Annotated in this window: 48 protein-coding genes and 3 pseudogenes (2 of these 51 only partly in view); 24 read left to right on the top strand and 27 right to left on the bottom strand. The window is 43.3% G+C overall.

Annotated features, from left to right (window positions below; translation table 11 throughout):
- The 6 genes and pseudogenes from P7F88_RS07405 to P7F88_RS07380 form a co-directional block, all read right to left on the bottom strand.
- On the bottom strand, positions 1 to 475 hold the 5' portion of the coding sequence (locus tag P7F88_RS07405) for a Gfo/Idh/MocA family protein (protein ID WP_277823297.1). It extends 509 nt beyond the left edge of the window; the window shows 475 of its 984 coding nt (coding positions 1–475); its start codon is at positions 473 to 475; its stop codon lies off the left edge, out of view.
- Between the two features lie 17 nt (positions 476 to 492).
- The gene (locus tag P7F88_RS07400; RefSeq protein ID WP_277823295.1) at positions 493 to 1,056 is read right to left on the bottom strand and encodes a hypothetical protein; all 564 of its coding nucleotides are present in this window, start codon (positions 1,054 to 1,056) and stop codon (positions 493 to 495) included.
- Positions 1,057 to 1,058: 2 nt separating this feature from the next.
- The gene (locus P7F88_RS07395; protein WP_277823293.1) at positions 1,059 to 1,595 is read right to left on the bottom strand and encodes a YaeQ family protein; all 537 of its coding nucleotides are present in this window, start codon (positions 1,593 to 1,595) and stop codon (positions 1,059 to 1,061) included.
- An 88-nt stretch (positions 1,596 to 1,683) separates the two neighbouring features.
- On the bottom strand, positions 1,684 to 1,893 hold the full coding sequence (locus P7F88_RS07390) for a cold-shock protein (RefSeq protein ID WP_277823291.1): 210 nt from the start codon (positions 1,891 to 1,893) through the stop codon (positions 1,684 to 1,686).
- Between the two features lie 375 nt (positions 1,894 to 2,268).
- Positions 2,269 to 2,926, bottom strand: a pseudogene (gene nfsB / locus P7F88_RS07385) (oxygen-insensitive NAD(P)H nitroreductase).
- Positions 2,927 to 2,961: 35 nt separating this feature from the next.
- Positions 2,962 to 3,969: an AraC family transcriptional regulator ligand-binding domain-containing protein gene (locus tag P7F88_RS07380; RefSeq protein ID WP_422127611.1), complete on the bottom strand. Its 1,008-nt coding sequence runs from the start codon at positions 3,967 to 3,969 to the stop codon at positions 2,962 to 2,964.
- 127 nt (positions 3,970 to 4,096) lie between these two features.
- On the opposite strand from P7F88_RS07380, the gene P7F88_RS07375 reads away from it, so the two are divergent.
- Positions 4,097 to 4,438, top strand: a complete 342-nt coding sequence (locus P7F88_RS07375; protein WP_277823287.1) for an MFS transporter — start codon at positions 4,097 to 4,099, stop codon at positions 4,436 to 4,438.
- Positions 4,438 to 5,661 (top strand): HlyD family secretion protein, encoded by a 1,224-nt coding sequence (locus tag P7F88_RS07370; protein WP_277823285.1) that lies wholly within the window; start codon positions 4,438 to 4,440, stop codon positions 5,659 to 5,661. The genes P7F88_RS07375 and P7F88_RS07370 overlap by 1 nt, the downstream gene beginning before the upstream one ends.
- Positions 5,662 to 5,726: 65 nt before the next feature.
- Here the strand turns inward: P7F88_RS07370 and P7F88_RS07365 are convergent, their stop codons facing one another.
- Complete coding sequence (locus P7F88_RS07365; RefSeq protein WP_277823283.1) at positions 5,727 to 6,947, bottom strand: EAL domain-containing protein; 1,221 nt, start codon at positions 6,945 to 6,947, stop codon at positions 5,727 to 5,729.
- A 396-nt stretch (positions 6,948 to 7,343) separates the two neighbouring features.
- On the opposite strand from P7F88_RS07365, the gene P7F88_RS07360 reads away from it, so the two are divergent.
- The 4 genes and pseudogenes from P7F88_RS07360 to P7F88_RS07345 all read left to right on the top strand — a co-directional run bounded on the left by P7F88_RS07360 (position 7,344) and on the right by P7F88_RS07345 (position 11,116).
- Positions 7,344 to 8,786 (top strand): ATP-binding protein, encoded by a 1,443-nt coding sequence (locus P7F88_RS07360; RefSeq protein ID WP_277823281.1) that lies wholly within the window; start codon positions 7,344 to 7,346, stop codon positions 8,784 to 8,786.
- A pseudogene (locus P7F88_RS07355) lies at positions 8,783 to 9,468 on the top strand (response regulator). The gene P7F88_RS07360 and the pseudogene P7F88_RS07355 overlap by 4 nt, the downstream one beginning before the upstream one ends.
- Positions 9,469 to 9,642: 174 nt before the next feature.
- Entirely contained in the window at positions 9,643 to 10,650 is a 1,008-nt protein-coding gene (locus P7F88_RS07350; RefSeq protein WP_277823277.1) for a virulence RhuM family protein, read from the top strand.
- Positions 10,651 to 10,717: 67 nt separating this feature from the next.
- The gene (locus P7F88_RS07345; RefSeq protein ID WP_277823275.1) at positions 10,718 to 11,116 is read left to right on the top strand and encodes an OsmC family protein; all 399 of its coding nucleotides are present in this window, start codon (positions 10,718 to 10,720) and stop codon (positions 11,114 to 11,116) included.
- Position 11,117: 1 nt separating this feature from the next.
- On the opposite strand, the gene P7F88_RS07340 is transcribed toward P7F88_RS07345, so the two are convergent.
- The 3 genes from P7F88_RS07340 to P7F88_RS07330 form a co-directional block, all read right to left on the bottom strand.
- Positions 11,118 to 11,969: a helix-turn-helix transcriptional regulator gene (locus tag P7F88_RS07340; protein WP_277823273.1), complete on the bottom strand. Its 852-nt coding sequence runs from the start codon at positions 11,967 to 11,969 to the stop codon at positions 11,118 to 11,120.
- A gap of 211 nt (positions 11,970 to 12,180) precedes the next feature.
- Complete coding sequence (yiaY, locus tag P7F88_RS07335; protein WP_277823271.1) at positions 12,181 to 13,329, bottom strand: L-threonine dehydrogenase; 1,149 nt, start codon at positions 13,327 to 13,329, stop codon at positions 12,181 to 12,183.
- 280 nt (positions 13,330 to 13,609) lie between these two features.
- Entirely contained in the window at positions 13,610 to 14,284 is a 675-nt protein-coding gene (locus tag P7F88_RS07330) for a fructose-6-phosphate aldolase (RefSeq protein ID WP_277823269.1), read from the bottom strand.
- 172 nt (positions 14,285 to 14,456) lie between these two features.
- Between P7F88_RS07330 and P7F88_RS07325 the strand changes: the two genes are divergently transcribed.
- The 5 genes from P7F88_RS07325 (at position 14,457) to P7F88_RS07305 (ending at position 21,618) form a co-directional block, all read left to right on the top strand.
- A complete protein-coding gene (locus P7F88_RS07325) occupies positions 14,457 to 15,356 on the top strand; it encodes a glycyl-radical enzyme activating protein (RefSeq protein WP_277823267.1) in 900 nt (299 codons plus the stop codon).
- A gap of 2 nt (positions 15,357 to 15,358) precedes the next feature.
- A complete protein-coding gene (locus tag P7F88_RS07320; RefSeq protein WP_277823265.1) occupies positions 15,359 to 17,782 on the top strand; it encodes a formate C-acetyltransferase/glycerol dehydratase family glycyl radical enzyme in 2,424 nt (807 codons plus the stop codon).
- 232 nt (positions 17,783 to 18,014) lie between these two features.
- Positions 18,015 to 18,755 (top strand): DeoR/GlpR family DNA-binding transcription regulator, encoded by a 741-nt coding sequence (locus P7F88_RS07315; RefSeq protein WP_277823263.1) that lies wholly within the window; start codon positions 18,015 to 18,017, stop codon positions 18,753 to 18,755.
- Positions 18,756 to 18,998: 243 nt separating this feature from the next.
- Positions 18,999 to 20,549 (top strand): hypothetical protein, encoded by a 1,551-nt coding sequence (locus P7F88_RS07310; protein ID WP_277823261.1) that lies wholly within the window; start codon positions 18,999 to 19,001, stop codon positions 20,547 to 20,549.
- A gap of 412 nt (positions 20,550 to 20,961) precedes the next feature.
- On the top strand, positions 20,962 to 21,618 hold the full coding sequence (locus P7F88_RS07305) for a PilZ domain-containing protein (RefSeq protein ID WP_277823259.1): 657 nt from the start codon (positions 20,962 to 20,964) through the stop codon (positions 21,616 to 21,618).
- 44 nt (positions 21,619 to 21,662) lie between these two features.
- On the opposite strand, the gene P7F88_RS07300 is transcribed toward P7F88_RS07305, so the two are convergent.
- Positions 21,663 to 22,403 (bottom strand): sulfite exporter TauE/SafE family protein, encoded by a 741-nt coding sequence (locus tag P7F88_RS07300; RefSeq protein WP_277823257.1) that lies wholly within the window; start codon positions 22,401 to 22,403, stop codon positions 21,663 to 21,665.
- 279 nt (positions 22,404 to 22,682) lie between these two features.
- Here P7F88_RS07300 and hpfG point away from each other — a divergent pair, with 279 nt between their 5' ends.
- From hpfG to P7F88_RS07285, 3 genes are all read left to right on the top strand, one after another.
- Positions 22,683 to 25,214 carry a (2S)-3-sulfopropanediol dehydratase gene (hpfG, locus tag P7F88_RS07295; RefSeq protein WP_277823255.1) on the top strand — a complete coding sequence of 844 codons (2,532 nt, stop codon included), beginning with the start codon at positions 22,683 to 22,685 and terminating at the stop codon, positions 25,212 to 25,214.
- Between the two features lie 12 nt (positions 25,215 to 25,226).
- Positions 25,227 to 26,177 carry a (2S)-3-sulfopropanediol dehydratase activating enzyme gene (hpfH, locus tag P7F88_RS07290; protein ID WP_277823253.1) on the top strand — a complete coding sequence of 317 codons (951 nt, stop codon included), beginning with the start codon at positions 25,227 to 25,229 and terminating at the stop codon, positions 26,175 to 26,177.
- A 99-nt stretch (positions 26,178 to 26,276) separates the two neighbouring features.
- On the top strand, positions 26,277 to 27,260 hold the full coding sequence (locus P7F88_RS07285; RefSeq protein ID WP_277823251.1) for an ABC transporter substrate-binding protein: 984 nt from the start codon (positions 26,277 to 26,279) through the stop codon (positions 27,258 to 27,260).
- 42 nt (positions 27,261 to 27,302) lie between these two features.
- Here the strand turns inward: P7F88_RS07285 and P7F88_RS07280 are convergent, their stop codons facing one another.
- Both P7F88_RS07280 and P7F88_RS07275 read right to left on the bottom strand, forming a co-directional pair.
- Positions 27,303 to 27,914, bottom strand: coding sequence for a DsbA family protein (locus tag P7F88_RS07280; RefSeq protein ID WP_277823249.1), 612 nt, complete (start codon positions 27,912 to 27,914; stop codon positions 27,303 to 27,305).
- 116 nt (positions 27,915 to 28,030) lie between these two features.
- The gene (locus tag P7F88_RS07275; protein ID WP_277823247.1) at positions 28,031 to 29,803 is read right to left on the bottom strand and encodes a solute:sodium symporter family transporter; all 1,773 of its coding nucleotides are present in this window, start codon (positions 29,801 to 29,803) and stop codon (positions 28,031 to 28,033) included.
- A gap of 502 nt (positions 29,804 to 30,305) precedes the next feature.
- Between P7F88_RS07275 and P7F88_RS07270 the strand changes: the two genes are divergently transcribed.
- From P7F88_RS07270 to P7F88_RS25780, 3 genes are read left to right on the top strand one after another with little or no spacing between them, the layout of a single operon-like run.
- The gene (locus P7F88_RS07270; protein ID WP_277823245.1) at positions 30,306 to 30,605 is read left to right on the top strand and encodes a FeoA family protein; all 300 of its coding nucleotides are present in this window, start codon (positions 30,306 to 30,308) and stop codon (positions 30,603 to 30,605) included.
- A gap of 47 nt (positions 30,606 to 30,652) precedes the next feature.
- Positions 30,653 to 32,656 (top strand): ferrous iron transport protein B, encoded by a 2,004-nt coding sequence (gene feoB, locus P7F88_RS07265; protein ID WP_277823243.1) that lies wholly within the window; start codon positions 30,653 to 30,655, stop codon positions 32,654 to 32,656.
- An 11-nt stretch (positions 32,657 to 32,667) separates the two neighbouring features.
- A complete protein-coding gene (locus P7F88_RS25780) occupies positions 32,668 to 32,808 on the top strand; it encodes a FeoB-associated Cys-rich membrane protein (RefSeq protein ID WP_422127601.1) in 141 nt (46 codons plus the stop codon).
- A 177-nt stretch (positions 32,809 to 32,985) separates the two neighbouring features.
- Here the strand turns inward: P7F88_RS25780 and P7F88_RS07260 are convergent, their stop codons facing one another.
- Positions 32,986 to 33,192: a DUF1127 domain-containing protein gene (locus tag P7F88_RS07260; RefSeq protein ID WP_277823241.1), complete on the bottom strand. Its 207-nt coding sequence runs from the start codon at positions 33,190 to 33,192 to the stop codon at positions 32,986 to 32,988.
- A gap of 99 nt (positions 33,193 to 33,291) precedes the next feature.
- Here P7F88_RS07260 and P7F88_RS07255 point away from each other — a divergent pair, with 99 nt between their 5' ends.
- A complete protein-coding gene (locus P7F88_RS07255) occupies positions 33,292 to 34,245 on the top strand; it encodes a LysR substrate-binding domain-containing protein (protein WP_277823239.1) in 954 nt (317 codons plus the stop codon).
- Positions 34,235 to 35,341: a hypothetical protein gene (locus P7F88_RS07250; RefSeq protein WP_277823237.1), complete on the top strand. Its 1,107-nt coding sequence runs from the start codon at positions 34,235 to 34,237 to the stop codon at positions 35,339 to 35,341. Before P7F88_RS07255 ends, P7F88_RS07250 begins: the two co-directional genes overlap by 11 nt.
- Positions 35,342 to 35,464: 123 nt before the next feature.
- Here the strand turns inward: P7F88_RS07250 and P7F88_RS07245 are convergent, their stop codons facing one another.
- A complete protein-coding gene (locus P7F88_RS07245; RefSeq protein WP_277823235.1) occupies positions 35,465 to 36,706 on the bottom strand; it encodes a helix-turn-helix transcriptional regulator in 1,242 nt (413 codons plus the stop codon).
- Between the two features lie 138 nt (positions 36,707 to 36,844).
- On the opposite strand from P7F88_RS07245, the gene P7F88_RS07240 reads away from it, so the two are divergent.
- The 3 genes from P7F88_RS07240 to P7F88_RS07230 all read left to right on the top strand — a co-directional run bounded on the left by P7F88_RS07240 (position 36,845) and on the right by P7F88_RS07230 (position 40,511).
- Entirely contained in the window at positions 36,845 to 38,149 is a 1,305-nt protein-coding gene (locus P7F88_RS07240) for an Lcl C-terminal domain-containing protein (protein ID WP_277823233.1), read from the top strand.
- Between the two features lie 322 nt (positions 38,150 to 38,471).
- Positions 38,472 to 39,932: a catalase gene (locus tag P7F88_RS07235; RefSeq protein ID WP_277823231.1), complete on the top strand. Its 1,461-nt coding sequence runs from the start codon at positions 38,472 to 38,474 to the stop codon at positions 39,930 to 39,932.
- 60 nt (positions 39,933 to 39,992) lie between these two features.
- On the top strand, positions 39,993 to 40,511 hold the full coding sequence (locus P7F88_RS07230) for an ankyrin repeat domain-containing protein (RefSeq protein WP_277823229.1): 519 nt from the start codon (positions 39,993 to 39,995) through the stop codon (positions 40,509 to 40,511).
- Here P7F88_RS07230 and P7F88_RS07225 read toward each other — a convergent pair.
- The 5 genes and pseudogenes from P7F88_RS07225 to P7F88_RS07205 form a co-directional block, all read right to left on the bottom strand.
- A pseudogene (locus tag P7F88_RS07225) lies at positions 40,508 to 40,923 on the bottom strand (MarR family winged helix-turn-helix transcriptional regulator). The gene P7F88_RS07230 and the pseudogene P7F88_RS07225 overlap by 4 nt on opposite strands.
- A 2-nt stretch (positions 40,924 to 40,925) precedes the next feature.
- The gene (dmeF, locus tag P7F88_RS07220) at positions 40,926 to 41,867 is read right to left on the bottom strand and encodes a CDF family Co(II)/Ni(II) efflux transporter DmeF (protein ID WP_277823227.1); all 942 of its coding nucleotides are present in this window, start codon (positions 41,865 to 41,867) and stop codon (positions 40,926 to 40,928) included.
- A gap of 134 nt (positions 41,868 to 42,001) precedes the next feature.
- Positions 42,002 to 42,232, bottom strand: a complete 231-nt coding sequence (locus tag P7F88_RS07215; RefSeq protein WP_277823225.1) for a FeoC-like transcriptional regulator — start codon at positions 42,230 to 42,232, stop codon at positions 42,002 to 42,004.
- Positions 42,229 to 44,508 (bottom strand): Fe(2+) transporter permease subunit FeoB, encoded by a 2,280-nt coding sequence (gene feoB / locus P7F88_RS07210; protein ID WP_277823223.1) that lies wholly within the window; start codon positions 44,506 to 44,508, stop codon positions 42,229 to 42,231. Before feoB (P7F88_RS07210) ends, P7F88_RS07215 begins: the two co-directional genes overlap by 4 nt.
- The gene (locus P7F88_RS07205; RefSeq protein WP_277823221.1) at positions 44,508 to 44,735 is read right to left on the bottom strand and encodes a FeoA family protein; all 228 of its coding nucleotides are present in this window, start codon (positions 44,733 to 44,735) and stop codon (positions 44,508 to 44,510) included. Before P7F88_RS07205 ends, feoB (P7F88_RS07210) begins: the two co-directional genes overlap by 1 nt.
- A 262-nt stretch (positions 44,736 to 44,997) precedes the next feature.
- Here P7F88_RS07205 and P7F88_RS07200 point away from each other — a divergent pair, with 262 nt between their 5' ends.
- Positions 44,998 to 47,052, top strand: coding sequence for a DUF3466 family protein (locus tag P7F88_RS07200; protein WP_277823219.1), 2,055 nt, complete (start codon positions 44,998 to 45,000; stop codon positions 47,050 to 47,052).
- Between the two features lie 174 nt (positions 47,053 to 47,226).
- Here the strand turns inward: P7F88_RS07200 and P7F88_RS07195 are convergent, their stop codons facing one another.
- The 7 genes from P7F88_RS07195 to P7F88_RS07165 form a co-directional block, all read right to left on the bottom strand.
- On the bottom strand, positions 47,227 to 48,375 hold the full coding sequence (locus tag P7F88_RS07195) for an efflux RND transporter permease subunit (RefSeq protein WP_277823217.1): 1,149 nt from the start codon (positions 48,373 to 48,375) through the stop codon (positions 47,227 to 47,229).
- Complete coding sequence (locus P7F88_RS07190) at positions 48,363 to 50,327, bottom strand: efflux RND transporter permease subunit (protein ID WP_277823215.1); 1,965 nt, start codon at positions 50,325 to 50,327, stop codon at positions 48,363 to 48,365. Before P7F88_RS07190 ends, P7F88_RS07195 begins: the two co-directional genes overlap by 13 nt.
- Entirely contained in the window at positions 50,324 to 51,664 is a 1,341-nt protein-coding gene (locus P7F88_RS07185; protein WP_277823213.1) for an efflux RND transporter periplasmic adaptor subunit, read from the bottom strand. Before P7F88_RS07185 ends, P7F88_RS07190 begins: the two co-directional genes overlap by 4 nt.
- A 123-nt stretch (positions 51,665 to 51,787) precedes the next feature.
- Complete coding sequence (locus tag P7F88_RS07180) at positions 51,788 to 52,426, bottom strand: EF-hand domain-containing protein (protein ID WP_277823211.1); 639 nt, start codon at positions 52,424 to 52,426, stop codon at positions 51,788 to 51,790.
- 154 nt (positions 52,427 to 52,580) lie between these two features.
- Entirely contained in the window at positions 52,581 to 53,897 is a 1,317-nt protein-coding gene (locus tag P7F88_RS07175) for a ferredoxin reductase family protein (protein ID WP_277823209.1), read from the bottom strand.
- A 186-nt stretch (positions 53,898 to 54,083) separates the two neighbouring features.
- Complete coding sequence (locus tag P7F88_RS07170) at positions 54,084 to 54,896, bottom strand: crotonase/enoyl-CoA hydratase family protein (protein WP_277823207.1); 813 nt, start codon at positions 54,894 to 54,896, stop codon at positions 54,084 to 54,086.
- A gap of 127 nt (positions 54,897 to 55,023) precedes the next feature.
- Positions 55,024 to 56,910 carry a methyl-accepting chemotaxis protein gene (locus P7F88_RS07165; protein WP_277823205.1) on the bottom strand — a complete coding sequence of 629 codons (1,887 nt, stop codon included), beginning with the start codon at positions 56,908 to 56,910 and terminating at the stop codon, positions 55,024 to 55,026.
- 301 nt (positions 56,911 to 57,211) lie between these two features.
- Between P7F88_RS07165 and phnR the strand changes: the two genes are divergently transcribed.
- Positions 57,212 to 57,671, top strand: the 5' portion of a protein-coding gene (phnR, locus tag P7F88_RS07160) for a phosphonate utilization transcriptional regulator PhnR (RefSeq protein WP_277823203.1). 242 nt of this gene lie beyond the right edge of the window; only the first 460 of its 702 coding nucleotides appear in the window; the start codon lies at positions 57,212 to 57,214; its stop codon lies beyond the right edge, outside the window.

Below are 57,671 nucleotides of genomic sequence, written 5' to 3'. Positions count from 1 at the left end.
TATAACGAGATGAGTACTGGCAATAGCTCAGATACACATTACGAAGCCTGCCTACTTCCGGAAGGTTACGTTTTAACTCAATAAAATTCGGAAGAAACTCGGTCTTGAACGCCTCAAACAGCACAACTCCGTTGGTTTTCGCGGCTTGATACATTCTGGTTGTTTCATCTAAGTTTGAAGCAATTGGCTTTTCACATATCACGTGCTTGCCGTTCGACATCATCAAACAAGCCTGTTCACAGTGGAGGCTATTCGGTGAGGCGATGTAGATTGCGTCGATCGAAGGATCTTTAGCGAGGGTTTCAAGCTCGTCATAAAAACGACAATCTTCACTTTGGAGTTCTGTGGCAAAGTGTTGCGCGTTGGTTTTATCGCGGGAATAAATCCCGGCTAATTGAAATAATTCTGATTCCAGTGCGGCTTCAACAAATTTTTCTGTAATCCAGTTTGTGCCTATTACGGCAAGATTAATCATATTTAGTTCGCTTTAATTTATCTGGTTATTGTTAGCCAATCTAAAAGCTTCTTCGGCCAATTGGTAGTAGTTGGTGCGTTTTCTTCTCGTTTTGATTTACCATGATAATAACTAGCAAGAAGCTCGGTTCGGAGCTCTTGTGACTCCGAGTTTAGTGCATTTGCTAACATATCAGCACTCTGCTGCGCGTGGTCATTGGCCAGGCTGAAATCCATGTTCAGATAGCCCTGAACCATTAACCAGAGTTTTGTCACAAGAGATAGTTCAATAAGGGCGTCAGCTTCAAACTTGTGTGCCTGCTGGTGGCCAACGGTATCAGCAAATACGTCATTCATTCCCTTGATAGCATCAATCTGAGGCTCTAGCTTAGCAACAGCTTCAATATGAGACTTGGTTAGAAGTCCCAGTAGCAACATAACGGGAGATTTATCGGCTTTTTCATCGCACAGCTTATCGAAAAAATCCGCTTTATTCTCTACAGCTGTTGCAAAAAGCTGCGCTTCTTTTGTAGAGAGGTGCAGGGTATCAACTCCGGCGACTTCTAACTGTTGCTTTAGGTTGCTAACAATAATTTCCGACATGTCTATTTCCCTTTTAATGTCACTACTTCTATTTCATGCTCACCTTCCGGTGTTGAAATAAAAAGCGAGCTACCACTTATCATCACAGACAACTCCATTGTACGGGATATATTAGTGCTAAGCTGTTGAATATCATCTGATGTAAACTGATAAACACTTACCTTACTAAAGTCTAGTTTAGTCTGATTTTGTTGCCACCAGATGTCACTCTTTCTATTAAAACTGTAGATAATTACTTTGTCTGCAATTCTTGTTGCTTTCTTTACCCTTTCTGAATCAGGCTCACCAACTTCTATCCAGGTGTTTATCTTATCATCAAGTGTCTTTTGCCAGAGATCAGGCTCGTCAACGGTTGAGAGCCCTTTGGTAAACATAAGTTCTGGTGAAGCATTCAGGCAGTAGCTTAGTACACGAACCAGCATGCGTGATGTGTTTTCCGAAGGGTGTTGAGCAACGGTTAGTGCCAGTGAGTCGTAGTAGTCTCGATTGATATCAGATAGAGAGATGCGAAATTTGAAAATCGTCGGTTTTAGTGCCAAGTGGTGATCCTAAACTTATTGAGCGTGTAAAAAAATAGCCAGTCGCATGCGACTGGCTATCAGAATTCTTTCTGTTATTTACAGAGAATTATACAGGCTTGATGTTTTCAGCCTGAGGACCTTTCTGGCCTTGAGTTACAGTGAACTCAACTTTTTGACCTTCAGTAAGAGTACGGAAGCCGTCAGACTGGATAGCGCTGAAGTGAGCGAATACGTCTGGACCGTTTTCTTGCTGAATGAAACCAAAACCTTTAGTTTCGTTAAACCATTTTACTGTACCAGTCACTGTGTTAGACATAGTAGTTTTTCCTAATATAAAAATTGTGTTGAGCCCTTTGGGCATACTTATAGCGTGGAAAAAATAGATTGCTATTTAGATACAACACGAGGAAAGGGGTACTAACCAACGACTTGTAAAACCTAAAACCAAAGCTGTTCTTTCTAGCCGTTACGCAGCTTAAATCAATATTTTAGGAAGTCAACGATATTAGTATGAAGAATAGAGCTTTTTGTTCTAATTAAAGAGGGTAATCCACGAATTTTTGTCCTATATCACAGTTGCTTATGTATCAAACTGACTTTATTTTGAGAATAATTCAAATTTAAAAAATTTTGTGTAAAAAAGCCCGAGTTGTTTTTGTCGGGCTCAGTAAACGTTTCTGCGTGTTTTTAGTTATGACAGGATGGTGAAAATTTCTTCTTCTTCCAACCTGGCTTTTGGCAGAAGCCGCGTTAAAATCGGTTTCTTTACGGTAGCCAAGAGCAACCACCGCAACTGCGGTATAACCTTTATCCAATAAACCAAACTCTTCATTCAGAGCTTTTAAGTCAACACCTTCAATTGGCACCGCGTCTACATTCAGAGCACCCGCTCCGAGTAATACCGTTCCCATGTTCAGATACAGCTGCTTTTCCATCCAGTGCTGCGCATCTTTCAGGTCAAATCGATGCATATTCACAAAGTAGCTGCGACCATTGCTTACCGTCTCTTTAAACTCTTTTTGTGGAAAGCGCCCAGCTTTGTCTTCACAATCTAACAGATGCTCTAAATATTCTTCGTCTATCTGTGTTTTTGCGCAAAACATAACCACATGAGAGGCATCATTTATCTTTGCCTGATTGAAGACAAACCTGCCCTGAGTTCCGGCAGAAAAACGCTGCTTAGCTTCGTCTGATTCCGCGATAACAAAATGCCACGGTTGGGAGTTTACGCTGGAAGGGCTAAAACGCAGCAGTGTTTTTATTTGTTCGAAGGTTTCGGCTGGAATCTTCTTTTGGGAGTCAAACTCTTTTGTCGAGTAACGGGATAATGCAACGTTGGCGATGTTCATTGGAATCTCTCTTTAGTTTTATATAACGCTGTAATTTAAAATGAGTCGTGGAACATTTCAATGTATTGTGACGGGGTCACGCCTCGATTTTTTTTAAACATTCGGGTGAAGCTTGCTGTATTGGTATAACCGAGTTGCTGCGCGACGGTTTCTATACCTAGCCCTTTTGCAAATAGGTTGACCGCTGTGTTACTTAGCACATACGACATCAGCGTTGTGAAGTCGAGATTTTGAGTACGAAGCCGGCGCTGAAACTGTTGTACAGAGAGCCCTAACATTTCTGCCACGATTGCCACCTTAGGCATTCCAAGGTGTCTTGAGTAATTGATGGTTTCGTATACAACTTTCAACTCATCTTCTGGTGATGGCATGTTGAGAATATCGTCCAGTTCTCCGTAGCTCATAGCGAGCTGCTTTTTCTCCTGCCGGCCATATAGTGCCGTTGTCATACGTAATTTACTGTGAAACCAGACTTCTGTGCTGGGTTGATTCCACTCAACCTCACAGCCAAAAAACTGGTTGTAGGCAGAAGTGTTGGTTCGTTTACCAGGCAAGCGGACCAGCGTAGGGTTAAATTGCTCTCCCAGGTAACGTCTTAGTACTTTAGTCAGAAAAATCGCGCAACGAATACCGTCATGAACTTTCACATCCGGAGCGACAGCTTTGTTGTCGTAAACCCATTTCATATAGGGACCAGACACAGCACCACCTAAAAATACGCCTGACTGAAAACATGAGATAGAAGTGTTGATACGCCGGATGGTCGCAGCAAGATCATGTCCTGAAAAAAACCATCGGGAGAGAACGCCTCTCCTACCAATGTCGATAGGGACGGCCAGATGCAGCATATAATCAGGATCGTTGGTTGATGTTTCAATATCCCTTAGCCAGTCATTAACATGGCTTATAGGAACCAGAGTCATAGGTTCATGAAAAACAGATTCAGGAATATTCAATGACATAGCGCCTTTTCCATACTTCTCAACGCCTGAGTGGTGTATGGCATTCAATAAAATTGCTCTGAAGAAATATTTATTTTTCACGGTTAAATTGGTTCGGTGAATTACATATAGCGTCAATTATAGCTAACAACTGATGTAATATGTAATTATAAAGCCATTTTAATACGCGGGGTTTATTCTTCACCTAAAGAATAAATCGGAGAAATTGATGAGTTTACTAAGTGTTCCATTTGTCGGTACAGGAGCTGATACCGCATTGCATGTTGTTGCAGGGATAGTGCTTTTAGCCTCTGTTGGTGGTGCAATTTATGGCTTCTGGCGCTTACATGAGTTACCGATAAGTAAAGCGCATAGCAAAGGTCATCACCAAATAGGGTTAATAACTGCACTGACATGGATCGGCTTTATGTGGCATTGGGTGTGGGTAATTGCGGTAATTATTGCATTTGCAGACATCGAGAAAATGATAATCAATCTTAGAGATATCTGGCGTGGTGAAAGTCAGGGCAATGATAAAACAGAAGTTTCAGTTTCTGAGGAGGCGCAATAATGTTAGAAGGTTTAGCGATTTGGGCACTCTTTATCTACCTGCTTAGATTAGTAGGGATGCCGTGGAATGTATACAGCAAAGGGTTTGCTTATATCGGAGGCACGGCCTGGCTGTTATTTGTCTGGGTCGGATTGATTAACTATACGCCGATGGATCTTTCTGGAGGTTCGGTTGTTCAGTCACCTCACATTCAATTACGCCCGGACTCAACCAATGTAAAAGGTAAAGTTGATGCTATCTATATTGAGCCGAACCAGGAGCTGGAAAAAGGACAGCCAATATATCAGTTAGACTCGACTGCCTATGAGATAGCGCTGAATAAAGCGAAGGTACAGCTCTCATCAGCTCAGACGCAGTTAGAAAATGCAGAACAAGATGTAGTGATTGCCACTGCGACATACGAAACTAGCAAGCAGGATATCCACACTGCGGAATCACAGGTTGACTCTGCCAAAGCCGATTTAGCGTTGCAGGTAAAAACACTCAATCGTTTTGAAGAGCAAAATCGGGTTGTTGAACATACGATTACCGAAAACGATATTGATAAGCAGCGAACCGCTGTGCAGCTGGCGAAGCAGAACCTCGAAACTCTGGAATCTCAGTTGGCGACTAAAAAGCTAAACAGCGAAAAGGCTCATATGGCTATCGCGAGTGCTCGACTCAAAGTCGACGCTATGCAAGCAAATATCGAGACTGCAGAAGAGAATGTTAAGCAGGCGGAGTGGGATCTTCAAAGTACGACTGTATATGCTCCGACTGATGGCTTTGTGACGAACTTTATCTTGAGGGAAGGGCAGAGAGTATCTGCGATGCCAAGGCTTCAGATGTACACCAACGAAAAGTACGTGCTAATGAGGGTCAACCATCAGGCGATAAGAAATGTAAAACCGGGACAGGCTGCAGAATTTGCATCTGCAGTATATCCAGGAAAAGTCTTTGCTGCACAAGTTGAAGGTATTGTAGAAGCAACCGGTGAGGCACAAGGTACACTGTTGGGCTTTGATGAATCGGTTCGAGTGACAACTGGCAAGAACCTTCAAAACAAGCATCACTTTGTCAGGCTTAAGATAGAAGAGCCTGAAGGTTATGACATCCCGGTAGGATCAGTTGGGCTAGCGTGGGTAAGTGGTGAAAAACCAATAGGCTTTATGTCTTTCCTGGATGCGATACGAGGCATTATCCTACGTATGAAGTCACAGCTGTACTACTTCTATTCGATTTAAAGTAACCGCTAATGCTTTCTTCCTGGGGAGGAAGCATTAGTATAATTAGAATTGGATTGGTTTGGCTAGATTCTGCCGATCAGTCGTTCTATGGAAGCCGTACCATAAGGTAGTTCATCTAACTCCTGGAGCGATACTGAGCTTTCGTTATGGGCTACATTATCTATTGTGGTTGGTTTCCCGTACATATAACCCTGAAAGTAATCGATATGGATGGAACGCAACTTATCCCTTTGCTCTAGCGTTTCTATCCCCTCAGCGACAATGGTAATCCCTAAACAACTAGCCACACTGCTTAGGGCTCTAACCAAATCAAACGCCCGATTCGATTCAACGATATCAACTACGTAGCTTCTGTCTATCTTGATTTCTGTAAATGGAAGTTTAAGTAACTCGGTAAACCCGCAATGATTCATTCCGAAGTCATCAATTGATACGTTACACCCTTTGATTCGGAACTTAGTTAGGTTTGCGATTACGTTACCATTTAATGCCGAGGCGTTTTCAGTAACTTCAATGGTTAATTGATCGAGCGGAAAGCCAAATCTTTCTGCAATGGATAATATCTGGTCTGCAAAGCCTCGCATCCTGAGAGATTGATAATCGACATTGAATGACAATGTTTTATCAAACTTCCGCAGAGTAGAAACCTCTTTCAACGCCACCTTAAATAACTTACAGGTATATTCGGTTATTTTTTCTTGCTCTATCAGATTTGGGATAAAGCTAGAAGGGGGGCAGATCTTGTTATTTATTTTTAATCTGCTCAGTACTTCGTAACCGACGATCTGTTCATCAGCGGCACGAACCTTAGGTTGATAATGAGGAACAATATGCGCATCTTGTAACACATCACATAGTTGCGGGAAATTAGCGCCTGGTTGGGAAGTGCTGGAAATATCTTGTTTTTTGATGTTTATTTTCAATCTTTCGATATTTCGAACGATATCTTCTTGTGAGCAGCTTCCCGAGACAGCTCGTACGTTTTTGACTTTGGTTTCTTGAAGAAAGCTTTTTGTGGCGTGGATAATATCTTCAGCATGCTTACTGATTAGCAGAACACCCAGGAGCTCAATACGGTCTAACATCTCATAGAACACCTGCTGACCAGTATCCAGGGAAGTGAAAATCTCAGTAATTAAAACAAATGGATCCGCGTTTTGTTGGGTGTATTCAATAAAATCTAATGGTGAAGAAAACACCACATGACTGATACCTCTAACACCCAAAAGGTCAGGTAAAGCCAGGCCTGATATATGAGAGCTATTTATTATGATTACTTTCATAAAGCAAAAACGTTACCGTTGTTGAATTCGAAGACTTAGCGTGTAAGCACCCTGCTAGTCACATTGGATAGTCCATTTAGTGCTAACCTTACGAACCATCTTTGTTGTGGCTCTAATGCTAAAGTTTAGAAGGGCTCTGCAGTATTTCCAGTAACCCGTTAAGTAAGCGTGATATTTTGTCCAGATGATTGATTTACACGGTCAATAGATTTGACAATAAATGCCGAAACTAATGGAACACGCAACGATTGTATTTCTTATTAGGTTCTACTGAAGAAAAAATCGCTGTATATACTGCCCAATTGACGAATTCAGGGATTATTTAACTCCATAATTCCTGCACACTCTTGATTTAGTATATATTGAACAAATACTGTTTATACCCTGGAACAAGTGGTGCGTCTTTCTATCTTTGCTAAGCTTTTTGTCTCGATATTGCTGGTTTGTATCGCAAGCCTGAGTGTGATGACCCTGATGATCAATTCTAGTTTTAAAACTGGGTTGCAGGGGTATCTGAATGATAAGGAAATCGCTCAGGCCGAAACCTTAGTTGAAAATGTAAAGGCTTACTATTCGGATAAGTTTGGCTGGCGTCGACTGGAACATGCTCCACATATCTGGGCTAGCCTTATAGGTAACCTTGGGGAGATCCCACCACCTCCGGGTAAACCAAGAGAGCGCCTAAATCCCCCTCGGGTTGAGCAATTATCGGGGGCTCAAACAGCTTTTGTGCCATTCGGAGTCAGAGTAAACCTGTTGGATACAAACGGCCAGTCTGTCGCTGGCATGCCGGAGAACACAAAAGAACTGGGTGATAGTAAGACTCTGACAAAGCTTGAAGTCATGATTGATAACAAGGTTGTAGGGTATGTATCTATTGTGCAAAGTAACGAGCTATCAGGAGAACTGGCCGAGAGTTTTTTTGAACAGCAGACCCATTATGTGTTTGTTATCGTATCAATCACCATCTTGCTGTCGTTTATCATCGCCTTTTTTATGGTTCGTCATTTTTTGAATCCACTCAAGGCGCTCTCTGAAGGCGCTCAATCCATTGCGGAAGGTGAGCTGGATTTTCATATAGAGGCGAAAGGCACCGACGAGCTTGCAGACCTAATCCGGACATTCAATGGTGTCGTCGCTTCACTTAAATCCCAGAAAGAGATTCGCGAGCAATGGTTATCCGACATCTCCCATGAGCTTAGAACTCCAATTGCGGTGTTAAGAAGTGAGCTCGAAGCTATGCAGGATGGAATACGAAAACCAGAACCCAGGTATATAGATTCGCTTCATAATCAGGTTTTAACCTTAGGCAAATTGGTTGACGACCTTCACCAACTCTCTTTAACTGATAGTGGCATGAATATAGATCTAACTTCAAAGGTCGAACTAGTCGCGATTGTGGATTCGGTTGCCTATCAATGTGAATCTCGCTTAGCGGAAAAGAACATATCGCTGGTTACCAGTTTCGATGAGTTGGCACCGATAGATATCAAAGGAGATGCCAAATACCTGAGTCAACTATTTACCAATCTTCTGGAAAATACCTATCGTTACACAGATGCAGGTGGAAGTGCATCTATAGCCATTACTGAAAAAGAAAACCAGGTTCAGATTACCTTTGAGGACAGCACACCGGGTGTTCCGGAAGAATCCCTGGGTCACCTGTTTGAGAGGCTGTACAGAGTTGATAAATCAAGAAGTCGCTTAAGCGGTGGCTCCGGGCTGGGTTTGGCTATTTGTGAAAACATAGTACATGCCCATGGTGGAACTGTTTCCGCTGGGCATTCAGAACTGGGCGGGCTGAAAATTATTATAACGTTACCTAAGGACGCATCATGAGTGACAAACAAAAAACGATACTGGTTGTAGAAGATGAACCGGCCTTGGCTGCGGTATTGTGTGAATACCTCCAGCATTCTGGCTTCGCTCATCACTGGATAGACGATGGTGCTGACGTGATTGATTGGGTAAAAGCGAACTCTCCTGACCTTATCGTGCTCGATCTAATGCTACCCCATAGGGATGGATTGGATATTTATCGGGAGTTGCGAACCTTTAGTGAAGTACCTGTAGTAATGGCGACTGCCAAGGTTGATGAAATTGACCGCTTGTTAGGTTTAGAACTCGGTGCCGATGACTATATCTGTAAACCATATAGCCCGCGTGAGCTGGTCGCCAGAGTGAAAAACATCCTGCGTCGCTCATCAATGTCTGTTTCAGAAGTTGCAGAGGTTCAGGCAGCGCTGGTTATTGACGAGGCTTGTATGACGGTTGTCCTTCATGGGGATAATGTAAACCTGACGCCTGCGGAATTTCGTTTATTGAATCATTTACATAAGCACCATGGGCAGATTTTCAGCCGAGATCAGCTTATGGGGCGAATCTATGAGGATGGCAGGGTTGTTACAGATCGAACCATCGATAGCCACGTAAAGAATCTGCGAAAAAAATGATGGAAGTAAACCCTGAATGTGATTTCGTAAAATCCATTTATGGAGTCGGCTATAAACTGGAAATCTAGCCTCAAAATTCTGTTTTCAAAAGGCTAATCTGCTTTACTCTGTGGTAATATGCCGTCAATTTTATTTGATAGCAGAACACGCATAATGAGCACTAGCTTCTCTTCAGCAGCATCCCTTTGGTCGGTGGTAGACCTGCTGCGTGACTTCTCTTTAACTAAGGGGGAAGTGTCGCAATGACCAAAGAACTGACTCCATCGGATAAAGGTCAATTTATCCTGTTTGAAAGTGCTGATGGTCGCGCTCAGGTGGAGTGCCGCTTTGAAGCAGAAACACTTTGGTTAAGTCAGGCTGATTTGTGTTCTTTGTACGGTAAGGCAAAAGCAACCATAAGTGAACATCTGAGTAATATATTTTCAGAAGATGAACTGGTCGAAGATTCAGTTGTTCGGTTATTCCGAACAACTGCCTCAGATGGAAAATCCTACAACACTAAATTCTATAATTTAGATGTGATATTAGCGGTGGGTTATCGAGTTCGTTCAAAGCAAGGTACACAATTTCGTCAATGGGCGACACAAACCCTGAAGGAATATTTAAGTAAAGGTTTTGTGATGGATGATGAGCGTTTGAAGTCGCCAGAGTCCAGCCAATACTTCGATGAACTGCTCAACCGTATTCGTGATATACGTTCGTCAGAGAAAATCTTCTGGCGTAAGGTGTGTGATATTTACGCCACCAGTATTGATTACGATGGAAAAGCACAAACCAGTATGTATTTCTTCGCCCAGGTTCAAAATAAAATGCATTGGGCTGCTCATGGACACACCGCAGCAGAGTTGGTGTTTAAACGTGTCGATAGTGATAAACCTCATCTTGGGTTAACCAGTTATCAAGGGCAAGAGCCAACACGAAAAGAAGTAGTCACAGCCAAGAATTATTTGTCAGAGCAAGAGTTAGATACCCTCAATCGAATAGTCACTTCTTATCTTGAATTTGCAGAGCTGCAAGCGAGACAAGGTAAGTTGATGAAAATGGCAGATTGGGCGAATAAACTGGATGACTTCTTGCAACTGAGTGATTTTGAAATACTCACTCACGCCGGAAAAGTCTCTTCAGAGCAAGCCAAGCAAAAAGCGAAACAAGAGTATGACAAGTTTAGGCGAGTGATAGATGCCGAGCCTACCCAGGTCGATAGAGATTTGTTAGCAGCAATGAAAGTATTAGGGAAAGATAATCATTGAGGTATGTAGGGAATTAGAAGCCATTCGACGGAATGGCTTTGTCACGTAAAATTTGGAAATAAGATTTATGAAAGCAGAAGTAAAGTGGATAGAAGATTTTAAGTTTCTGGGTGAGTCTCAGTCTGGTCACTCGGTGGTGATGGATGGCAATAGCGGAGCGACAGCACCAAGCCCGATGGAGATGGTACTGATGGCGGCTGGTGGTTGCAGTTCTGTAGATGTCGTTGATGGCCTTAAAACCGCGAATCAGAAAGTGACTTCATGTGTTGCGAAGCTAACTACAGAGCGACGTGATACTGCGCCACGTATCTTCACCAGCGTTAATATCCACTTCGAAGTATCAGGAGATAAGCTCGACGATGCGATTGTCGCTAAAGTTGCGGCAGACTCACTAGAAAAATACTGTTCAGTATGCCTGATGCTTGGCGAAGGTGTGAAGATGACTCATAGTTGGGAAATTGTTTAGCCTAGTGCCTATCGAGTAGTTGATATTGCTTTGGCGTCACGCCAAACTCTTTCTTAAATAGGCGTATAAAGTGGGATATGTTGTCGTAGCCCACTTCATAAGCCGTGTCGGTGACGGACATCGAGTTCAGGTGCTTTTTAGATTTATGCAGCTTTAGCTTTGTTATGTACTCTTTAGGGCTATGATTGGTCACTAGCTTGAACTTCTGACTGAAGTTCGACAAAGACATGTCCACCTCTTCAGCGACCTCCGCGACCTTAAGATTTCCGCCAACTGTACCGTTCATTATCCGAATGGCTTTATTTATCGGATGGTTTTTGTAGTGGTAAATTATATCGTGACACCCCTGTTTCTTGAGTAACTCATAGACAAGCTCTTGCGAAGTAATATCGATCAGGAAACGCATATTGGGGTCGTCTTCACGCAATATTTGCTGCATTCTTCCATGCAGTGATTCTATCCGATTGTCAATTTTGTCCAGAGTGAAGTTCGAGTAGTTCATCTCATCAGGCAGATCCATGTTCAGATTATCGGACACCTTTTGGCTTACATTGCTAATGATTTGATCGCTGAACTCATACACCAGCGCTTTGGTGTATTCAGACATACACATATGGACATTCGAGTTGGGTGGTAGAAGTACAAACTGATCCTTTTGATAAACAAACTTTTCAGATTGGTTGATACTGACTTCTTTTGTACCTTCGATAATGGTGCATAAACGAGGTGCGTCGTATGAATGGTATTCATCACTAAAATACTTAGGGAGATCGTAGTAGAGCAAGTTTATACTATCAGTCGAAAGGGCATATTCTCTCTCTGCTATCCGGCTAAAATCTCGTATTTGGTGCATTTAGTGTGCTTACTTTTTATGGGTTGCTGTACGGTGATGTTATGGGAATCAAGATCCAAGATCTACAGAGGAAAGTCAGGATTGAGAGCTTAGATAGAAGCCAAACGTTTTCGCTGCGAAGCTACGGTTGAGCCTACTTGAGTAAATAGAAAAATAAGGACTACCAGTGCTCAACTAATAGCCCTTGAAAGAAAGTAACCGGGTGGGTTGATTACATCGCTGCGTCAAGAATTGCAACGATCTCTTCGTGTGTCGCTTGTTTCGGGTTAGTCAGACCACAAGCATCTTTCAGAGCGTTTTCCGCTAGCGTATCGAAGTCGTCTTTACGAACGCCAAGACCTTCAAGGCCCGCAGGTATGTTGATATCTTTTGATAGCTGACGGATAGCATCAAGACCAGCTTGCGCAGCATCAGCCGCTTCCATTCCTGCGATATCAACACCCATTGCTTTTGCTACGTCAGCCAGGCGCTCTGGTGCAACTTGTGCGTTGTACTGTTGTACATGTGGAAGAAGGATAGCATTACACACGCCGTGTGGAAGGTCGTAGAAACCACCAAGCTGGTGTGCAATCGCGTGTACATAGCCTAAAGAAGCGTTGTTGAACGCCATGCCAGCCATGAACTGAGCGTAAGCCATATTGTCACGAGCAGTCAGGTCGTCACCATTTTCAACCGCATTGCGAAGGTTTGCCTGAATCATTTCAATGGCTTTAAGTGCAACTGCATCAGTTACAGGAGTAGCAGCAATTGAAACGTAAGCTTCGATAGCGTGAGTCAATGCATCCATACCAGTAGCAGCTGTCAGGCCTGCTGGTTTTAGCAGCATTAGTTCTGGATCGTTAACCGAGATAATTGGCGTTACGTGTTTATCAACAATCGCCATCTTAATGTGGCGAGCTTCATCAGTGATGATGCAGAAACGAGTCATTTCAGACGCGGTACCCGCTGTAGTATTGATAGCAATTAGTGGAAGTTGTGGTTTAGCTGATTGATCAACGCCTTCGTAGTCTTTGATCTCGCCACCATTGGTTGCCAGTAGTGCGATACCTTTTGCACAATCGTGTGGAGAGCCACCACCAAGAGAGATTACGCAGTCACACTCTGCATCTTTAAGCATTGTCAGACCATCATTAACGTTTTCGATTGTCGGGTTTGGTTTTGTCTCTGCGAAAACAGCAGAAGCAACACCAGCTTCAGATAGCAGATCAACGATCTTACCAACAACACCGATTTCATTAAGTACTTTGTCGGTAACGATAAGCGCTTTTTTGTAACCGAAAGACTTAACGTTATTTACTGCTTCTCCCAAACAACCAGCACCCATAAGGTTCAGCGAGGGAATGTAAAATGCGTTAGACATAATTTGCTCCGATATAATTATTAATAAGATAACTGCAAGCGAGACTATCAATGTCGAAAAAACGCAACTAGCTCAGTTTTTAAAAAAATAGCCGGAATTTTAGTGACATTATTTTTGTTATTAATAATCATTAGGTTATGGGGTGTTGTGGTCAGGAATTTAGTCAGACTCTGTGATTTTTACCGTATTTGATGTTTTTGGGGAGGGGTAAGGAGTGGCTACAGATATAACAAAGGCCGCATTACGCGACCTCAATAAGCACTTTGACGGTCAACAGAGCCTAGCTTTCGAAAGAGAGCTTGTTACCAAATGCAGCTTTCCAGTCTGCATCAAATTGCTCTACTGCTGGTTTTACTGATGGGTGAGCAAACATCGAAGCTGCGACATCAACTGGCAGTGTGATCGCCTCTATACCCAACTTCATTACTTCCATCGCTTGCTGGGTATTTTTAAAGCTGGCAGCCAGTATTTTGGCCGGTAGTTGGTTTTGGTCTAACAGAAGCTGAAGATCGGCCACGACTTCGACACCATTACCGTTAATCGCGTCAATGCGGTTTACATAGGGAGCCAAATAATCTGCACCACACAATGCAGCCATGAAACCTTGTTGCGCTGAGTAAATAGCGGTAGCCAATACCTGAATACCTTCTTTCTTCATCAACTTAATCGCCGCAAGTCCCGTTTCGGTCGCTGGCACTTTAACGACCATGTCGTATGGCAACTCATTCAACTGACGAGCTTCTTCTAGCATAGCTTCCGCTGTGGTACTCACTACTTGGGCATGAAAACGCGGCGTTTCGCCTAATACGCTTTGCATATTGGCTAATGTTTCATTTAGGCCTTTTCCTGATTGAGCAAGAATCGTTGGGTTTGTTGTTATCCCTTTTAACGGCAAGCATTGATTAAAACGTTTTGTTTGCTCGACATCGGCAGTATCCAGATAGAGTTCGATCATCTCAATTACCTTTATTTGAAAACGGATTAGGTTGTACTGGCTAATATAAAACCGTTAACTTCAATTGATATTGACGCGGATCAATTTAAATTTCAAATGAAAGTATAATAATTTCATTAAGCGAAAGTTAAGCCGGAAGGTGAAACTTCCATATGAAATTAAGGTGACGAGCATGTACTTCAATATTCAAAGATTCTCGACACACGACGGTGATGGCATTCGGACGATATTGTTCCTTAAAGGATGCAGCCTGGCATGTCCGTGGTGTCAGAACCCCGAGAGTCGTAGCGAGAAACGCTCCTTATTGTTTGATGAACGTAGTTGTCTGGAAGGTTGTACCCTCTGTTCGGACGCCTGTGAAGGTATTGAACGTAATGGTGGAAATATCACAGTCAACCGAAAAGCAATCACTGAAGAGCAGCTAATTGCGCTAGAAAAAGTGTGTCCTACGCAGGCGCTAAATGTATGTGGACAGGAAGCAACAGCTGACACTCTGTTTGAGACCTTGATGAAGGACAAGCCGTTTTACGATCAGAGTCAGGGTGGAGTGACATTTTCCGGTGGCGAGCCACTAATGCAGCCTGATTTAGTAAAAGAAATCGCTAGTCGGTTAAAGGAAAACCAGGTATCCACGGCTATTGAGTCATGTATGCATGCTCCTTGGAAAAATGTTGAAGCTATCGCGCCCTATGTCGATTGCTGGCTGGCAGACCTGAAGCACACTGATGAGCAAAAATTCTTAAGCTGGGCAAAGGGATCATCGAAGAGAATAAAAGATAACTTTCGTAAGCTCGACGCTATTGCTAAACGCATCGTTATTCGAGTCCCTGTGGTTCCGGGCTTCAACGACACAGATGAAGAACTGAAAGAAATTATTGATTTTGCAGCTTCACTTGAAAGCTGCAAAGAACTACACCTGTTGCCATACCACACTCTAGGTATCAACAAATATCGCCTGCTTGATATGCCTTATGAATGTTCAGACCAACCACTGAAGAATCCGGCGTTATTAGAGCGAGCAGAAGAATACGCAAACACAACCACACAACTAACTGTGACCGTGAGAGGCTAACCATGAATTTAAATTTTCTACCAGAACGTATCAAAGCGCATAAATCAGAGCTGGTAAATATTATTACTCCTCCGGTATGTACGGAGCGAGCTGAAGCATATACACGTGCATACAGAGCAAATGAAGATAAGCCAGTGATTGTCCAGCGCGCGCTGGCATTAAAAGAGCACCTTGAAACCCGTACCATCTGGATTAAGCATGACGAACTGATTGTTGGCAATCAGGCCAGCAAGGTTCGCGCAGCACCTATTTTCCCAGAGTACACGGTTCGCTGGATTGAAGCTGAAATAGACGACCTGGCGGATCGACCTGGCGCTGGTTTTGCTGTTACAGAAGAAGACAAAGAAAGTATCCATAAGATCACCCCATACTGGCGAGGTAAAACGGTTCAGGATCGTTGTTATGGCATGTTTACCTATGAGCAACAGGAGATACTGGCAACCACCATTATCAAAGCTGAAGGCAATATGACTTCAGGTGATGCGCATCTGGCTGTAGACAATGACAAAATCCTGAAGCTCGGTATGAGTGGGCTTATCGAAGAAGTGAGACAGTATCGAGCAGACAACGATCTTTCTACTCTTGATGGCCTGAAAAAAGAGCAGTTCTACAAGGCGACAGAGATTGTTTTACTCGCTATTCAAGAGCATATTGTCAGCTATTCCGCACTTGCGTTGCAAATGGCTGAACAAGAGTTGCGCCCAGAGCGTAAAGCCGAGTTAGAGAGCATTGCTGAAAACTGCCGACATATTGCATACAAAGCGCCTGAAAACTTCTGGCAAGCACTACAGTTGAGCTACTTTGTTCAGCTTATGTTGCAGATTGAATCCAACGGACACTCTGTTTCTTTCGGTCGTATGGATCAGTTCCTGAATGAGTTCTATGTGCAGGATATTGAAAGCGGCTCTATTGAAAAAGCCTTTGCTTTAGAGCTACTTCAGAGTTGCTGGTTGAAGTTACTTGAGGTAAATAAGATTCGCTCTGGCGCACACTCTAAAGCTTCAGCCGGTTCACCCCTATATCAGAACGTCTGCATCGGTGGTCAGAAGCTGAATGAAGCCGGTGAACCAGAAGATGCGGTAAACCCTCTATCATGGGCGATCCTTGAATCTTGTGGTCAGCTTCGTTCTACTCAGCCAAACTTGAGTGTTCGTTACCATGAAGGGCTCAATCAGGAGTTCCTTATGGGTTGTATCGAAGTCATCAAATGTGGTTTTGGTATGCCGGCCTTCAATAACGATGAAATCGTGATTCCTGAGTTTATTAAGCTTGGTGTAGAAAAAGAGGATGCTTATAACTACGCCTCTATCGGATGTATTGAAACGGCTGTACCGGGAAAATGGGGCTACCGTTGTACGGGGATGAGCTTTATCAACTTTGCCCGCATACTGCTGGCAGCGCTCAATAAAGGCGAAGATGCGACATCCGGTAAGGCTTTCCTGCCGCATGAAAAATCTCTTGCAGAAGGAAACTTTGCTAACTTTGATGAAGTGATGGCGTCATGGGAGCAACAGATTCGTTATTACGCTCGTAAATCTATCGAGATTGATACTGTTGTGGATACCGTTCTTGAGCAACAGGCTCAGGACATCTTCTGTTCTTCTCTGGTTGATAACTGCCTTGAACGCGGTAAAACGGTGAAAGAAGGCGGGGCAAAATATGACTGGGTGTCAGGTCTTCAGGTCGGTATCGCGAATCTGGGCAACAGCCTGGCAACGGTTAAACATATGGTGTTTGACGATGCGCAGATTACACAACCAGAGCTTGCTCAGGCACTTAAAGACAACTTCGAGTCTTCTGAGCAAGAGCAACTTCGTCAGCGCATACTGAATTTCGCACCTAAGTACGGCAACGATGATGACTCCGTTGATAGCCTGTTGGCACAGGCTTATCAGTACTATATTGATGAACTGGAAAACTTTGTTAATACCCGACACGGTAGAGGTCCAATCGGCGGTGGCTACTATGCAGGTACATCCAGTATTTCTGCTAATGTCCCATTTGGTTCGTCTACAATGGCAACGCCAGATGGAAGAAAGGCTAAGTCGCCACTTGCAGAAGGTGCCAGCCCTGCCTCCGGCTCTGACCGCTTAGGACCAACTGCGGTATACAACTCGGTGGCAAAAATCCAGGCGGATAAGATTTTGGGTGGCGTATTGCTGAACCAGAAACTTAGCCCGGCAGCGGTGGCGTCAGAAGGGGATAAGCTTAAACTTTCTATGTTGATCCGTACCTTCTTTAACCATCATAAAGGGTGGCATGTACAGTACAACATCGTTTCACGGGATACGTTACTGGCGGCGAAAGAGAATCCGGAACAATACCGAGACTTGGTGGTGCGTGTTGCAGGGTATTCTGCGTTCTTTACGGCTCTGTCTCCAGATGCTCAGGATGACATTATCGCCCGTACAGAGCATGAGTTATAAAATCGTCTGACTTAATATTTATATTTCATATCGGTTTCATATGAAAGTTATAGGGGTTACAATAGTAGCTTCAGTTTATTGATACTACCCGTCATCCCAGCGTAGGCAGGGATCTAGCGTCTTGATTTATTTAGATTCCCGCTTTCGTGAGCGCACGGCTAGTGGAATGACGGTGTGGGGTATAAGTGTGAGGTTACAATAGTAGCCTCTTTTTAGTTTTTGGAGTAGCACTGTGAACTCAAGACAAAATGAAATTCTGCAACTGGTGAATGAAAGGAAACGAGTTCAGGTGACGGAGCTTGTCGAGACCATTGGAGTCTCAGGCGTTACCATTCGGCAGGATCTGAACTTTCTGGAGCAACAAGGTTACCTGAAAAGAGTGCATGGCGCTGCAGTTGCGCTACAGAGCGATGATATTGATTCTCGCCTGGAAGTTCGGTTCGATGTAAAGCAGGCGCTGGCAACTAAAGCGGCGGATTTGGTGGCACCAAATGAAACGGTTTTAATCGAGGGTGGCAGTGCCAATGCTCTACTTGCGAGAACATTAGCCGATAGAGGTGATGTAACCATCATTACGCCTTCAGCTTATATCGCACACCTTATCCGAAACTCTAATGCCAATATCATTCTTCTTGGTGGTGTTTATCAACACCAGGGAGAAAGTCTTGTTGGTCCTCTGACAAAGCTTTGTATTCAGAATATTCACTTTAGCACTGCGTTTCTCGGAATCGATGGTTTCCAGCAAGATACCGGATTTACCAGCAGGGATATGATGCGGGCGGAGATTGCGGAAACTATTCTGGCTAAGAAGCGACGTAATATCGTTCTTACCGATTCCAGTAAGTTTGGTCAGATCTATCCATCTAGTATTGGACAAACCAACGAGATTTCTATTCTGTTAACGGATAACTCGGCTCCTACGGAAGATATAGAGTATCTGAAAGCGCAGGGCGTAGAAGTTATATTGGGTTAACTTGATTACTTGAATATATGTTTCTGCATATAATCACGGAAGTAGAGTAGGTACTCATTAATCGATTTTTCTTTGAGTTAGATATTTCATTGTCGGGATGAAACGATTAGTCTCGGTGTTGATCATAAAGAACAACAAACAGGCAATATGAAGTCACTAGTCAGGTCAGCCAATCTTTTCCCAAATATTAAAGTGAATCTTTTTGTCGATGACAGAGGGAAGCGAAATCTAATAAGGGAGTGTTTGCGGACCGCCGGAGTCGATACAGAAAGCATAAATGCCCGGTCGGTAAGGGATGGCATCATCAATCGATCTCCTGCAGATATTACGGTGATTGAGTACCATTCTGAACATATCGACAAAATCACTCAGTATATAGAGCAGCAGCATAAGATGGCGATATACGGAGTAAGGCCTGTTTATGTGCTCGATATTCGACATATCATCAATGATAAGGTGGAGATACTCAAAGCAAGGGAAAGCGGTGCTGATATCTTCTTTACCTCTCCGCTGACAAACAAACTGGTGGGTGATGCCGTATCTAAAAGTGTTCGCTTGCAGATCCGAACTCAGGAAGTGGCGCAAAGATATCAGGATCTGGATGCGCTAGTTTCCCATTGCAGAGACGATTTACATCAGATAAACGATACAGTGAAGCTGAACTTTGTTCTGGACCAACTACGGTTTAACACTCAATTAGCGGTATACCATGCTATTGCCAGGAGGCAGCCGGATAAATTTCTTTCCAGCAAAAACAAACTCACCCTAGCGAAGCTTCTTATAGACCTTCAGCCAGAACGTTCAGAGTCTCTGTTGACGTCATTGGTAGACGTAGGTGTTTTTCATTTTCAGGCTAATACTGCATTGTATGAAACCTATATGAGCATGGGTAAAGAAGAATTGGCAACAGAGGCGCTGGTTCGTTCACAGATAACCCGAAGTGACGATACTATCCTGTTTAAAAAGTCTGTATTGGCGTTAGTTAAACAGGGACAGGTAAAATCGCTAGAGAGCTTTATAGTTTCTTATCTTCAGTCGCTTACACACAATGAACAGCAGTTGATGGAGTTTTTTGGGGTGCTCTACGAGGCTGCAATAGAACACCCCAAACAGTTTACAAAGATCAGTAGAAGGCTAACACCGGTGTTGGCAAGGTATCTTAAGCGAGTACCTGCTAATCTGCGTCAGCAGGCAAGTGTTTATGGGTATCTGATAGATGCGATTGGTATGCAGTTGAGCGGTAAGCCCGCAAAAGCGATGCTTTCATTTGATCTGGCCAGACGTACCAATGGCCCTCATGGTTATCTTTTTGAAGAGATGCAACTGATTGAGCTGATGTATCTATCGGTGGCTGGCGAATACAACTATGCATACCGTAGCCACAACCGAATCCAGCAAAACGAAAATATCAATGCTGATACCATCGGCTATACATTAACCATGGACCGATATCGTGAGTTGGTGGATGCAGAGCGAGCCTTGATTAGCAGCGTAAGCGACGAGCACCAGTTTATGGTGGTCAATATGGTGGGGACTCAGTATAAATTTTCGCAAGAGATGGTTAACAGAAGCCTACATGCGCTACGCAGATATTCTGGATCCAGTGCTGATGCCCAAAAATACATACGAGTGAGTAAGCGAAGAATTGAAAGAGTTGGTAGAGCGCTTTCCAAAGTTAACCGCTACAAAGGCAGCATTCCCTCAGTAACCGTCAGACCGATTAAAACAGAGCCCGTGGTTGTACCTAAAAGCACCTGGTCAGAAAGACTTATGGGCAAAATTAAGCGACGTTAATTCAGCTAAATTCTCATTGTTGGCGGTTGTGTCTTCGCTTTATCCATATCACAATTTTTATTCAATAAGTTTCATTTTTTATCCCAATTCCTCACAGGCGTATATACTCAAGTAACCTCAAGATGCATTTTCAGCGAGAATTTATTCGCTATTAATCAAGGCACTGATTTGAAGATATAGTGGTTCTACATCAAAAATCAGTAACGCAGAGTAGAAGCGAATAAAGCTCGCCCTTTGGAAGCTCATAAGAAGCGTAATTTCTTCGTCAAATATTCTTGAAAGGGAATGCCATTCCTACAAATATTTTCCTTGAACTAACGTTTCTGATGTAGCTCTGAATCCCGCATCATGAGGTCACTTGAGTATAAACTAATAATAAAAAAATAATAAATATAACGATATGGAGGCTTGCTTGATAACGTCAGAGGCTATAAACCAGGAATTAGTTTCCTACCTTTCCTTTGGTATGAAACTAACAGGTACAATCGAATTTGCATCAGATGATAAACGAGAGGTCACTTGTCTCTTTGTTGGTCTGAAACATCATCAATATCTACTTTTTGAATTTTCTATCAAGTCGATTGATGAACTGTTTATGCGCAAAACCAATGGAGTGGCCATTGTTATTCGTGGCTTTTCCGATATGGGAGAAGGGCACGTATTAGCGTTCAGAAGCAAAATCATCAGGCTGGAATCATCAGGTACTCACCTGATGTTTGTTGAGTTCCCAAAGCAAGTAGAAACCAAGTCCGTTAGAGCGTTTAAGCGCTATTCCGTTGATTTTAAGGCGAACGTTGTTATTAGGAATAAATTGTATTTTGGAAAGCTAATTGATATCTCAAGATGTGGCTGTGGCCTGCTCATTGAAGGTGAGTCTATAGAGGTCAAACAGGGCGAAGAGATCCAAATCGAACCTGAGATGAAACACCTTCCAAAACCTTATCCCAAATGCTTTATTGCTAACTGCAGGCATATAAGAAGCGGCACAGTAATAGGCGTGACACTTGAGCATAAGTTAAAGGTAAGCGATGAATTACAACTGGAAGTGCTGCAAAATATAATCCTCTAGTTGGATAACCAGAGGATTTATTGTGTTATTTCTGACAAAAACAATCAGAAGTGAAGGTTTTTAAACACCAGGGCACAGCCAATAAACAGCAGGAAGCTATGTACGATCTTGTGGTAGTTGATGTTGTACTTTTGAAGGTAGTGATAGCCAACCATTCCTCCTGCCAGGCCAATTGCAAATGCAGGCAAAGCAGAAATGACATGGGATATTACTTCATCGGTGATTAGCCCTTCATTCCAGAAGCTGATGTTTGCACCAATCATCTGAAGCATAAAGAAGAAAGTTAGAGTCGATTTAACCTGGTCTGCTGTCCAGGGCTGCATAGATGTGTATGCAATTACTGGTGGACCCGACTCACCAACGCTCGCCCCCAAAACGCCTGATGTAAAACCCGCGCCAATCGTTACAGGAATAGAGGTTTTCTGGAAAACAGGTTTGGTCGCCCGGAACGAGTGCAAGCTAGATATAATCAGTACTAATCCCATCGTAAGCAGAATGTACTGCGACGGCATGGTCGCAAGCAATTTCGCTCCCACAAAAGATGCCGGAACCGAGCCTGCAAACAGGATAAGTCCCGTTTGTCGCTGAATAGAGTGACGCATCTTCCAGGCAATCGGCAGAGTCACCAGCCAGCCGAAGATACCAGCAATTGGCACTGCAGTTTGAGCGCCGACTATTAGTGAAAGAAGCGGTACCGATACCAGAGCAGAACCAAATCCGGTCAGACCCTGAGTAAAACCAGCCAATGCGATGATCAGCGAGACAAAAATAATGGTGGTATCCATGTGTCCTGTTTTTGAGCGATTGAAATTTAGTGACACTATAATCCTATTAAATTAAATAACCATTACATATGTCACATTGTGTTGTTTTTTGTATTTTTGTTTTCGTATTTGTGATTATTTTCTCAGAAGAAGACGAGCCACTCCGTATAATGGCTTCATTACCTAATACTTTTGGTTAGCTGGCTAAAAGTGGTAACTGGTCAAAATGCCAATGTTCATTTTTCGGAATGAACATTGGCATTTTGATGATTTTTCAGTTTTAAGTTTATGAGGTAGATAATGGATAACTTCCAGGTGGATAAGGAGAGTTTGCTACAAACAAGCGCAGACTCTCATACTCTTGCGCGTGGTTTAGATGACTTTGATAAAGTATATGGTTTGGGGTATGAGGTTGGTCATGAAGACTGGTCTCCGTATCCACGCGTCAATAAACTGCGTCAGGCATTCCTTGGCCGACCTTACGATATCGATGTAGAGAGATTGCGCCTTGTGACTCAGGCGTATAAAAAGCACGAAGCAACGCCGCGAATTCTTCAGTGCGCATATGCGTTCGAGAACATCCTGCTAAACACTACTCTCCATATATACCAGGATGACTTAATTCTTGGTGAGATTGCTGCTCCGGCGAAAGCTTCTCCTATCTATCCTGAATTCTCTGTGGACTGGATCATTGATGAAATACTGAACTCTCCGTTTGAAGAGCGTGCCAATGATCAGTTCTACATTCGTAATGATGAAGACCGAGCTGAGATTCTGGAGCTTTGCGAGTACTGGAAAGGTAAGAGCGCCAACGAGATCATTACCGCCCACCTGGATGAAGACCAGAAGAAAGGTTCTCACATGGGGGAAAAGGTGTTCCAGACCAATAACTATCACTTCGCTGGCATTGGTCATTTCGCCATGGACTTTAATAAACTCATGACGCTTGGATATGACGGTGTTCTGGATCAGGCAAAATCGGCATTTGCTAAATTGTCTAAACAGGATCCTGATTTCAGCGACAAACGAGATTATTACAAAGCAACCATTATCACTCTGGAAGCTGCGAAGCAATATATTGCCCGTTACGCAAAACTGGCTGAAGAGATGGCTGCGAGCGAAACCGATCTTAAACGCCAGCAAGAGCTTCAGATTATGGCGGATAACTGCTATCAAATAGCTGGTGGCGTTCCTCAGTCATTCTGGCAGGCGGTCCAGTTATTTAATTTCGCAGTTACGATGACTCAAATTGAAGGCAACGGTCACTCCATTTCCTATGGACGTATGGACCAGTGGCTGTATCCGTTTTATGAGAAAGACGTAAAAAAGAACGCCGTTGCTAAAGAGTTCATCCTTGAGCTGATTGAAGTGCTTTATGTGAAGATGAACAACCCGACCAAGCTAAAAGATAAGGGCACGGTAAAAGTGCGTAATGGTCGTGGATTTGGTGGCGAAAGTCTTACCATTGGTGGTGTCGATGCAAATGGTGATGATGCGACCAATGATTTAACCATGTTGATGTTGGAAGGCTCTGTTCACACTCGCATGATGAACCCGTGGGTATGTGTGCGTATGCACGACAACACACCATATGAACTAAAGATCAAAACCATTGAGTGTATTCGAGCAGGTTATGGTCACCCGAAACTGTTCAACGATGGCCCTGCTATCAAAGCGATGCAGGGTAAAGGCGTGACTTTGAAAGAAGCGCGAGATTATGCCGTTGTTGGTTGTGTTGAGCCTACCATTCCGGGTAAAGAGCATGGCTGGCTAGACGCGGGTTATGTGAACACCGCCAAGATGATGGAAATGGTGATTAATGGTGGTCGAATTTTATCTGGTCCTGATGCAGGCATGCAGCTAGGTCCTGATACAGGTAGCCTGGAAACTTACAAGACGTTTGAAGAAGTGCTGGAAAGCGTGGATAAGCAGTTTGCATATTGGTGTGACCAGCTTTGTAGCTGCCTGAATGTGACAGATAAAATCCATCGGATGATTAAGCCAACGCCTTATATTTCCGCGTTTTTTGAAGGTTGTATAGAGTCTGGTAAGGACATGACTTATGGCGGCGTGAAGTATAACGGAACCGCGCCGCAGGCGGCGGGTATCGCAACCTGTGCCGACTCGCTGGCTACCATTAAAAAGCTGATGTTCGAAGATAAAAAGTATACTGGTAAAGAGCTACTGGATGCGGTCAGAGATAACTGGGAAGGCCATGAAAAGTTGTATGCACTGGTAAACAGCTCCAAGATCCCCCATTACGGTAACGATAATGATGAAGCGGATAACCTATTTAACTTTATGTTTGAGTGTTATTGCCGCCACATTAAAGGGCGTGATAACCCGCGTGGTGGTAAGTTCAGCCCTGGTGTGTATACGGTGAATGCCAATGTTGGTATGGGGCTGTATACCCGGGCATCTCTGGACGGTCGTAAGAACGAAGAACCTATTTCTGACAATATGGGACCGGTACATACAGAGGGCGGTTCACACGATATCAATGGTCCTACCGCTATCGTGAACTCAGTGACTAAGGTTGATCACAGCCTTGCGACAAACGGGACGCTGCTTAACCTTCGCTTCCCGGAAGATGCGGTTGCAGGTGTGGAAGGAAGGGATATTCTGGTTAGCTTTGTCGACGAGTATATCGCTAAGCAGGGTATGCATGTTCAGTTCAATATTATGAGTGCAGAGAAGATGCGCGCAGCACAGAAAAATCCAGATAACTATCGAGATATGCTGGTGCGTGTAGCAGGATACAGCGCTTACTTTGTCGAGCTGGGTAAACCGTTGCAGGACGACCTTATCCAACGAACTGAACTTAGATTTTAATTGAGGTAGCAAGTGCCAGGAACGGTTCTAAACGTCCAGCGGTTCACGCTTCATGATGGTCCGGGTATCCGCACTGAGTTTTTCCTTAAAGGGTGTCCTTTAAGGTGCGACTGGTGTGGTAACCCGGAGAGCTTTAACAGGCATATTGAAGTTGGTGTTTATCATAATAAGTGTATCTCCAGCGAAAAATGTGGTTCGTGCGAAGAAGTGTGCCATGATCCGAAGATGCTTATTTTTTCAGACTCTAAACTGGTGAAAGTTGATCGTAACCTTTGTGTAAACTGCAGTGACTGCGCAGATGAATGCCCCTCTGAAGCAATAAAGCAGTGGGGCAGTCATATGTCCGTAGAGCAATGCATGAAGGTTATCTTACAGGATAGAGGTTTTTATGAACGCTCAGGCGGTGGGGTCACTGTATCGGGTGGAGAGCCACTTTTGCAGAGCGAGTTTGTTATAGAACTATTCAAAGAGTGTAATAGGGAAGGGGTTCACACATGCCTTGAGTCCAGTTTCTATTCTAACTGGAACAAATTAGAGTCCTTGATTCCCTATACCGATTTGTTTATCTCTGACATCAAACTCATGGATAGTAAGAGACACAAAAAGTACACAGGGGTAGATAACCATAAAATATTAAACAACCTGAAGAAGCTCTCTCAGACTGACAAAGAGTTGATAGTAAGAATCCCTGTTATCCCTTCAGTCAATGATGACTTTGAGAACATCGAAGCAACAGCGGATTTTATTCTCAACGAGATGTCCGGGAGAGTCAGAACCCTTCAGCTTCTTAGCTTTATGCGGCTTGGAGAGGAAAAATATGAATCTTTAGGGCTTGAATACAAGATACGGGAATTAGAGTTCGACAGGGCTGTGTTTCAGGAGCATGTAAACGAAATAGCCTCGTATTTTAATCAACGAGGTATCCATTGCGTAGTGGGGACCAGAGAAAAAGCTACTGGTTAGCTCTCTATTGCCAATTCACAGTAAAATTCATCTATACTTTATGAACATAGTTGCTATGTATATAGTTACTTTTAATCATCTTTGATATGGATATTGAATTTGCTGCTACGAATCAACTTAAGTTGCCTGTTACTTTTGATGACATTTAAGCTATCCGCAGCCACAGTGTTTGTGGTGGATAGCTATCACGCTGAATACCTTTGGACATCTGAATGCAGACGCGGTTTGGAATCGGTGTTCAATGACCAGCATCAGCTGACTTATGCTGAAATGGACACAAAACGGATACCTTCATCCGAGTTTGCCAATCGCGGGAATGATATTTGGCAAAAGATTCTATTAGCCAACCCCGATATCGTGATTACCATGGATGACAATGCGCTTAAATATCTGGGTCAGCGAGTCAGCGATGCGGGGATTCCTCTGGTATTTATGGGAGTAAACAACGATCCTAAAGTATATTTCAATAACGGCGCTATCCCACCTAATGTTTCAGGTGTGTTAGAACGGCCCCTATTAAAACAGAATCTAAAATTTTTACTTCCCAGACTTTTGGATCTTAAAGCACATCGAACATTGCTGCTAATGGATAGTGGCGTAACCTCTGAAGCGATCGTTAACACATATCGAGCGCAAGGAGGTAGGGATATGATTGGAGGCGTTCAGCTTGATTTCTATCTCGCCAATGACTTTAAAGAGTGGCAGGAAAAGATTAATTCGCTCTCTATTGATGATTACGACGCAGTCCTTATATCCAGCTATTCCCGATTAAAAAATGAAAACGGAGATCAGGTTTCTTCAGAGATAACAACGGAGTGGACCAGTGTTAACAGTAATATCCCGGTATTTGCTTTCTGGCGCTATTCAGTGGGCAAAAATAAAGCAATCGGAGGGTTCGTCAACAGTGGCTATAAACAAGGGGAGCTTGCTGCGAATATAGTGGATGAAATCCTAAGTGTTGGAACGATTCCTTACATAGAAAAGTCAGCAGATGGAGAGTATCTGTTTAGTCAGTATGAACTCGAACGGTGGGGATTAAAGTTGCCAAATAATGTTCTTAGGAGAGCAGAGCTATTAGAGTAGTATCCGTTTCGCATTCGATCTCTGCTCTTCGATTGAACTCAGTTAAGTTATTATCTTCAACACCTGAGCTACAGTCTCTTTTGCATCCTGATAATTGATTGGCAACTCATGCAGGCGGTTGTCTTTTCGGACAAAAAGAGAAGGGAAGCTGTTACCTCCAATTGAACGAGCAAAGCTTATTTCATCCAACAAGGCTTGCTTAGTACTCTCCGATAATAAGTCAGCTTCAAACTTAGCCATGTCCAGGCCGATATCTTTCGCCAATCCTATCAATACAGAATTGTCACTTGGGTTTAGAGCTTGCAGATAGTAAGCCTGCTGTACCGCCAGGATCATCTCTTTCTCTTTGCCTTGATATCGAGCAGCAAGAACCGCTCTGCATGATGGGTAAGTAGAGCGTCTGGGTGTGTTGTTTGACCAGAAATCAAAGTTGAACTCCGTGCCGAGCAGGTCGTGTATTCTTTGCCAGTATGAAGCGATTGTTCTTTGCAAATCTTCTGGCATGGGAACATCAGAGTCAGCTGCTAGGCCACCGAGAACATACTCTACCTCTAGATGCTGTGAAAGTTCACTCTCTATCTGTTTCCAGGTAGGGCGGTAACCCCAACACCAGGCACACATGGGATCATAAACGTAGTAAAGCTTTTGTGACATAGCGAGTTCCTTTCTTTATGTGTCTGGATGGTACTATGCGCTATAAACGAACAAAACGCACCCACCTGGATGCGTTTTATATCTCATAACTTAATCGTTTTTAGATTGTTTAAGAGTTAGTCAGCTGCCTGTTCTTGAAGCTGAGCGAACTGTTTTTGCTTCTTCTTAATTCTGGCAAAAATACCCGCAAGAATAACGATACCGCAAAGTGCGTAAGTCACCATAAACGTGGTGTCACCTGCCACAAGGCCCAGGTCTGAGAAGGTGATATATGCACCCAGTACCATGTACATGATCACTGCAGATACCTCGAAGCGGAATTCCCACGGCTTGATATCCATGTCTTCATTAACAGGGAGAACATAAGCTGTCTCGCGAGGGCGGATTTTGCCAATAACAAACATCAAACCACAGCAGATAACGAACAGTACCGCTAGCTGGTGGAAGAAATGTAGTTCAGCGATTGGTTTCAACGGGCCCAGGTAACCTTGATACGCTGTTGGAGTGAACTGGATGATGCCGTAAGCGACTACGAATACTGCCAGAGATACTTTCGCCGCAACAGCCGGTACTCGCTTAGTAATGTACCCCATAAACACGATAGTGAAGATAGGTACACTGAACAGGCCTGCTAGGCGTTGTAATAAGTCGAATAGTCCATTTGGTGCAAACATGATAAACGGAGCGATACCAACCGATAGGATTGCGATAAACAGACCGAATGAACGTCCTTTGTTTACCAGTTCCTGGTCGGATAGCTTATCTTCTTTGTCAAACAGAGGTTTATATACGTTCAGGGTGAATAGTGTCGTTGATGAGTTCAGTACGCCGTTAAATGTAGACAGAATTGCGCCAAACATAGCTGCCAAGAAGAAACCTACCAGTGGTTTAGGTAGCACTTCATTAACAAGGCGCGTATACATGGTATCAGCCTCGTAAGTCTGACCTGACGCATCTACGGTACCAAACATATGGTAAGCGATGATGCCTGGAATGATTAGGAATAGAGGAGTAATAACCTTAATCGCACCCGCCAGGATTACACCTTTCTGGCCTTCTTTCAGGTTTTTCGCACCCAATGCACGCTGGATAATCGCCTGATCGGTACCCCAGTAGTAAAGGTTTACAAGCAGAAGACCAGTGAACATGGTTGAGAATGGTACGTTAGGGTCATCTTCAGCACCAACTGCCTGCAGTTTTTCAGTCGCGTTAGCTGTGATGGTTGTCAAGCCATCCGCAAAGCTACCATCACCAAGTACAATCAAACCGAAGATTGGGATCATAAGACCACCAACGATCAGGCCAACGCCATTAAGCGTATCTGCAATAACAACGGCTTTCAGACCACCATAGATTGCGTAGAAAAGGCCTAAAACACCAATGATCGATGCGATAAGAAGTATTGCAGAGAAGCGGCTGATACCCAGCATGGTTTCAATATCGAAGATACCACCAATAACCATTGCGCCAGCATAAAGCGTGTTTGGAAGAAGGTTAACTATATAACTCAGCAGGAACAGCACAGTAACAAACTGCTTTACAGAAAGATCATACCGAGACTCAAGAAAGTCAGGAATAGTAGTGATACCTTGCTTAAGGTAACGAGGTACCAGGAACAGCGCGATGATTATCAGCGTAATCCCTGATGCGACTTCGTATCCCATTACCGACATGTTGCCCTTAAACGAAAGTGCACTCATACCAACAAAGCTTGTCGCGGAAAGGTTAGTCAGGATCAGTGAACTTGCGATCAGACCACCCGTTAAACTACGACCACCAAGGAAGAAGCCGTCTTTAGAGTCATTTTTCTGATTCTTTACACGAGACCAGGTGAAGAAAACCACAAAGCCTGTAAAGAAAAAGAATGACAAAAGAATCGTAATTGGCATTGCTATTTCTCCAAATTAAAAATTAATTAAATACAAAATGTGTTTGCGTAAACATTGCATTTAGATTGCAGTGGAAACGTTTACACAGCAATTAAATCTCGAAAATATGTGAAGGCGATCGATGTGTCGTCTGGATTAATGTGATCTAAAGCATATAAAAGTGTCAGTTATTGTTTGTGTAAACATGTTCAGGAGGGTATAGAAAAGAATATTTTCCTTTATGAGTTCGAGAGCTGAGTTTGAAATCAGATACTTTGACCTGTTTCAAATTCAACTCGTTCTGGAGAGTGAAATTTACCCAAGAAAGGTTGGAGAAGCCTTGGAATAATTGATGTAAATCAACATAAGTGCAGGCTTTTATCATGAGAGGGCATAAATGCCTCATCACCTATTGTGATGAAATATTTGTTCGCTTATATTTCTCAAATAGAAATCGTTATCATTAGTGTTTGTATAAGCGTAATTGTTTCCAGGCGAAATTTTTGAATGTGGAGAGTAAGAATTGAGCATAGCAATTTTTAACCAACTACCGGGCAAGGTAATGACCTTTATGCAAGGTAGAAATAAAAAAGAGAGCGATGACGCCAAAAGCTTACTCAAAGCAAAGGTAAGCCAAGAATACGAGATTAAAGAAGTTGTTCAGGGAGATGCTGAGATGGTGGCATTTCTTTTTACATTGGGCTGCTTCAAGGGCGAAACGATCACTCTTATATCAGTTTTATCAGAAACTTATGTGATAAGCATAAAGGATTCTCGGTATAGCATCGATTCTGAGTTAGCGAAATTAATCATTCTTGTCTAATGAAATTCTAAAGGTCAGTTTTAAGGCAAATTAGTAAGGAATTTATTGTGAAAATAGCATTAGCAGGCAACCCCAACAGTGGTAAAACCACTCTTTTTAATGCCTTAACGGGGAATATTGAACGTGTAGGTAACTGGGCAGGTGTAACCATCAGCAAAAAAGCAGCGAGCGTTAAAGCATCTATCAGTCAATCTGAGACCGAGCTATCTGTGGTGGATCTACCGGGTGCTTATTCTATGTCTCCATTTACATCGGAAGAGACGATCACTCGTGATTATATAAATAACGAAAGACCCGATGCGATCCTGAACATCGTCGATTCGACCAATCTGAGCCGCAGCCTTTTCTTTACTACTCAACTTTTAGAGCTTGGAATCCCTGTCGTAGTTGTTCTGAATAAAAGCGACTTAAATAAGAAGAAAGAGATCACTCTAGATCTTCAACAGCTGCAAGAATCCTTAGGCTGTCCAGTAGTTGAAACAGTAGCTACTCAAAACAACGATACTGCTTTGAAAGAGCTTATTAGTCAAACCATTGAACTTAATGGAAGCACTCAATCTGCGCCGTTTACCAGTTCAACTAAGGAGTTAACAGACGCTGAGTCGGTAAAATCTCAGGATAAAGAAAGGTATCAGTTTGTTACTAAACTGGTTCAGTCTGTAGAGCAAAGAGCCCAAAAAAGTACTGAGTATACACTTCAGGACAAAGTAGACAGCGTGTTAGCACACAAGTGGCTTGGATTGCCTATTTTCGCTTTTATCATCTGGTGTGTTTTCTCTTTATCGCAAACGCATGTTGGTCCTCTGTTGGCTGACCTGCTTGTGGGATGGATAGATGGTTTATATGCAACAGTTGAAGGTTTATTAGGCGATGATGTTTCACCGTTACTTGGTGCATTACTACTAGACGGTATTATAGGTGGTGTTGGAGCGGTTGTTGGCTTTCTTCCTCTGATTATGGTGTTGTTCTTTTTACTTGCGTTGCTTGAAGATAGTGGCTACATGGCGCGGGTTGCGGTAGTCATGGACCGTTTCTTCAAGAAGGTCGGACTTTCAGGAAAGTCGATTATCCCTATGATCATTGGTACCGGGTGTGCCATTCCAGGGATCATGGCAACACGTACGATTCAGAACCAAAGACAGCGCAGAACCACAGCGATGTTAACTCCATTTATGCCTTGTGGCGCGAAACTACCGGTGATTGCGCTGTTCGCGGGCGTATTTTTCCAGGATGCTGCGTGGGTAGGAACGACCATGTACTTCGCTGGTATAGCAATTATTGTCGCTGGCGCTATGCTTATTGTCAGAATCACAGGTGAGAAAAGCACCAGATCATTTTTCATTCTTGAGCTACCGGAGTATCGTTTTCCGAGTATCAGCCGTGCACTGTTGTCATCTCTATCACGAGGTAAGGCTTTCATTATTAAAGCCGGTACCATCATCTTATTGTGTAATGCTGTTGTCCAAATCATGCAGACATTTACCTGGCAATTTCAAGTGGTTGCTGAAGGTGCTGAGCATACGAGTATTCTCGCGAGCATCGCATCTCCTTTCGCATTTGTTTTAATACCTTTGGGCTTTGGTGCATGGCAATTAGCAGCTGCGGCTATCACTGGCTTCATCGCTAAAGAAAATGTGGTTGGAACACTTGCAGTTGTGTACGGGATTACTAATTTCATCGATACCGAAGAATTGGCTTTAGTCTCTGGTAGCGCTGATGTAGCCGGTGTTATGGGGTTAACTTCGGTTGCAGCATTTGCTTATCTCGCGTTCAACTTGTTCACACCACCATGTTTTGCTGCAATCGGTGCAATGAATGCTGAACTTGAAAACAGAAAATGGCTGTTTGGTGGTATCGCTTTCCAGTTTGGTGTTGGTTATTTCGTTGCTTTCTGCATCTACCAGGTGGGAACTTATATCACTACAGGTACTGTAGGACAGGGATTTGAGTTCGGCATGCTGGTTTGTTTGGCACTAGTTGGAGCGTTAGTTTACTTTGTTAGAAAAGGTAACGAGAAAGAAAAACAACTTATAAACGTAGTGTCTTTATAAGGAGTAGTGGAATGACAAATATTATTGTTGCACTAGTAATATTACTAATTGTTGCTTTATCAATTGGCAAGATTATCTCTGACAAGCGGAAGGGCGTAAAGTGTGTTGGTTGTGCACAAAGTAAAACTTGTTCTTCTAATAAAGGAAGTTAGCTTATGAGTAAAAATCATAAGTTAAATGAGTAACTTTAATTTCAATTAATAGCAACTTGTTGTTATGGTGAATCGGTAGTCAGGTAACTTACTGATTACTATAACCTAATAAGAACAGATGTATGATCTGTAGAAATGTTGTGTTGCCTCCGAAACCGGAGGCATTTTTTTAACCGTTTACTTCCACCACGGTTTATTTGCTTCTTCTTTTGCAGCACGTTTGTCTATTCCTATATCCTCAAGAAGGTGCTCAGGCAGATCTTTCAGTTGACGTCTGGTTACCGAGTTTTGATGCCATTTTTTAAACAAGGCTAAGATATTCTTATTCCAGCCCCTTGGGCGAAGAATTGTAATTTGAGTTAGTTCATGTGTTAAGTCAGCCATACATCCCCCTTGATTACACCGGTTTACATGGTTAATAATTAATCAAGGTGATTTTCTTCTCAAACGATACTAACTGACATTAAGTTAAGGAAAACTTAAGTGAAAGAGCGTTTACCCCCTTTACAAGGAATGTACTATTTCTACATAGCTGCCGAGAAAGGTAGTTTTAAGGCAGCAGCTGAACACCTTTTCGTGACTGCGGCTGCAATAAGTCAGCAGATACGGCAACTTGAAGAGTGGCTCGAGTGTGAGCTTTTTGAACGACAACATCGGAAAGTGAAGCTGACTAATGAAGGTGAAACTCTCTACTATGCGGCCAAAAAGGGCTTCTTTGAACTTCAGGATGGAGTTCGAAAGCTTAATCAAGATCCAGAACCAGATAGACTGTCCATTTCAACTCATCCAACGTTTGCCCAGCATTGGCTAATTCCAAGGCTAAAATCTTTTAGAGAGCAAAACCCGGAACTCTCTTTACTTGTAGACCCAAAAAATGAGTTAGTGAATTTTCAGGATGGGCTAATTGATATATGTATCCGTTATGGGCACGGCGACTATCCGGAGTTAGAAGCCGTGAAGCTAATGGATGAAATTCTCTATCCAGTTTGTCACCCCTCTTATCAAGAGGAAAAAGGCATATGGAAGACGGAAGATCTTGTGAAGGCAGATTTGATAGAAGATGTTTGGCCTGATATGACCTGGTCTCTTTGGTTTGAAGAGCTAGAGCAAAACGAATCGCAAGTTTCGTTAAAGTACGATGGCTCTCAGTTCGTTATGGAGGGAGCGTTGGCGGCTCAAGGTGTTGCTTTGGTTAAACACAGCTTGGCCTATCGATATCTCCAGGAAGGAAAGCTAGTCAGAATTGGAGAGCAGGCTGCTAAATCCAGATACAGTTACTTTTTGTGTGCTCCTGCTGGTTATTTCCGTAGAGACAAAATTCGTGCTTTTAGAAAATGGATTGAATCTGAAATAAGCACCTTCCTCGCAAAGGAGCAAGATGGTTTAAATCTAATTAATGAGCCAGATGACAAGGAGTTGAAGCTAAATGGGTGCTAAGAAAAATCGCCCTATAACAGTCGTGCTTGTATCGCTACTTGTTTTGCTCCTGGTACTCATTTCTTATTTTATTAGCCAGCCAGAAGTGACAGGGAACCGTGTACGCGTAGCAACCGTCAATGATCGAGAATATCGCTTAGATCTGGATCTGGTCAGTGGCATCAATTTTGAGGGCTTAAAAGTTGAACGCAGTTGTTGCTACGAACATGATGAGTCTGCAAGGGAAAGCTTGATAATAAATGATGAGGTAGTGACCTCAGGAGCCAACGTGGAGTTTGTGGGCGTATGTGCTACTGCCAAATCGGAACCAGCCATTCTTGCATCGCATTGGAATGGTTCCGCGACATTAGAGTCTTCACTAGTCGCGTTTCAGTACGATAAAGATACAGGAGGCTTCAACGAAATAGTTGTCGATCTATATGGTATAGGCGCTTATTTTGGTGAAGACGGAAAGTTCGAAGTCGAAAAATCGGATCAGGACAATGAACTGGCGATGCAACTTTTTGAGCCCATTCAGTGCCGCGAAGGAGAAGAATTGCTTCGCAGAGATGGAGCATCTTTTATCCCTTGTCTGTGTGATCTAGATAAGCTACAAGAGATCAGCGAATTCCAGAGCTCTGTAGCAGAGCGGTTGAAAGCGGTTGAACAGATTGCGATATCTAGCTTCGGTGATGCCTTTTATGAGGGAGAAGCATCCAGTCAGACAACATATCTTATTGGCAACAGTGATGTGCAGGGTGTTCTCACTAAGCTTGATAGTTACCCTAACTTACCCTTTTATATTGAGCATATGGAGAGTGACTCGGTAGAGGTTATTTCATTAGTTTATGAGAAGCCTATCTATGATTCGTTCGCTATTTTGCTGATGCGAGAGGTAGATTCTAGCCAATGGCATGCAGTTTATAGTGCTCAACCGAGTTCTAAGGGATTTCATCCGCCAGAGCTGCAGAGCCTCAATCAGGATGGTACCTTAACGGTTAGTATGTGCCTTGACGGTTGTGACTGGTGGGGAAACCGTTTTGGAACTGTTGATATCAGACTATCGGCGTCAGACGATATGGTCACGTTTATTTTTAAGGAAGAAACTGAAATGTAGAGATGAGGTTGACACCTCAAGTTTTGTGTATACTCGAGTAACCTCAAGATGCATTCTCAGCGAGAATTTATTCGTCAAATATTTTTGAAAGGGAATGCCATTCCTACAAATATTTTCCTTGAACTAACGCTTCTGATGTAGCTTTGAATCCTGCATCTTGAGGCCACTTGAGTATGTCTTCCGGTATTGCGATGGAGTTACGTCGCAATACTGTTTAAACAGGCTATTAAAGCTTGATTTCGACTTGAATCCTGCTTGAAATGCGATATCCAGGATAGTGGATTTGTTGTTCTGGTCTGCAAGCTGAATCTTAACTTCCTCAATACGAAACTCATTTACATATTGATAGAAGTTCTTGTTTAACCCCTTGCTCAATACCAGTGACAGGTTTCTTCTAGGAATATTTAGATTGTCAGCCAGCACATATACAGTGAAGTCCGGATCTAAATAGGGCTTTTCATTTTCCATATGCTGATTCATGCGTTTGACAATTTGGTCGAACGCTATTTTCTCTTCGTTACTTTCTGGTTCTGTATCCGTGTTTTCCTCTGTGAGGGCAATTTCGTTCGCATGTTTGTCAGTTCCAATAACATCAATCTGCACTGAGCTAGGCTTAAAAACAGGGGTCTGTCTGATGCCAAAAAAGCATAGTAATAGGATGAAACTTAGAAACGAAACTAAGTGAAGCGTTATTGGGTTAACGTAGAAATAGCTTTTGAGTATACTTTCATACAATACGTTGAAAGTGACAAGTGCTAAAAATACCATTGGTAGTGCATATATCCAGCTCAACGTTACCTGGTTGTCATCCCGTGATAGAAGCTTTTTAATTTCTTGTTTGTGCAGGCGTACTTTATTAATGGTAATCAAAGAATAACCAATAAAAACTAAGACGTTTATTACGCCAAAGTGCTTTAGCAGTGGCACTAAAACATCTGAGACACTCCCCGTTGTTAAAGGACCTGCAGGGACATGGCTCTGGTCTGGTTGCGGCATCATTTGTTCAGGATGAGGCAGGGTGATAAACAGCAAATACATCACCAGAAAGGGTATGAAATGCCACAGTTCATACTTCCCGAATTTTAGAGGCACTTTGCTGATTAGCATGCGGACATACAGATATAAAACAGGTCCGTGTAATAGGTTAAGGGTAGGGTTAGTAAATAAAAAGAAACTATTACTCAGGCTATCGAAGTGAGTCAGAGCAGTGTGTACTAGCGGTATACAAAGTATTATCAGCCAGATCGTTAGCAGCCAATCTGTTTTATGCTTGTAAGATTTGGAGTGTATGTTAGCCAACGTAAACGCAGTAAGAGAAAGCCCTATCAAGCTCACTTCCCAACTAAATCCTTCGTTTATTGCCAAATACCTGCTTCCTTCTAATTATTAAGACTGAAATAGCTCTATTTAAACGTCCAAAGCGCGGCATCTGGACGATGTACGTTTAATTTAGATCTAGATTATACGCCTGAACTAAACCATACAACCCAAGAGGTTAAATCGATGTGTATTAATCTTATTAAAGCTCACTCTGTAGAGCCAACACGAACCAAAAATCTGAATCAATCAGCCACACTATCTGTGTTAGCTTTGGTCGTTGCTTCGGTTACAGGGTGCAGTGACAATATGTCACAAGAAAACCGGGAAGCAGCAACAATCAATGCCAACTCACCAGCCCCAAAAGTAAGTTTTGTTGTTGTCGATACGCAGCAAAATGCCTGCTTTGGAAATGAAGGTTCAGAAATTAGCTGTCCAGCAGCGGGACAGGACTTGCACGGTCAAGATGCTCAATATGATGGTGTTAAACCTTCGTTTACCGATAACGGTGATAAAACCGTCACTGACAACAATACAGGAATGATGTGGCAGAAAACGCCGGATTACAGACACTATTCATTCGACGACGCCGTAAGTTACTGTGAAGATCTAACAGTAGCAAATTATAACGATTGGCGATTACCAACCATTAAAGAGTTGTACTCGCTAGCTGACTTTAAAGGCGAAATCGTAAATCCGCGTGATGAAAATGCTAATACACCGTACATTGATACGGACTATTTTGATTTTCAGTATGACAAGAGAATGGCTTATATAGGTCAATACTGGTCAAACACAAAGTACACCTTAGGTCCCGTGCATAATACAGAAAACGTTGAAGCAGCATTTGGATTTAACTTTGCCGATGGTCATATCAAAGGTTATGAGACAGGCTATGTTTTTGGCACCAACGATGAAAGCGTACATGCACCCGGCAACTTTGTTCGATGTGTACGTGGTCAAGAAAATGTTTATGGTGTGAACGACTTTGTTTCCAACAACGATGGAACGGTTACCGACAAGGCAACAGGTTTGATGTGGCAGGCCGCTGATGATGGTGTGCGCAGAAACTGGCAAGATAGCCTCGCCTATGCAGAAAGCTCTGAACTGGCAGGTTACTCAGATTGGAGAATGCCGAATATTAAAGAGCTACATAGCATCGTGAAGTATGGTGGCGATGTTGGTAACTGGCCTGCTATTGATACTCAGTTCTTTACTTTATCTGGTGACAATACCACCAAAGATCCTAGCTGGGTTTGGAGTAGTACCACTCAAGGGGACTTTAAATATACAGCCGCTTACATTTCCTTCAGCAAAGCGTTTAGCAAAAAGACTTCTTCAGCAACAGAATACTTTGATTGGCATGGCGCAGGTGCTCAGCGAAGCGACCCGAAATCAGGTGTCCCGTCAGATTATGATATGGCATCAGAAAATGCGACCGATTTGGTAATGACGAAAAACTATACACTGTTGGTTCGAACTGCTAAGTAACCTGCCTGTATTTAGAAAAATCGCCTGCTTTGATACAGGCGGTTTTTCCCTATTATTCAATCAACTAAATTTGCACAGTAAGTCACAAAATTTGGTTTCTTTCAGAGTCCAAACTCCGCCATTTGGACGATCAGAACACTTTAACCCTATACATTGTGGGGACTAGGCTAATGCATTTTTTACAGGTTTATTTTGTAGCTCTAACAACAGTTTAATGCCCCACAAAGTAAGCCAGTTCTAAACCAAATCTAAACCAATGCTTTTGGACTCAGTGTTAGCGTGGAATCGATTCGTCAAAAATAACCTCAAAAAGGAATTAGACATGGTGAAGCAAACAAAACTAACAACAGCCAATGGGGCTCCAGTTGCGGATAATCAAAATGTACAAACCGCAGGTCCTCGTGGTCCCATGCTTCTTCAAGACGCATGGTTTCTTGAAAAGCTCGCTCATTTTGATAGAGAGGTAATCCCGGAAAGGCGTATGCACGCAAAAGGCTCAGGTGCATATGGTACTTTTAAGGTGACTCATGATATTTCTAAATACACAAAGGCCAGTATCTTCTCCGAAGTTGGTAAAGAAACCGAACTATTTGTTCGTTTCTCAACGGTAGCTGGTGAACGAGGGGCTGCGGACGCAGAGCGTGATATTCGTGGATTCGCTGTAAAATTTTATACCGATGAGGGTAACTGGGATCTGGTTGGTAACAATACGCCAGTGTTTTTCCTTCGCGACCCGTTGAAGTTTCCTGACCTAAACCACGCAGTGAAACGTGACCCTCGTACTAACTTACGCAATGCGAACACTAACTGGGATTTCTGGACTCTATTGCCAGAGGCATTACACCAAATCACAATCCTAATGAGTGAACGAGGCAATCCAAGAACCTATCGTCATATGCACGGGTTTGGAAGTCATACATTTAGTTTTATCAATGCGGATAATGAACGATTTTGGGTGAAATTCCACCTGAAATGCCAACAAGGTATTGAAAACCTAACGGATCAGGAAGCTGAAGAGTTAATTGGTAAGAACCGCGAAAGCCATCAGCAAGATCTTTACGAAGCTATTGAAAACGGTGCTTTTCCTAAATGGGACCTTAAGGTTCAGGTTATGCCTGAAAAGGATGCTGCGGACTATCGTTTCCACCCATTTGACTTGAGTAAGGTTTGGCCTCACGAAGATTACCCTCTGATTGATGTCGGTGTTCTTGAACTGAACAGAAACCCAGAGAACTATTTTGCTGAGGTTGAGCAATCGGCGTTTAACCCTGCTAACGTGGTGCCTGGTATTGGCTTCTCACCAGACAGAATGCTTCAAGGGCGTCTGTTCTCATACGGCGATGCGCACCGTTATCGTTTAGGTGTTAACCATTCATTGATTCCTGTTAACCATCCTCGCTGTCCGGTTAATTCGTTCCATCGTGACGGAGCAATGCGTGTCGACGGCAACTATGGCAGTACTAAAGGTTATGAGCCAAATAGCCTGGGATTATGGCAGGAACAACCACAAGCTAAAGAGCCACCATTGGGGCTAAGTGGTGAAGGCTATAACTGGGACTACAGAGAAGACGACAGTGACTACTACACTCAGCCAAGAAATCTCTTTAACTTGATGAGCCCAGAGCAGCAGCAAGTTCTTTTTGAGAACACAGCGCGTAGTGTAGGTGGGGCATCAATTGAGGTTCAACACCGTCATATTTCTAATTGTTTCAAAGCTGATCCTGCTTATGGTGAAGGTGTCGCTAAGGCTTTAGGCATTGATATTGAATCGGTAGAGAAGTAATGACCGAAGCCCTTTATGCAAACCACGAGTGCATAAGGGGCTCTTTTTACGAGTAGGAATATGGCGAGCTGGAAAGAGTATAAGAAGACATATCGAAATGAGCCTGAGCTGTATGATTTTGCCAGATCAGGGGATTTCGTAGGACTTGTTGGCCTGTTGTCCGATGATCGGTCTATCGATCTGGATGCAAAAAATCACAGAGGTTACTCTGCGTTAATGCTGGGCGTTTACAACGGTGAAAAGGACTGCTGCGAAGCATTACTGCGATGTGGAGCAGACGTTAACTCGACTGATTCCATAGGTAATACAGTTCTGATGGCGGCATCATTTAAGGGTGACTTATCCATCGTAGAATTACTGCTTCGATTTGGCGCAGATACCAATCGTACCAATCAAGCAAATATGAATGCCAGAGATTGGGCGGTTATGTATGGTCGATCGGTAGTTGTAGACCATTATGACCAATACTTTCCGGAGGTTGAATCGGCGTCGAGATCAAAAAGCATTATACGGTTTATTAAACTGAGCTTCTTGATGATTCAAAAGCAATTGAGTGCCAAATTACGCCAGTCAGATTAAAATTCCTGGTTCATTTTGTGCAAACAAGAGAGAAGCATTTCTTCTTGCCCCTGATCAAACCCTTGAGTGAGATCTTTAACCAGTTCCAGGTGTAGCTGGTTGTGAATCGAATGGATGTTTTGACCTTCTTCAGTTAGCTGAACCACAATAACTCGGCGGTCATCAGGATGTGCGCACCTTTCTATCACCTCTGCTTTAACTAGCTTGTCAATTTGAACCGTTAATGTCCCGGTTGTAATTCCAAGCTTTTGAGCCAACTCTTTCATTCGTAGAGGTCCATGTGTCCCAAGCACTTCTATCGTGTGCGTCTGGGCAAGGAGTAGCCAGTTTCTCTGACTACTGACTGTTCCCATGAAGACATTTTGTCGTAAAACTCAATCAGAGCCTGATTGAGTTGATCTATTTTCTGCATACCTAACTTTTTATACTTTTATCGTAATGAACTTCAAGCGTGAGATGATGAATCTTATCAAACTCAGACAGCATTTGTTTATATTCTTCAGTCGACTTATCGCAAGCTGACTCGATCGTTATTGCTGCCGAGTGATGATGTCCACTGATTTTCCAGACATGAATATCCTTTACTTCTGCGAAGGGGCTTAGTTTGTCACATATTTTCTCACGATAATCCTGAGCTATATTTTCATCCAGTAGAACCGGACTGGTTTGCAAAACTAGTCCTATCGTCCATTTACTAATAACCAGAGCACCAACGATACCCATCATAGGATCCAGCCAGTTCCAGCCATAGAACTTCCCAAACAGAAGCGCGACGATAGCCAGTACAGAGGTTAGAGCATCCGCCAGCACATGCAGGTACGCTGCTCTTAAGTTGTGGTCATGATGATGCTCATGGTGGTGCCCATTCCCGTGTTCATGCCCATGTGAGTGACCGTGGTCGTGATGGTGGTGATCATTCAGAAGAAACATGCTTGCGACGTTGACGGTAAGGCCAATAAACGCAACCAGAATGGATTCATTAAACTGTATGGCTTGAGGATTAAACAGACGGTGAACAGATTCAACGATCATTAATAGGGCAACAATCCCTAATGCTATTGCACTTGTATACCCACCCAGGACACTGACTTTGCCAGTACCGAAGGAAAATCGGTCATCGTTCGAGTGTTTTTTGGCATATCGATAGGCAAAAAGCGTAATACAAAACGCGGCGGCATGCGTTCCCATATGCCACCCATCCGCTAGAAGAGCCATAGAACCAAATATCGTACCTGCAGTAATTTCGGCAATCATGGTTACCACTGTGAGTAACAATACGTAAAACGTTCTCTTTTCACCTTTATGGTTGTGGGATGCGAAGTCGTGAGAATGTGTGGTGCTTAATTGTATCGACATATTATTTGTTTGATAACCAAAGTATTTGTAATTAAAGTAGTTTGATAATCAAAATATGTCAACAAAAAAAGACGCCTTAATTAACTATTGAGTATTAGTTAATTAAGGCGTCTCTTAGCAGATACGGTATAAACCTAGAGGACAATATCCAGCGGGATATCTTGAGGTTTTACGATTCGATACATTACCTCAACGGTGTTGCCATACTTATCCTTTTTAAATTGCCTTGTGAGTTTTCCTTTTTTAACCCAGATCTCAAGCATGGCTTCAACACCATCTTCGCTAAGGGCAAAGTGCTTTGCTAGCGTTGACCGCGAAGCGCCTTCATGCTGCTCTATATACGCTTTAAGATCGGAGACGATCACTGAATCACCGCTTGCGCTTTTATCTGGTTTTCACCTTTCTTCTTTAAAAGAAGGTATGTTGCAAGCCAAAGTGCAATAACGATAGATACCCATGTGGCACTCGTTATAGGATGCGAGCCAAATTGCATCAGGTTGTGGTAGAAAGCGGCACTGGTGTATGCAAGCGCCATGGTATAGCTACCGATAAACGTGGCAAACGGCCGACCAAACTCTTTAACATAAGCGCCCATTGCCGCTACACAAGGTGTATAAAGCAAGATAAAGATGAGATAGGCAAATGCAGCATGTGCGGATACAAAGTTCGATTTCAGGTTACCAAAGATAGTGCTGTCTACTTCCTGATCTTCGGCTACTGTTGCAGCGTCTGATAGGTCACCGACATCGATACCCAGTGGGTCTGAAAAACTCAGCCCCATCAGGTTTTCAGGAACCGTCATTACCGCTTCTTCAAGACTAGCTGCCAGGTCGTATTCCGCTTCTTCTTCGTCAGCCGAAGACGAATACAGGCTGTTCAGAGTACCGACCACTGCTTCTTTCGCGAAAATACCGGTAATAATCCCTACGGTTGCTGGCCAGTTATCTCTTTCTATACCAATTGGTTCAAACACTGGAGTAACGATTTGCGCTGCACGGGATAGCATAGATTTATCACTATCTTCATTGCCAAAGGTTCCATCGGTACCAAGTGAGTTAAAGAAGCTTAGAATAGTAACGACGATGACAATCGTACGACCAGCACCCAACACAAAGCGTTTTAGCTTTTGCCAGGTTTTAAGCAGTACGTTCTGCACCGTTGGAATTTCGTAGTCCGGAAGTTCCATGACAAGCGCTTCGCTAGTACCAGGATAAAGGGTTTTGCGCAGTAAAAGAGCCGTCACTACTGCTGCGATTATTCCTAACAGGTAAAGAGCGAAAACAACATTTTGCCCACTCTGCGGGAAGAACGCCGCGGCAAATAACACGTATACAGGTAAGCGAGCACCGCAAGACATAAAGGGGGCCATTGAAGCCGCGAGCTTACGTTCACGCTCCTGATCTAACGTTCGTGTCGCCATGATCGAAGGAACATTACAGCCAAAGCCAAGAACCAGAGGAACAAACGCTTTTCCTGGAACGCCGATTTTTTGCATCGCTTTATCCAGAACAAAAGCCGCTCGGGACAGATAACCTGAGCTTTCCAGCACGGAAAGGAACAGGTAGAGTGCCGCGATAACCGGAATAAAGGTTGCGACAGTCTGAATACCACCGCCTAAGCCATCTGCAATAAGCGTTGTCAGCCACACTGGTAGGTGATCATCGAGTAAGTAGTGCCCACCATCGACTAGAAGTGCGCCTGCTGCAATATCAAAGAAGTCGATAAACGCGCCACCAATGTTAATAGCGAACATAAACATCAGGTACATAATCACGAAGAAGAAAGGCAGACCTAACCACTTATTGAGCACAAAATTATCGGCTTTTTCGGTTAGATTACGACTGAGTTTTCCTTCCGTTTTACGTACTTTTTTCAGGATGTTGTGGATATGGGTGTATCGGGTATCCGCAACCTGAAGGTCAATGTCCTGGTCAATACCGGCTATTTCTTGTTTTAGGATCTGATGATCGGAGTCGGCTAACGAGTCGGTTATGATGGTGTCTTGTTCTAACGCCCGAAGAGTCAAAGGTCGGCTGCTCAGTGCGTCGTTGTCCCATGATGCCTGAAGAGTGCTAATTGCCTTCTCTAATTGCTCGCCATAGTTAAGAACAAGCGCTTCCTGTCTGACACCTTTTTCTAGCAATTCGTATAAATTTTGCTTAAACGTGCTTACTTCTTTAGCGTTAGTGGCAGAAATAGCAAAAATAGGGCACCCTAGTTGCTTTTCTAACGCTTCTACATCCAGAACCTGACGCTCTCGCTTGAGTTTGTCCATCTTGTTTAGAACCACAATCATAGGACGACCGAGTTCTCTTAACTGGAGGGTAGTGTATAAACTGCGTTCCAGACTGCTGGCATCGACAACGTTGATAATGATATCGGCCGGGTGAGAAACCACCGCTTGAGACGCTATAGACTCGTCAATGCTATTGCCATTGTCGGTATTTTCCAGAGAGTAAATACCAGGTAGATCGGTTAAGAAAAATTCTTTTCCTACCAGAGTATATTGTCCGGTTTTCTTCTCTATGGTGACACCAGCCCAGTTACCGACATGTTGCTTTGCACCAGTAAGGGCGTTGAAAAGGGTGGTCTTACCGCTGTTAGGGTTACCAACGGTTAGAATTTGATATTGGTTGGTCATTACTTCACCTGTACATCGATCTGCGAAGCAATATTACTGCTGATAGCGAGCGAAACGCCGCGTACTTCTACCTGAAGAGGATCGCCCATTGGTGCTCTTCTTATCAGTCTGATTTCGGTTTTAGGCAGTACGCCCATCACCATCAGTTTTTTTCTAATTTGACCCGGTAGGGCCGAAAATGAAGCGATGGTAGCTATCTCTCCATTCTCTAAATTGCTCAATTTCATGCTAACTCGCAATACAAATGATAATGATAGGTATTTACATTAACGAGGGTGACTTTACATTGTGTTTTTATAGTTTTATAGCTCTAGGCTTAATACCGAGCACTATACTCGAAATCATCAGGAATAGCTATCATTTGCGTTTCACGTTTCGCCCCTCAAATCATCCACAATTTCTCCATATTTGCTGCTAACTGTCTGCTTATCATGCCATCTAATTTTTATTTGCCGACTAGTCTTATGTTCGGCTGCTAATGGAAGAAAAATGAAAGTTTTATCTGCTCGCCCTGTCGTTGTTTTATTGTCGACGTTTTCTACCTTTTATGCTGAATCTGCTCTTTATCGGGTGGTTGAAGTTGGCTCCCCAACTCAGACCGAAGAGTCTTATGGTATTGCGATAGAAAAAGAGACAGGCATCAAAGACTGCTTTTCCGATAGTTGCTCAGAAAGTACGTATGAGGTTGCAGGAGATACGTTAAATGCGACGGAAGGATTTTCTCTCAAAGAGGAGGTGATGTTCGACCTTGATGACGGGTTTACATATCTGGATTACGATGACCTCTATTCATACTGTAGCAGTGAATTGGGGTACTCAACATGCGAAGCTTGGGCTTACTTCCATTGGTATGGTGATACCGATAGTGGTATCGGTGGATTAAGAAATGAGCGAGAAGCTTATTGGGAAGCCAGTTATCAAACTAACGCTACTGCTTTTTTCAGTGGCTACACATTAACATTTGAACCGGATTCAGGAACAAATGCCCCGTCTATTTCTAGCTATAGCTACCAATTTGTCGATGGTACGGAAGAAAAGGTAGTGAATGCAGTAGACGAAGATAGCTATGTCATTGGCAACACCAGCAGCGGCTACTATAACTATGGCGGGCAGTATATTCGTGTATACAGAAGTCGTGGATATTATTCGACAAGCTCTACCGAAGTGGTGTTAGAGCCTGAAGTAGAAACCGGCCTCACCTTGACCGATGAAACAGCAGAGCAATATATGGTAGAGCAGATGGGTACCACATCTGCTTATGACAGTTTTACATATGGCGGCAAGAAATACGTAGTAGGAAGCTCAGCAGTTGCTCCTTTTTACTACGATGATGACGATAAGGATTATGACTCGGAAAACACATCGGACAGCGACTATGAATCGGTAGCAAATTGCACAGATGAGTATGATTCAGATGGAACCGAGCCGTCATTGCAGCCAGAATGTCAGAATTACGGCTTTGCCACCAAGGCATTTATCTGGAACATCACAGACGGGCCAAATAACGACCTATACAGGTTTTCCGTTTCTGATTGGGATACCGATAGTACTTATTACGAATATGACTACTATTATGATGCTGCCCAAGCGAGTGTGCGAGCTGCGGCTATCTCGAACACTGGAACCTATAGTTCGTTACCTGTATTGGTTGGTTATAACTCGACGTATGATGACGATTACTACTCTTTTCGCATGCAAGCTGCGGTGTTCAGACCTTCGAACACTACCTCTTTTACAGTAGAAGATGAAGCCTGGGAGACGGTCTTTATCGACAATGTAGATATTGAAGGATCGAGTTATATCTACAGCAACTCTATGGCAACGGATATTAATGAAAATATGTTAGTTATTGGTCATGCCAAACGTGATGGGGATTACCCGTCGAATGGTGTGACAGACAAGCGCATGTTTATAGCAGATGCCAGTGATGATACGCCAAGTGCGGTGTTCTTTGAGAATCAGAGCGAAGATATCTTCTTTTCAAGCGCTGCCGGTAACGCTAACGCGATTAATAACTACAATGAAATTGTAGGTCAGGTGGATGCAGAGAATAATGATGAAGTAGACGGAAAACAACGAGATCATCGTGGCTTTATTTATCCGTATGACGATTATGGTACCGATGATACCCGTCGAGCTAGATTCAGCAATCAAGCGTGGTGGCTGGATGATCTGACAAATGGTGGTGATTACAGTTCTGCAAACAATCATTTCCGTATTATTGATGCTGGCGATATTAACGATGCTGGTGTGATTTCAGCGACGGCGATTCAGTGTTATGCCGATGAAAGTGCGACCTCTTCAATGGAGTATGACTCGACTGAACACTTTGCCTACTGTAATGAAGGCAGTGGCGACGAAAGAATTGTTGCAGTTGTTCTGGTTCCTATTCAGGGGGCAACCAGCGATGATATTTCTGAAAGAGAAGACGATACTTCAACGGTCTCAAGAAGTGGAGCTGGCCTGGGCTGGTATATGCTGATTTCTTTATTTTCTATTGGTTTCATTCGTAGAAAGTCGAATGTGAGTCCATACTCTAATTAACCGGAGTAAATCATAGGATTACAAAATGCGAGCACTACTTTTAGCACTAACCATCGTTTTTCTATTTGGGTGTTGTAATGGCACCGGGCCAGGTCCAAGAGCGCAGGTGGAAGCCGAGCCGGTAAATCACCAGCTCGACTCATAAGCCTACTTTGTTACTGGGCTCAAAGTTGCCTATTCTTGAATTACTTTTTGCGATAAGCGGGTAAGTTTCAAGTCATCCAGGATCAGGAATACACAAGGGACGACGATCGAGGCTAATAACGTAGCGGATATTAGCCCGAAAGCGATGCTGGCGATCAATGGGATCAAAAATTGAGCCTGCGTACTGGTTTCGGTGAGCAGCGGGAGTAATCCGGCAAAAGTGGTTACTGATGTGATAAAGATGGCCCGGAAGCGGTCGTGCACCGCTTCCCTGCAAGCATCCATCAGACTAACGCCTTTTGCGATATTCTCTTTGATAAAATTCACCAGCAAAATATTGTCATTGACGACTATGCCCGCAAGCGTTGCGAATCCCACCAGGCTGGGAATGGTAAGATCTAAACCCATTCCCATATGTCCCCATATCACACCAATCCACCCCATCGGAATCGCAAGGAGAACAGCAAGCGGTTGGGTAAAGCTCTGGAACAAAAAAGTGAGGATAAGATAGATCCCGACAACACCCAGTGCAAAAAACGTAAGTAAAGAAGAGCCGGTATCCGAACTCTCTTTGTCCTGGCCTTGAGAGACGAAACTTACATCAGGAAATTTTTTCTGAATATCCGGGACAAACTCTTTGTGGAACTGCTGCATGATTTCACGTGCGTTAGCGACACGGGTGTTGATATTTCCTTGTACCGTTACAGTGTTGATACTATTAATACGATTGATGCGGGAAAAGGTTTGTTTCTCCTTAAAATCAGCAATGGCTGAAAGTGGGACTAAGGTGTCGTTTGACGCGGTAACCATAAGATCTTTTAACTCATGCAAACTAGCCTGATGGGTAAATTCATCCAGACGTACGGCGATGTCGATGGTTTCCCCTTCCTGAAATGTTGTCAGGTCGGTGCTGCCTTTTACTGCGCTTCTTAGAGTTTGGGCTAACTGAGAGGCATTGACTCCCATTACACCTGCTTCATCTTTAAGGGATACATGAATTTCCGTGCGACCATAGCGAAGGTCTGAAGATAAGTTAAATACTCCGTCAAAGCCTTTCAGCCATTTAATCAAAGAGCGGCTGACTTTGTTCAGTTCCTCCAGTGAGCTACCCTGAACTCTTATATCGATACCGTTACCAGCGATACCGCGCTCTTTGTCGGTGAACTTCAGAGCAACCACGTCAGCGGTAGGCCCGACTCTTTTTTCCAGTCCTGAACCAGAGATTTAATGCTCTCCTGCCTGAATTGCGCAGGCAATAGATCGACGCTTACCGTCGCCATATGAGGCCCGGACTCATTCGCGTCTATATTGTTATTGAAAAGAACGGTTTTATTTTTTATCAACGGCTCCGAACCAGGGTATTTTTCACTATAGGCTTTATCGATTTCATCCAGCGCATTAGATACTTTATCGACCACCGTTTCGGTTTGAGATAAAAGGCTACCCTGAGGAAGTAATATCCTGGCCTGAAGAACGTCACTTTCCAGCGATGGCATGGCTTTAAACTTGAGTATGCCCGCAGAGAACGTAGCGCTGGAAATCATAACCACCATGGCCAGTATTCCCAAAGTGAAATAGGGGGCGCTCATCGCTTTAACTGATAGCGGAACAAACAGGTTATCCCTCACTTTTTCGAATGTCTGAATAAATTTCTTTCTGACAGGGTTCGATCCAGAATCGGAGTGACTGTGTGCTAAGTGAGAAGGAAGAATCAGAAAGGCTTCGATCAAACTTACCATTAATGTGATTAGTAGAATTATTGGAATATAACGTAGCACTTCTCCCATCTTTCCGCTAAGGAACATAAGCGGGCCTATTACCATTAGTGTGGTTGCGAACGAGGCTATCACTCCTGGGAACACTTGTTTTGTTCCTACGATAGCAGCTTCAAACGCAGGCATGCCGGCTTGCTTTTTCGCCGCAATATTTTCTGCGATGATTAACGAATCATCCATAAGCAGGCCAATCGCAACAATCAAACCGACTAATGTCATCATATTCAACGTGTAGCCAAGCAGGTGCATTACAAACACCGCTCCCAGAAAGGAGACTGGAAGTCCCATCGCGACCCAAAAGCTAAAGCGAATATTAAAGAAAGCCCAGAGCATCAGAAATGCCAACGCGAGCCCCTGAACACCATTGCTGGTAAGGAGTCGGATGCGCTCCTGAATATTGGTGCTGGAGTCCTGAGTAATCGTAAGCTCAACGCCTTCCGGTGCTCTGATTTGCTCCTTTTCAATCATTTTCACTACAGCATCTTTGACCTTAAGAGTGTCCTGAGAATAGGTTTTCGATATCTGCAGTAATGCTGCCCGTTTATTATTAAACAGAATCTTGTCTTCTTTATCTGTAAATTGCTGTTCAATCTGGGCGATATCGCTAAGGCGCAATTGCGTTCCTGAATCGCTGGACTTAACGATGATATTGTTGAAATCATTAGCAGTACTACCTAGTTGGTCAAAGCGGACGCTTATCTCTTCAAGGTCATTGGTAAAGACACCTGCCGGTGTGCTAATACTCTGTTGTTGGACCAGATCAGACAGGTCTTTGATACTTAGGCCATATTGCTTTAGTTTCCATTGAGAAACACGGATTTCGATTTCCTGATCAGAGAAACCGCTGACAGCGACCTGAGCAATCAGTGGATTGGCTTTGAGCCGTTGTTTTACCTGTTGAGCATAAAGGTAGAGATCCTGATCAGACATGCTTCCGGTTATCGCCACGCTGGCGACACTGGCTACTCTATCCAGTTTAGTTACAGTTATTTGGTCAACCTGTGTCGGGAAGTCATTAATAGAGTTAATTTGCTGCTGAATGTCGCTGGTCAGAACATCGATATCTTCTCCGCCATTAATTTCTGCATTGGCTATTGCTGTATTTTCTCTGGCATCGCAGCTCAGTTCTTTTATACCGTTTAACTTATCCAGGGCGTCCTCCAACGGAAAACATATTTCCTCAACCACCTCGGCAGGTGTTGCTCCCGGATAACCAATACGGATTTCGATGTCTTTAGTTGGAGTGATTGGAAAAGTATCTTTTTGCAACTCAGGCAGAGTAAAGGCGCCAAGTAATAGTACCGCTATCATCAGCACATTCGCTCCGGTTGCATGTCGGGCGAAAAAAGCGATCATGATTTAACCTCGCTGCTATCCGAGTTTAGCTTGCTCTTAGGGCTGCCAGCTTTGAATCCCGTCTCTTTATCCAGCCATTTGTTGATTTTCTTGTCTGGCTGCGGTTTAAGTAACATGCCTTTGACGGTCGGGGATAGTTTGCTAAGTACAACAATGTCGTCTATTTCCACACCTGACTTAATCACTGCAATTTGCCCCTGAACAAAGTCAATTTTCACGGGACGAATTACGAGTTTACCCTCTTTGACAAAGTAAACCTTGTCGTTATGGATGGCGGTAACAGGCAATAGGATTTGCTTTTTCATTATTGGCGCTTTGAGTGTCACCTTAACAAAGGTATCTCGGATGAGTGGCGGTTTTTTACCTGGCACGGCTTGCTTATAAGGTTCTGCTATCTGCACCACAATACTTTGGCTTTGTGTTTGTGCATCAATCTGACCACCGGAGCGATTCACTTCGGCGTCCCAGACAATGACCCGGTCGCCAGCCTGAAGTTCGACAATCGCCTCCAGGTTGGTATGAACGTCCTTATCCAGTGTATTTTGGCTGGTGGTGCGTCTTAACGGCCTCATTTTCCCAAGAGGAAACTGCGCGTTAATTTCAACAGCTTCGATACCGTCGGCTTTGAACATTACTTCCCCTTTGTTCACGTATTCTGCCAGGTCAGCAAATTTCTCTGTGATTCTAATAGAGTAGGGTGCGGTAATGACGGTATGTTCTAAGTCGCGCTTTGCTAACTCTAGCTCCGTTATCAATACTTGTTGTTGAGCACTATTTATGGCCAGATTGTTTTTTTGAGTCTGTAATTGCTGCTGGCTACTAAGAAGCTCTCTGGTCGCCTGGTCTTTTTCAGTTTGCGATATGTGGCCTGTTTTACTCAAACGAATAGAGCGTTCATATTCAGATTTCTGAACCTGATATTCCTGCTCGGCAATGTTGAGTGAAGCTCGGATAGTCTGATTAGTGAGTTTGGATACATCCAGCTCAGCCTCAAGGCGTGCGATAGTGAGTTGGTAGGAAGAGGGATCCAGTCTTAAAATTTCGCTTCCTGCTTCTAATATTGCCCCGGTTTTGAATTGCTCCGAAACCCAAATGACAGTGCCATCCAGTTCTGATTGTGCTTCCCAGTCCTGAGCGGGTTGTGTATGCCCGTAGCCTACAGCGGTAGGTTGTATTTTTCGGGGAGCGACTTTTAATACCCGAACAACTTTCTTTCCTGCTTTACTTTCGGTTTTTGGCGGGTCAGCCTTCATGGACGGTGCGAGTATGAGTAGTGCGGCACCGAGTATGACGGGTGGAACAAATAGAGCCTTCTGTGTCCAACTGAATCTGGCCATTGTTAATCCCTTAATTGCTTGAATAGACGAATATTTTTATGGCTAATAAAAGAGTAGGTTACTTTTTGTCGTTGTGATGCATAAGACCTCAGGTTTGAGGTCTTATGTAGTTACTTGTGAAAGTTAAAACTTCTTACCCTTGCCATTGTTCCCAGGGCTACGTTTCGCCAGAAACTCCTCTTTGCTTACGTAGCCATCGCCATCGGTGTCCAGTTGATCAAACATGGATGCTCGATTTGCGTTTTTCATGCGCATGCCTTCCGCTGCTCTTGCTTGTTGGCGGCTTTCACGAAAAGCATCGAATTCTTGCTGCGAGATACTGCTGTCACCGTTGGTATCAAAATCAGCGAATGCTGGTCTCTGCTTATTCTTCATAGCCGTGTTTTTTCCGCCTTTCTTACCGTTCTGTTTGTTAGCATATTTTTGAGAACGTTTTTCGGCCATCATTTTGTTCTGGTGAGCGGTGTACTCTTCAGTGGTTATAACGCCATCACTGTTTGCGTCAATGGTGGTAAACATGGTGTTTTCACCAATATTTTTTAAGCGGCGACCTTCTTCACTACGTTCTGCAATTCGCTCAGTTCGCGCTTTGTTGAACTCTTCTTCAGTTACTTTGCCGTCACCATCCAGGTCATACTGTGAAAAAGCAGGCGGCTGCATAGCATTGTTGTTGCGCCCTTGTCCTTTGTTCATGTTTCCAGCAACCGCACCAGAAGCGATAGCGATTGTGATTAATGCAATTAGTGTATTTGTAGTTTTCATGCTCGTGTCCCCATCCGACTTCGATATTATTAGTATAAACTAATGTACGTAAGTAAACGTAAACCGAGGTAAAGCAATGTAAAGTTGTTTTCAGGAATAAAAAAAGCGCCTCATGGAGGCGCGAAATGTGGGAACAATAATCTATGGTAAACCGCTATCGCATTTTAAAAATTTCTTTGTGGAAGCGTTCCTCGGGGATACCGGCAGTAGCGAGTTGAGACTGTAATGATTTGCCAAAAGCATCTGGACCGCAGAAGCTGACATCGAACTCTTTTCCTTTTACTTTTTCCATAATTTGTTCTCCGTCGAGTAACTGCCCATTATCCGCTTCAAGTAAATGCAGTTCTATAAAGTTCAGTTTTTGTAGCAGGCTAATGATTTCATTATGGAAAAAGGCTTCATTTGCCGAGTTTACACAATAAAATAGATGTATTTTGTCGAACGATACTTGTTGTTTCTCAGCCTGTTTTTTCAGCCAGTACAATCGGGAAACAAAAGGTACGATGCCAATACCTGCACCAACCCAAACCTGCTCACTAAACTCAGACATCTGGAAGCGGCCGTATCCACCTTCTATCGTTACTTTCTGTCCTGCTTTAAGGGTATTGACCAGCTTATTGGTGTAATCACCCAGATCTTTTACTCCGAAATCGATAGATCGTTGTTCAGGGTCGTAGTTGAGAATCGAAAATGGATGAGGTGCTTCGCCATCATGAAAATTCAGATAGGCAAATTGTCCCTCCTTGTAGTTGATTCCTGACTCCAGTTTTATAGAAAAACGAATGGCCGTATTGGTTCCGGTTTTAACCGAAAAAGGTTTTACCGATGTTACTTCCCCACGAACTTTTTTCACTTTACCAATGCTTCCGGATAGAGAAAGCCAAGAGCACCATACCCCCACTACTGAAATTGCTGCGATAGCTAGATTCATAGGGATTGTTCCAATGTTCCAGTCCAGAAGGAAAGTAGTGTGAAATACGCCAGCCAGCATCAGAATGCCGCCTAGTTTATGGGTATATTTAAACTTCTTGTAACTGATGGCCTGAACAAGACTGAATATGGCGAAGATAAGGAATACCTTAAATGAAATATCGCCAACCTGCTCAGCAACAGCATGCCAGTTAATGCCTTCTAATTCCGGGCGAGGGCCACGGTTTGGTCTGGCAATATAACCACCGTCAATTAACCAATGTGCGCTCTTAACGATAAGCCAGTGGAAAAACAGCGATACGGTAGCGCCAATACCAAGATTTTTGTGGAGTTTGTAGCCTTTATCCAGGCCTTTAATCTTATCTTCAATCCAGCTAAACCTTGCGGCCAATAACACTGCAAAGCCCATATAACCCAGGCTTAGCATTCCAGTATACATAGTTAGCTGGTGGCGCCACGCAAAGAAGTTATCCATCTTGTCCCAGCTGAAAAGTAGGCTGGGAAGCCAAAGGAGTGTCAGAAGAACGGTAAATCTAAACATATCGGTAGCTCATAAAGGAAAATAAAAGTATTTGCAGTAATAATATGTTTGCTCGGGAAGGAATAAAGTAACTTTACAGAGCTTTAAGTTGATTTACATTTCTTTACATATCATAAACCTAGTCGGTGGGGATTTGGTCGTAATCATGGCTGGTCAAAGCACCAGCCACTGAGAACATCAATCAGGTTATCGGAACTGCCTCGGCAGGTAAGGACGTTTGTTTTCTGTTTCACGTTCTCTTTTGGCTGCAATGACTCGATTTTTCCCTATAAGCACCTTTATCTGGTACCAGGTTTCCAGCCATAGTGCCATCCCGGGGCTAGACCACCAGGTTTTATGATAGAGCTTCTTAGTTGCAGCGAGTACGTCTGGAGATCGATTGACCAGTTCCAGGGCCAGCTTATAGGCTTCTTCATAAGGTTCATCAGAGATTTTACTTACCAACCCATACTCCTTTGCTTTTTTTGTATCTATTTCTTTGGCTGTCATCGCCATTTCAAGAGTATGATCCTGACGCATCAATTCACGAAACGCTAATGCGCCGCCCATATCGGGAATCAGCCCCCATCTCGCTTCCATAATAGAAAAGCTGGCATCCGGGCTGGCGATACGAAAATCACCACCACTGGCGAGCTGCAAACCGCCTCCCCAACACCGACCATGAATTGCAAAAATAACCGGGCAAGGGATATCACGCCATCCCACCGAAAATCGTTGTGCATCATTGGGCAGGGTAGGCCACCATTTAAAAAGTAACTTCATCGCTCCCGTTCTATCGTTCAATAGAGATTTTACATCCAGGCCAGAACAGAAATCTGTACCGTTCCCTTTAACGATAACGGCCTGAATATTTTTGTTTTTCTTGAGTTCAGTGATGGTTTTGTTTACTGCCTGAAACATCGGCATATCAATAGCATTAAGTTTATCGGCGCGATTAAGGCATATGGTCGCAATGTTGTTATCATCGATATTGCAGGTGACGCGAGCATGGTCTGACATATTAAAATCCGTTCTAATGGTCGTACCAGTTAAAATAAACAATTTATTAACATTTGAAAAGTCAGACTTTGGGTGTAAACGGAGAATTTTGACTCAAGGAGTGTTGTCCTCCTTGAGTCTCGTAGAATCAAACTTTAAAAAACGCTAGCTCGTTGTGCTGTGTTTCGGCTAACTGTGAGAGCTCAGACGAGGCCTGAAGGGTTTGATTCGCAGCAGATACGTTCTGATGAACCATATCAAAGGCTTGTGTCGCGTTCTTTGAGATATCTTCTGTGACCGCTTGCTGCTGTTGTGATGCAGTAGCGACAATAGCGTTAATATCAGAGATGGAGTGGACTGCAGTTGAGATATCTTCAAAGGACGCTTTTATTCCTTCCACAAGCGATACGGATTCTGAAATCAGATCGACATTTTGTCCCATGTTCTCATTGGCTTTTTCAGACTGGCTTTGAAGTTTACTGATGATCTCCTGAATACTCACAGTGGAAGATTGTGTCTTCGAGGCTAACTCTCGTACTTCGTCAGCGACAACAGCAAACCCTCTCCCGGCTTCGCCTGCTCGCGCGGCTTCTATAGCGGCGTTTAATGCCAATAAATTGGTCTGCTCCGATATACTGTTGATCATCTCTGTTACTGCTCCAATCTCAACTGCATACTCTCTGAGCTCTTCAACGATATTTGCTGTTTCGGTGAAAGATGTATTGATCTTGTCTGTAAGAATAACGTTCTTTTCCAGCGTGAGCTTACCGTTGCTGACATTGTCCATCGCTTTTCTGGTTTCCTCTTCAGCCATCACAGCTTTGTCACTTACTTCTAACGACGTTGAGGAAAGCTGGGTGATTGCTGTGGAAATCTGTTCAACCTGGGTTAGCTCTGTCTCTGCATGACCTAATGTATCGTTCATCACCGCATTTAATTCCTGAGAAGCCGAGGAAACGTTGTCGGAAATCTGATGGGATGATTTGATTAACCTACTGAGTTCATTTGACAGGTTGATCAAGGAAAGATAGATACCAGTATCTTTACCAGTCGCTGCTAAGTATTGAGTCAGATCACCTGTCGCCATTTTTTCCATTAGCTGAGCAATATCTTCTGGTGCGCCACCAACTGGCTTTAGTACCAACTTGTTGATGGTAAGTAGCAAAATCACAATCGCTATGCCAAGACTAACTACACCGATAATCAATGAGGAAGAAAGTTGGGAGTTGGCATGTTGCTCAATAACCGAATTGCGGGCAAAAACAACATACTGCCAACCGTTTATATCCAGGCGCCCCCAGAATGCGGTGAAATCAACGTTATCACCATTGGGTTCTGGTTTTGCTGTATATGTCAGTTCGGGTTGCTTTGAGCTGAACTGCCTATACATTGGCCTGTGGTCGAATATATTCTCACCTATCAGCTCTTTATAAGGCGTCGAGAGCAATGTTCCGTCATGTGAGAACAAAAACATATCAGACTGATTGCTTAGAGAACCCAATACAGCGTCAACATTAATTGCTGATAACACGGCACTGTCTGAACTGACTTTGTAAGCAACACTAATAATTTGTTCGCCTGTCGCTGCAGAGTTGTAAGGTGTCGTTACATAGAAAGAAGCGCCTTTATTAAACAGCGCATCGTGATAGGAACGATTAAGCTTTTTAACGTTTATATTAAGCTTGTTACCTGCGTTATCGAATATGTCGCCATTTTTTCTAAATATATAATTCCCATCGCTAACATCTTTTTGAATGTCAGAGATAGAATTGAGTTGAGATATGGCATGAAATGAGAGGCTGCTATTTTCGAAATCTTCTTCTGAAAGTTTTACAGAGGATAATATCCTTTTGTAACTATTAAACTTTTCAGCAAGTTCGATTTCGATAGCATGGCTTTTTTCTTTTAATAACAACTTTGTTAAGCTCACGCTTTCAGACTTGAAACTGTTGTAGCTTAAGTAAACCAGAACGGTAACAATAGCAATAATTATCGAGCTCAGAGTCCCGACGATCTGCAGTTTAAACTTATCCATTTATTAGTACTCCCTATACCAAATGACGTTTGCCATTACCCAGGCTGTTATGGAGTTTATATTAATGCCCGGATATTAAATATTTGTTGGCTAATATAAATATATAGCTCAGATTATGTGATTTTCAATTTAATATAATTGAGGGGAATATATTGCTGTTTACACTGTAAAAGTTCAGTTTCTGCTGCAATAAAGCCGAAATAGGAAGGTGTATAGCGCTACCTGGACTATACCAGGTTGAGATGTGGGAACTGATATTGTACGCTCTGAAGCCTGACTTTTTTTGTGTGAAGGGTTAATCGTGCAGTACGTAAAGATTAAAGATGCTATTACTGAGCAAATTGAATCGGGCTTATTGTCACCACATCAGAAGCTACCGGCAGAAAGAAAGCTGGCAGAAATGTTTGATACCACAAGAGTAACGCTTCGTGAGGCGCTGTCTGTTCTTGAAATTGAGGGAAAGATCTTTCGAGAAGACAGAAGAGGCTGGTTTATCTCTCCTGAGCCTTTAAAGTACGATCCAACTCGAATACTCAACTTTAACAGTCTAGCCCTGGCTCAAGAACGTAGGCCTAAAACGAAATCGGTAGTTGCTAAGAGTATACTGGCTACAAAAGAAGCGGCTAGCCTGCTTGGTTTACCACCGTTTACAGATGTGTATTGTGTCGAGCGAGTTCGTTATTTGGAAGAGCGGCCAGTGGTATACGTTCGAAGTTATATCAAGCAGACGCCATTTCCGGGATTGCTAAAGTTTGATTTCG

Source organism: Vibrio hannami, from assembly GCF_029589055.1.
GTDB classification, from domain to species: Bacteria; Pseudomonadota; Gammaproteobacteria; order Enterobacterales; family Vibrionaceae; genus Vibrio; species Vibrio hannami.
Note: the sequence above shows the minus strand (reverse complement) of the source record. Positions and strands in the feature narration are given on the sequence as shown.

Bases quoted from the DNA above. Each gene is read 5' to 3' on its own strand.
- P7F88_RS07400 (WP_277823295.1), bottom strand. From the start codon at position 1,056: ATGTCGGAAATTATTGTTAGCAACCTAAAGCAACAGTTAGAAGTCGCC.
- P7F88_RS07390 (WP_277823291.1), bottom strand. From the start codon at position 1,893: ATGTCTAACACAGTGACTGGTACAGTAAAATGGTTTAACGAAACTAAA.
- P7F88_RS07375 (WP_277823287.1), top strand. From the start codon at position 4,097: ATGAGTTTACTAAGTGTTCCATTTGTCGGTACAGGAGCTGATACCGCA.
- P7F88_RS07370 (WP_277823285.1), top strand. From the start codon at position 4,438: ATGTTAGAAGGTTTAGCGATTTGGGCACTCTTTATCTACCTGCTTAGA.
- P7F88_RS07365 (WP_277823283.1), bottom strand. From the start codon at position 6,947: ATGAAAGTAATCATAATAAATAGCTCTCATATATCAGGCCTGGCTTTA.
- P7F88_RS07350 (WP_277823277.1), top strand. From the start codon at position 9,643: ATGACCAAAGAACTGACTCCATCGGATAAAGGTCAATTTATCCTGTTT.
- P7F88_RS07345 (WP_277823275.1), top strand. From the start codon at position 10,718: ATGAAAGCAGAAGTAAAGTGGATAGAAGATTTTAAGTTTCTGGGTGAG.
- P7F88_RS07340 (WP_277823273.1), bottom strand. From the start codon at position 11,969: ATGCACCAAATACGAGATTTTAGCCGGATAGCAGAGAGAGAATATGCC.
- yiaY (WP_277823271.1), bottom strand. From the start codon at position 13,329: ATGTCTAACGCATTTTACATTCCCTCGCTGAACCTTATGGGTGCTGGT.
- P7F88_RS07330 (WP_277823269.1), bottom strand. From the start codon at position 14,284: ATGATCGAACTCTATCTGGATACTGCCGATGTCGAGCAAACAAAACGT.
- P7F88_RS07325 (WP_277823267.1), top strand. From the start codon at position 14,457: ATGTACTTCAATATTCAAAGATTCTCGACACACGACGGTGATGGCATT.
- P7F88_RS07320 (WP_277823265.1), top strand. From the start codon at position 15,359: ATGAATTTAAATTTTCTACCAGAACGTATCAAAGCGCATAAATCAGAG.
- P7F88_RS07300 (WP_277823257.1), bottom strand. From the start codon at position 22,403: ATGGATACCACCATTATTTTTGTCTCGCTGATCATCGCATTGGCTGGT.
- hpfG (WP_277823255.1), top strand. From the start codon at position 22,683: ATGGATAACTTCCAGGTGGATAAGGAGAGTTTGCTACAAACAAGCGCA.
- P7F88_RS07280 (WP_277823249.1), bottom strand. From the start codon at position 27,914: ATGTCACAAAAGCTTTACTACGTTTATGATCCCATGTGTGCCTGGTGT.
- P7F88_RS07275 (WP_277823247.1), bottom strand. From the start codon at position 29,803: ATGCCAATTACGATTCTTTTGTCATTCTTTTTCTTTACAGGCTTTGTG.
- P7F88_RS25780 (WP_422127601.1), top strand. From the start codon at position 32,668: ATGACAAATATTATTGTTGCACTAGTAATATTACTAATTGTTGCTTTA.
- P7F88_RS07260 (WP_277823241.1), bottom strand. From the start codon at position 33,192: ATGGCTGACTTAACACATGAACTAACTCAAATTACAATTCTTCGCCCA.
- P7F88_RS07250 (WP_277823237.1), top strand. From the start codon at position 34,235: ATGGGTGCTAAGAAAAATCGCCCTATAACAGTCGTGCTTGTATCGCTA.
- P7F88_RS07240 (WP_277823233.1), top strand. From the start codon at position 36,845: ATGTGTATTAATCTTATTAAAGCTCACTCTGTAGAGCCAACACGAACC.
- P7F88_RS07235 (WP_277823231.1), top strand. From the start codon at position 38,472: ATGGTGAAGCAAACAAAACTAACAACAGCCAATGGGGCTCCAGTTGCG.
- P7F88_RS07230 (WP_277823229.1), top strand. From the start codon at position 39,993: ATGGCGAGCTGGAAAGAGTATAAGAAGACATATCGAAATGAGCCTGAG.
- dmeF (WP_277823227.1), bottom strand. From the start codon at position 41,867: ATGTCGATACAATTAAGCACCACACATTCTCACGACTTCGCATCCCAC.
- feoB (WP_277823223.1), bottom strand. From the start codon at position 44,508: ATGACCAACCAATATCAAATTCTAACCGTTGGTAACCCTAACAGCGGT.
- P7F88_RS07205 (WP_277823221.1), bottom strand. From the start codon at position 44,735: ATGAAATTGAGCAATTTAGAGAATGGAGAGATAGCTACCATCGCTTCA.
- P7F88_RS07200 (WP_277823219.1), top strand. From the start codon at position 44,998: ATGAAAGTTTTATCTGCTCGCCCTGTCGTTGTTTTATTGTCGACGTTT.
- P7F88_RS07190 (WP_277823215.1), bottom strand. From the start codon at position 50,327: ATGATCGCTTTTTTCGCCCGACATGCAACCGGAGCGAATGTGCTGATG.
- P7F88_RS07185 (WP_277823213.1), bottom strand. From the start codon at position 51,664: ATGGCCAGATTCAGTTGGACACAGAAGGCTCTATTTGTTCCACCCGTC.
- P7F88_RS07180 (WP_277823211.1), bottom strand. From the start codon at position 52,426: ATGAAAACTACAAATACACTAATTGCATTAATCACAATCGCTATCGCT.
- P7F88_RS07175 (WP_277823209.1), bottom strand. From the start codon at position 53,897: ATGTTTAGATTTACCGTTCTTCTGACACTCCTTTGGCTTCCCAGCCTA.
- P7F88_RS07170 (WP_277823207.1), bottom strand. From the start codon at position 54,896: ATGTCAGACCATGCTCGCGTCACCTGCAATATCGATGATAACAACATT.
- P7F88_RS07165 (WP_277823205.1), bottom strand. From the start codon at position 56,910: ATGGATAAGTTTAAACTGCAGATCGTCGGGACTCTGAGCTCGATAATT.